We start from the raw sequence: 57316 nt of genomic DNA, 5'->3' as shown, positions 1-57316 counted from the left end.
CGGGTGCTTTGGTGGGCAGAGTGCGGGCTGAAAGTAGGGCGGCCACCAGCATCAGAGCGGCCAAGGTCAGGGAGCAGAGAATGACCCGTTTGACGTCAGTCATGTGCTCAACCTCGGTCGGCAGGAAGGCGGCAACTCCCCCGGTCTGGATATCGGCCAGGTAGGATTCCGGTGCCAGGTTGAGGATATAGTCCAGCCCATAAGAGCCCAGGCGCATGCGCTCAGCAGTGTCAAAGCCGTAGGTGTCAGCGGGGAACCCGGGGCGGTGGTATTCAGCCCACAGGAAGGCAGAGCTGGCTACAAAGCGTACAGCCAGCATCAGGGTAATAAGAGGGACGGACAGGGTGATGATCAGTCGGCGGAGCACCAGAAAACGCGGTTTTTCTGTAGCTTTCTTCTGAGTTTTCCGGGCCCGGAGCTGGGGAGATTCGGTGCCTACCACCGGCTCTGCAGCGTCCCTAGCCTGAGAAGCACGAGCAACCGGAGCAGCAGATACAGCAGCGGGTTCTGTAACAACCGGTTCCAGAGGCGCAGTCCACGGCGCTGGGTCAGTGACCGGCTCGGCTTCCTTCCCTGCCGCTGAGGGGGCCGAAGACCGGGTAACAGTAGCTGGTGTACCGGCGCTCTTTTTAACGGCGGGGAGTAATTTTTCCCATTCGCGGGTTGTCTCTGCGCCTTCAGGGGTGTTGTGGTTAGGTTCTATTGCCATGGTTCCTCACACGGGGTTAGTATCTCTGCTCTAGTATCTTACGCTGTGGGAACAAAAACTCCCGCCTGATTGAAACAGGCGGGAGTTTTTCAGGAGCGGGCAGAGAACCGGTTTTTACCAGTTACCCACCCATGCTTCGTCATCGTAATTTTCGAAAGGAATGTTCCAGTCGCCGTAGCCGTCATCGGGGTCAGCCTGGAGGTAGCCGGTATTGATAGTCTCTACAATGTCACCGACACCGAAGGTGTCGTAGAAGAACTTGACATCTTCGGGGAGCATCCCAATACAACCGTGAGAGACGTTATAGGCACCTACCGATGACCAGGCCCCGGGCAAGGCCTGATGAACGAACACGCCACCGGAGGTCAGGCGGGAAGTCCAGGAGGCCCAGAAAGGCTCATAGTAGTGGGCATCGCCCTTCTTGAGTTCTAGGGAACCGGGGTTGAAGTAGTAGCTCTCAGCCTTCTCCATGATGGGGAGCTGGCCAACAACAGAGGGCCACTCCGGGTTGCCCAGGGTGATGTAAGCTTCGCGCACCAGCACGTCGTCAACGTACATTTTGATGGTTTTGGTGTTGTTATCGGCCAGAGCGTAGCGCTTGTTCCAGGTCTTGAAGCTGCGGGTGGTGGTGTGGTTACCGATCATGCCCTTGCCCAGGTCAAGGCCGAAGATATCGATAGTGACGGTCACTGTGGAGTTGGTGGCCCATTTATCTGCGGGGCGGTAGCGCACCATGTAGTCGCTGTACCAGCGGAACTTACCGGCTCGGTCGCCGCCGCCGGTAACGGTAATCCGCTTCTCTACCTCTGCCTTATTGATGACAGGTTCTGAGAAGTTGAACTGGATAATCTGGCCGATGCCGTAGCTGGCACCGTCAGCAATGTTCATGTGAGCATCGGCTTCGTAGGCCGGTGACACGGTGGAGAAAGTACTTTCGCCTTGGCCTCTTGCTCCCTGAGCGTCTTGGGCAGTCCAGCTGACGGTGTAGGTGCTGTGGAAGAGCATATTCTCGGTGGAGGTCCAGCTGCTACCGTCCTCAGAGAGCGCACCAGCTAGTTTTTGGCCTTCGGCGGTGGTGACGGTGACCTCGGTCAGGGTGGAGTCAGCAGAGGTAACCTTGACCTTCTCTATGGGGTTGATTTCTATCTCATCAAGTGCGGGGTAAACCTCAACGGTGCCGGTAAATTCCTTGGGCGCGGCGCTAGTGCTAGCCGGTGAGCTGGCTGTTCCAGGAGATGCGGAGCCCTCTGCTACCGGCTTAGTCTGTGATGAGCAAGCTGCCAGAGCTAGAGTACCCAGGGCGCCAACGGCCACAAAGGATCGACGGGTAAAGAGATCTGATAGAGCTGAGGAGGGTGGATTTACCACGTAGGTCATCTTCCTTAGGTGAATATGTGTGCGATTGTTCAGGTTGTGCACCTGAAAGCATATCTGAAATCAAAGGCTTCTAGGTCTCTATCAGGCCACCCCTAATGCTGGCAATCTGCTGGGAGCACCAAAGGTAAAAGCCTACCCAGGCCCCAAAAGATAAAAGTCGGGGCGCAAGATTTAAAGTACCTGCCGCTTAGATACTGCGCAGAGGAGGAAAGGACTGCCCAAGGGGTTCACTAGCTTCCTGCCAGGCTTCACTTTCATCTAGGCGGACGACGCTCCAGCCCTGGGGCGCGGTCAGCCGGTCAGCGTGGAACTCACACAGGTCGTAGGCGTGGGGCTCACGGTGCACCGATAGCGGCCCAATCACAGCGGTGGATTGGGCGTAGGCATAAGTCAGGGTGAAAATAGCCTCACGTTGGCAGGTCTGGCGTGAGCACTGGCGAGTTGATGCCATGAATCAAGCCTTTCTTTCTTAGATAGCTTGCTTGCGGAGACGGCGACGTTCACGCTCGGATAGGCCACCCCAGATTCCGAAACGTTCATCGTTGTCCATGGCGTATTCAAGGCATGCCTCACGCACGGGGCACTCACTACACACCCGCTTAGCATCGCGGGTCGACCCGCCCTTTTCGGGGAAGAAGGCTTCGGGGTCGGTTTGGGCGCACAGGGCATCTGCCTGCCAGGACAGCTCCCCTTCATCGCCATCAGTGCTGTAGATGCCCGCGGCCTGTTGCCAGAGCGATAGGGCATCGGCATCGCTGGAGAAAATATCGGCTGAATGCGCGGCAGAGGGCCTAGCTGACTTACCTCGCCCGGTAGGGACTGAGCTGTTAATCAGTGCGGTGGCCTGGTCTTCAAGGTATTGGGTGGAGTGCATGTTGTGGTGATGGGCCAGATCAGGCTTTTGCCCGGCGACACCGTATGTGAGGCGGCTATGTAGGCCCATGGTCTTCCCTTTCATATCCCGGTAGAGGACTGAATGTATGGTAACCGGTCTTGTAAACCTGGATTACCGGTTGATATGCACACAATCTGAGTACGATAAACCGTCTATGGCCTGCTGGCGCACAGGCGGTCTATAACGGTGCATAAAAAATTCCCTGCACCTAATTACACGCGTGTCATGCCCTATTCGTCAAGCTGAGATAAAAATTTCTCACGTTACACGAGATTTTTGTTCAATAATTTGCGTTTCTCTGTGGTATATGCAAGATGCGGTCGTCTAGAAGATTCAGCGCAAAGTGGCATAAAGTTAGGGGCATGACCTCAGCAGATATGGGCGCTAGGCCCACTTTCCCCCGTTTCATAGATACCCTGTCGCAACGGCAGACTCCAGCTCTGCTCTGGTATTCAGTACCGGGTGAACGTATTGAGCTTTCAGGCAGGGTTCTTAACAATTGGGTGGCTAAAACCGCTAACTTACTGGTAGACGAGTGCGACCTGGAGGCCAATCAGCTTCTTGCCCTGCCTAAGCGCTTGCACTGGCGGTCCCTGATTCTGGCTCTTGCGGCTCTTCGCGTGGGGGCAGAAATTACCTTTGATGGGGAGCGTCCAGCACAGGTTTTTGCGGCTTTTGATCCGGCGGAGTGCGCCAAAGCAGATGCGGAGCATAGGCTGGTTCTTGCCAGTGAGCCCTTGGCACCGCGCTTTAACGGGGAGCTACCGGTAGGGGCTCTTGACTACGCAGCCGAGGTACGCTTGCACCCCGATGTCTACATGGGCTTCCCTGAGCCCGACCCGCAGGAGAAAGCCTGGGAGGGCACCAGTTACAGGGAGCTTATGCTGGCACTTGAAGAGCGAGTGCTGAACCTCGACAGCCAGCTGGGGCAGGAGACTGCTGCTCTCTGCCTACAGAGCCGGGATTTGACTACGGGCTCTCTTACTCAGGCACTTGTAGCGCTGAGCGCAGGGTACGCAGTGCTTATTCTGGACCCCCACATCGAGTGGGACCAAGAACGAATCAGTCGAGTTTTGGGCGACGAACGGGCCCAGCTTTATCCGGCTCAATAACAGGCAGAGAACCAGTTATTATCTTGGTTGCCTCTTCAATGAGCTCCGCGCGTTCCTCTTCAACCGTCTTGTCTTGGGTGTGGCTCTTGCTCTGGGAGAAAACCCAGAACTTGTAGAGGAAGTAGCGAACGATAGTACCCAGGATTGTACCGATGATGGTACCTGAGATAAAGGATGCCATCGGGCTTGTTAGGTGAAGCACGTAGAGGCTGAAGAGCACACAAGATGTTTCAACACCAATCCCAATAGCGTTGACGATGCCAAATTCGATAGCCTCACGGGTTTTGTTGCCGGTTCGCTTCTGCCTAAAGGTCCACATACGGTTGACGATCCAGGAGAAGACCGTAGCTACTACACCAGCGACTACTTTGGCCTTGGCATGTCCGTCTGCAAGGATTGAATGCATCAAGAACCAAGTAACCGCGGAATTCAGAACGAATGCAAGGCCCCCTACGGTTAAAAATTGGAGGATCTCGGTACCGTGTTCTTTCCACAGTACCTGCACACGTTGGGTCAAGGAACTCAATTTTCTCCCTTACTTGGCAGTGCTTCCCGGTTGTTTTCTTAACGGTAGGTAATAGCGTACCTGGCGGCGGGGAGCAAGACACTCATCTGTTCACATAGTACAGCCTGTCGAGCAGGCGCTTAGCTCTCAAGAGTATTTTTTGCTTACATGTGCCGGTGGATTAGCTGGGAATAATCTCCATACCAGGCATCCATACCAGGCAAGCGCTTCATCATGTGGGGAATACTTTTACAAGCCCCCTGCGCACGGGTAGCCTAGTGGATGTGACCTACCCTATGACTGGACCCAAAATTGGTGTTGTTGGTGGTGGCCAGCTGGCCCGCATGATGGCCCCTGCTGCCACGGAACTTGGCTTTGACCTGACTGTTCTGGCAGAAGATTCGGGAGTATGTGCCCGTGCGGCGGTCGCGCAGGCACCGATTGGTGATTACCGCGACTACGAAACCCTGGCGGCTTTTGCCCGCGAGGTTGATGTTCTCACTTTTGACCATGAGCACGTTCCCACGGCTTTGCTGGAACGGTTAATCTCTGAGGGAATCAACGTCCAACCGCGTCCCTCCGCCCTGGTCTATGCCCAGGACAAGATTCAGATGCGTAAGGCGGTTGACCGGCTGGGGCTACCCAACCCGCGCTGGGCCGAGGTAAGAACCCTCGATGAGCTCCTGGCTTTTGGTAACAGCATCGGGTGGCCGCTTGTGCTGAAGACTCCTCGTGGCGGTTACGACGGCAAGGGGGTCATGGTTCTTGATTCTGCTCAGCAGGCGGCCCAAGAATCTGCCTCCTGGTTTGAGCAACTCCCCCAGCGCACTGATTTCTCTGCCTTGCTTGCAGAAGAAAAGGTCCCTTTCAGTCGGGAGCTATCTGCCCTGGTAGCCCGCAACGATGCCGGCCAGGTTGAACCCTGGGCTGTAGCCGAATCTATCCAGGTCAATTCCGTATGCGATGAGGTCATGGCCCCCGCACCGGACATCAGTGACCGGGTAGCCCAGAAGGCCCAGGATGCCGCTGTTACGGTAGCAACCGAGCTTGGTGTTACCGGCGTTATGGCCGTTGAGCTCTTTGAAGTACCCGGCAGTGATCACGGCTTCCTGATCAACGAGTTCGCCATGCGCCCCCACAACTCTGGCCACTGGACCCAGGACGGCTCAGTCACCAGCCAGTTTGAGCAGCACCTCCGTGCGGTAGCCAACTATCCCCTCGGTAGTACCGCGATCAAGGGCGAGGTGGCGCTCATGAAGAATTTCTTGGGTGGAACCAACGACGATATTTTTGGAGTCTATCCCGCCCTCATGAAAGCCTACCCGGCCGCTAAAGTGCACTACTACGGCAAGGCGGTTAAGCCCGGTCGCAAGATTGGGCATATTAACCTGACCGGGTCGCGCGCTGAACTCAGCGACCTGAGGCAGCAGGCAGCCCAGGCCGCCTCCCTACTCACCAACGGCCTAGCCTAAGGGCTCGGTCTGATGCTCAATCTTTAGTAACCCGGCTTTAGGCCACCAACCCCAAGGAGCGCTCATGGCTTCCCCTTACGATTCAAGCAACCCCATCGTCGGTATTGTGATGGGCTCCGATTCTGACTGGCCGGTCATGGAAGCCGCCGTTCAGGCTCTGGAAGAGTTCGGCATCCCCTACGAGGTTGATGTTGTCTCCGCCCACCGTATGCCCCAAGACATGATTGCCTACGGCCGTAAGGCCCACGAACGTGGCCTGCGCGTGATTATTGCCGGTGCCGGTGGTGCCGCGCACCTGCCCGGTATGCTGGCTTCGGTGACTCCCTTGCCCGTGATTGGTGTGCCGATCAAACTCAAGAGCCTCGACGGCATGGACTCACTGCTCTCAATCGTTCAGATGCCCGCAGGGGTTCCCGTGGCAACCGTCTCTATCGACGGTGCCCGCAACGCTGGCCTGCTTGCCCTTCGAATCCTGGGTTCAGGTGATGACGGTTTTGCCCGCCAGGTCCGCTCAGATTTGGTCGATTTTGCCGCTTCGCTCCGCCAAAGCGCCCAGGACAAGGGTTCAGCCCTGCGCGCTAAGGTCCAAGAGTACAAAGACGAGCTCGATGAATCCGCTCCCCGGCCTGCGCTCTCACAGCAGGCTCCCAAGGCCGCTACCAAGCCTACCGATGAGGGACCTAAAACACCCTACGCCCCCTAAAGAGCGACAGAGGTGAGCAGAATAAAAACTCTTTTCTCACCGCGCGCCCCGTTAGCACCCAGTTTCTTTCGCTAGTGTGGTTGAGTAGTTTTCTACTCAGCCACACCGGCTTCTTGTGAACCATCATTTTCAGGGAGGCACCCTATGTCCCGCCAGAGTAACCAGCCCTTGGCACCCGAGCCTATTAGTGGCACCCGGGGGCGTGGTCAACACCTTGCTGAGCCTCTCTACACGGATCCTCTGCGCCACCCAGAAAAGGCCTCGGCGGGGGTACGATCACGCCGCGCCTGGGTCTTACTTCTACTTACTCTGGTTCTGCCCGGTTCAGCCCAGCTCCTGACCGGGCGTAGGGTGCTGGGGCGCAGAGCACTCATCGTCACCCTGTCCATGTGGGCGCTGGTTATACTGCTGGTTGTGCTGTGGGCAGTACGCCGCACCCTGGTTCTTTCACTCTTGACAAGCGCCTGGTCGCTCATGCTGGTCACCGGCCTGCTGATTCTGCTGGCCGCAGGCTGGGTGCTCCTTCTGGTCGATACCCTATTAGCTATCCGCCCAGGCCTACTCGAAGGCCGCTCCAAGACTCTGGTAACGCTGGCAGTCATAACCTCAATTCTGGTGACCGGTGGAGGCCTAACCTACGGCGCTTACGTCACTTGGCTAGGACGCGGGGTCCTGGGCAATATCTTTGCCGGTGGGACCCAGCTTAAAGAACAGGACGGTCGCTACAACATTCTTCTCATGGGTGGTGATGCCGGGGCCGACCGTGTGGGCCGCCGCCCCGACTCCATGACCGTTGCATCTATTGATGCCAAAACCGGCCAGGCCATCACTATCTCGGTTCCGCGTAACCTCCAGAACGCTATCTTTGAGGAAAACTCACCGCTCTGGCAGGTCTACCCCGAGGGTTTTAACTGCGGTGATGAGTGCATCCTCAATGCCCTCTACCCCACCGTCACAGCTAACTATGCTGACCTTTATCCCGGTGCTGACGATCCCGGGGCCGAGGCCACCATGGACGCTGTTTCTGGGGTTCTGGGAATTACCGTAGAGAACTATCTACTCATTGATATGTCAGGCTTCGAACAGCTCATTGACGCCTTGGGCGGTATCACTATTGATGTGGGTGGTCGTGTACCCATTGGCGGCGGCACCAATGAGATTACCGGCCTGCCCAACCCCATTGACGGCTATATTGAGCCGGGTGTTCAACACCTTGATGGTTTCCATGCGCTCTGGTATGCCCGTTCCCGTGAGGGTGCCAGTGACTACGACAGGCAGGCCCGCCAGCGCTGTGTGCAGGCCGCTATGCTCAAACAGCTTGATCCTGCCAACGTTCTGACCAAGTTTGCCGATATCACCGCTGCCGGTGAGCAGGTCATCGAGACCAATCTGCCCCAAAACGGCCTGGCGGCCCTAGGCGATGTGGCTCTTAAGTCCAAGAATTACGGCCTCATTCAGTTTGCGGCTGGCCCTCCCTACTTTGACGCCTTGTTCCCCACCTACCCCGATTTTGACCAGCTCCAGGCCGCCATCCAGCAGGTAATTGCGGACTCAGCCCAGGGTATCCAGCCCACAGCGGTCTCCGCCGCCGCAGAGGCAAACGGTGTCCCTGTCATTGAAACCGTGGCCTACCGCGCCCAGCCTGTCGCTGAGCTGAGCGAGAACGGGACCTGCTCAGTACCTTAGGAGCAGAAAGCCGGTGGCTAAAGGCGGTAAGCTGGTGAGCATGAGTAATATCCTGCAGTCAGATATCTGGGCTAAGTTCCAAGAAGCAAACGGCCACCAAGTTTTCCGTGGTCAGGGTGAGGGCTGGCGATATATGGCCACCCTGGAAGGCGGTTCAACCGGCCGCTATCTTTATGCCCCCTACGGCCCCGAAGCTGACAATGAAGTAGCTTTCGATGCCGCTATTGCCGATATGAAGCGCCTAGCATCTGACGCTAACTGCTGGTTTATTCGGGTTGAACCCACTAACAGCGCTATCTGGGGTGAGCCTAGTGGCCAAGCGTTCCTTGCGGCCAAGGGTTTCAAGCTCTCTCCTCGCCAGATTCAGCCGGCCCACACCCAGGTCATTGATCTGACTCAGTCAGAAGAGGACATTCTCAAGGGGATGTCAGCAACCAACCGCAACCTGCACCGAAATATCCACAAGAAGGGTGTTTCTTTCGAGAAGTCTCAGAACCCAGCAGACGTCGATATTCTGCTAGGCTACTTGGACCAGACCGCTAACCGCCTGGGCTTCAACCGCCAGCAGGACGACTACCTCAGGACGGTCGCTGAGGTGCTGATGCCCGCGGGGGCGGCCAACCTGTTCATCGCTAAGGCTGACGGAGAGCCGATCGGCGCTTCACTCTGCTACGACTCAGATGACACTCGCACCTATGCGCACGCAGCGACCTCCTTTGAGCACCGCAGGCTCACAGTAGGCAACCCGCTCCTGTCACACATTATTTTCGATGCTAAAGAGTCCGGCCTCAGCTACATGGATCTCTTTGGTATTGCCCCCACCGATGATCCCGACCACGAATGGGCTGGTTTTACCAAATTTAAGAAATCTTTTGGGGGCACCTCAGTGTCTTTCCCCGGCACCTGGGATTTACCCGTCTCTACTAACGGCTACCGGGCCTACAAGGGCATCCGTTCAGCCCGTGAGCTTGCGGGCAAAGGCAAGAGCCTTGCTACCGAGAGAGTCCTTCCCAAGGCCAAGGGCACCTTAGCGGCTCTTGGTACCAAGCTGGGTAAGTAAATACCTAAGCTAAGACATAAAGCGCTGGCCCACCGATACTCCTATCGGTGGGCCAGCGCTTTATCTTTTATCTCAGTGGCTATTTAGCCCTGCATCAGGCTAGAGAGAACCTCTGAGTAGCGGGAGAGCTTATGTTCAGCTTCAATCAGGCGTACAGTACCTGATTTGGCGCGCATGACCAGCGACTGGGTAGTTACGGTGTCGCGGCCGTAGCGTACACCGCGGAGTAGTTTGCCGTCGGTAATACCGGTTGCGGCAAAGAAGCAGTTATCGGTAGTAACCAGGTCATCGGTGGTGAGAACCGCATCGAGGTCGTGTCCGGCGTCCAGTGCCTTCTGGCGCTCCGCTTCATCGGTAGGAGCCAGACGGCCCTGAATGATGCCACCGGTTGCCTTAATAGCGCAGGCCGAAACAATACCTTCGGGGGTACCACCAATACCCATCATCAGGTCCACGCCGGTGCCCTCACGGCAAGCTGCAATAGCACCAGCAACGTCACCGTCCAGGATCATGCGGGTACGCGCACCGGTGGCGCGAATATCTTCAACCAGCTTGGCATGGCGAGGACGGTCCAGCACACATACGGTCAGCTGGCTGACGCTGGTGCCCTTAGCCTTAGCAACAAGGTGCAGGTTCTGCTTGACGGGCAGGCGCAAATCAACCAGATCGGCGGCCTCAGGGCCGGTGACCAGTTTCTCCATGTAGAACACAGCGGAGGGGTCAAACATGGTTCCGCTTTCGGCTACCGCGATGACCGAAAGAGCGTTATCCATGCCCAGAGCGGTGAGGCGGGTACCGTCAATCGGATCGACCGCAACATCAAAGCGGGTTCCGCTACCGTCGCCCACCTGCTCGCCGTTAAAGAGCATGGGGGCCTCATCTTTTTCGCCCTCGCCAATGACAACGGTTCCGTTGAATTGAACGGTTTTCAAACGGGCACGCATGGCATCAACGGCCGCGCCATCTGCCATGTTCTTATCACCGGCACCTACCAGGGGGCCGGACGCAATGGCTGCCGCTTCTGTAGCTCTCACCAATTCGAGCGCGAGATTGCGGTCTTCCTTGCTTATTGGGGACATCTTCTCACCTTCGAGTTCTTATAAATTATTTTTAGGCGCAACACCGCACTGGGACGCTTCGCTGCGCCGTATACCTTCTAGCCTACTCGTTTCATCTCTGCCTTTCATGGCCCCACCCCGTCCGCTCCAGCTAAATCGGCTATATGACACAATGAACCTCGGTTGGCGTAGGAGCCACTTCGTATATGAGAATAGGAGACGTGACTTCATCCATGACTCCTGACCCCCAGCGCCCCACAGACTCCCAGCAGCTAGCTGGCAACGACAGCCAGCCATCAGCTACCGCACCGGAGAACGGTGATGACCGTGTCCTGCCCCAGATCACAGAAAAGCAGGCCCAGCGCATCAACGCCCCAGCGCGCAATATGGTGATTTCCATGGTGGTCATGGTTCTTCTTCTGCTACCGGTTATCTGGCTCATGCCGCAGCCCAATAAGAACCCCTACCGCCCCTCAGTAGACCTACCCCTTGTAGCCTATGAGGCCAGTGACCAGGCAGGCTACCCGGTGGCGGCTGCCCAGCAGCAGGGCTGGCACTACAACTATGCCCGCTGGGTCACTGGCCAAGCGGATGGTATCAGCTATTGGTCAACCGGCCAGGTCACACCCACCAACCATTTCATTGAGCTGATTCAAGCTACCAACACCAACCCCACCTGGATAGCCCAGACCGTAGGCAATGCGGTACCGGAGGGTAGGGTCAACGTAGCATCCCTCGAATGGGAAGTCCGGTCCTTGGTTGATCCCGACCATAAATCTAAGGTGACTACTTTCTACATTGGAGAGGTCAAGGGAACCACTCTCATCTTCAAGGGAGAAGCTGAAGCCTCTGAGTTCCAGGCCCTGATTGAAGCAACAGTCAGTTATATGGACTCCCCCTCCTCAACAGTCGCGCCCACGCCCTCCAGCGGCATCCGCTAGGACACACCACAAGATAAGTGGCAGTTCATCTGCCGGGAGCGGGAAACTGCCTGCTAGGTTAGTCTTCAACAGATTGATCGCCGGAAAGAAGCCCAGCATGAGCACCAGTATTGAAACCCCCATCCAGGCTTGGGAACGCCTGGTAGAAGGCAACGCCCGTTTTGTGGCGGGTACACGCTCCCACCCCAATCAAGACGCTACTCGTAGGGCTGAACTGGTCGATGGGCAGTACCCCTTTGCCGCTATTTTCGGCTGTGGGGACTCCCGCCTGGCAGCTGAGATTATTTTCGATTTGGGTCTGGGCGATGCTTTTGTGGTTCGTACTGCCGGGCAGGTACTCGATGATGCCGTTCTAGGTTCTTTAGAATACGCAGCCGGTGAACTCAACATTCATCTCATCATGGTACTGGGGCACGATGCCTGCGGTGCAATTACGGCAACCAGGCAGGCTCTCGAATCCGGGACTATGCCACCGGGCTTTATCCGCAACCTGGTAGAGGGAATCCTGCCCTCAGTTATCTCCCCCGAACTGCCGGAAAATGCCAGTATCAGCGACATGGTAGTTGAGCACACTCGCCAAACAGCAGCCCGTATTGCCGAACAGTCCGGGATTATCCGAGAAGGTATCGAGGATGGCAGTATTGCCGTCATCGGGGTTTTTTACCATCTGGCTGATGGCAAAGCCGACCTGGTCTATTCCTCCTCCCCACTCATCACAATTTAGTGGTCTTCTCAGCTGTCATCTTCCGACTCGGATGCGACAGGCATCACGCAAACGTACTAAGCTATAGCTATGACTGAAAACACTGAATACCGCATTGAACACGACACTATGGGTGAGGTTCGCGTCCCCAAAAGCGCCCTCTACCGTGCCCAGACCCAGCGTGCCGTTGAGAATTTCCCCATCTCAGGTCAAACTCTGGAGCCCGCCCACATTCGTGCTCTAGCTCTTATCAAGAAAGCAGCTGCGAGCGCCAATGAAGAGCTCGGTGTGCTTGACTCTACCCGTGCCCAGGCTATCCGCGACGCCGCTGACCTGGTAGCTTCGGGTGCCTACGATGAGCACTTCCCCATCGATGTTTTCCAGACCGGCTCCGGTACCTCATCGAATATGAACACCAATGAGGTACTCGCCACCCTGGCTAACCGCGCCCTGTCCGGTAACGATATTGAGGTTCACCCCAACGACCATGTGAACGCTTCTCAGTCCTCCAACGATGTCTTCCCAACCTCCGTCCACCTGGCAGCTACCGAGGCTCTGCTCAAGGATCTGGTCCCTGCGCTGGAGTACCTGGCTGAGTCACTCGAGCGTAAGGCTCTTGAGTTCAAGGACGTTGTTAAGTCCGGCCGTACTCACCTGATGGACGCTACCCCCGTGACCCTAGGCCAGGAGTTCTCCGGTTACGCAGCTCAGGTACGTTACGGTATTGAGCGTATCCATGCCTCACTCCCCCGCGTAGCTGAGGTACCCCTGGGTGGCACCGCTGTCGGTACCGGCATTAACACACCTGATGGTTTCTCCGCGCGTGTGATTGAACTCTTGGCTGAGGAAACCGGCCTGCCCCTGACCGAGGCACGCAACCACTTTGAGGCTCAGGCCAACCGTGACGGTCTGGTTGAGGCCTCTGGCCAGCTGCGCAATATCGCCTACTCTTTCATGAAGATTAATAACGATATTCGGTGGATGGGTTCGGGACCCAATACCGGTCTGGGTGAGATCCATATTCCCGACCTTCAGCCCGGCTCCTCGATTATGCCTGGTAAGGTCAATCCCGTTATCTGTGAGGCGGCCATTATGGTTGCCGCCCAGGTCATCGGTAATGACACCACTATCGCCCTGTCATCGACCAACGGTGCTTTTGAGCTGAATGTGGGTATTCCAGTCATGGCCGCTAATTTGCTCCAATCGATCCGTCTGCTGTCCAATACCTCGCGTGTGATGGCCGATAAGATGATTGACGGGCTTGAGGCAAATGTAGAGCGTGCTCGATTCCTGGCGGAGGCTTCGCCCTCCACCGTGACCCCCATGAACAAGCTCATTGGTTACGAAGCCGCTGCAAAGATCGCTAAGTACTCGGTAGCCCATAAGACTACCGTCCGCGAAGCCGTGATTGCTCTGGGCTACGTTGAGCGCGGTGAAGTCACCGAAGAACAGCTCGATCAGGCACTCGATGTCACCAAGATGCTGGGTAGTTTCTAACCTCCCCCGCTAGCTAAGAGCAAAGCCCCGGCGCCCTTGTATGGGCCGGGGCTTTGGCTGTCTTAGGGGTGGGAGAGAAGGTCGAAGCGGGCGCCCTGACGGTGCTTGAGGGCCGCGTCGATGCGGTCTAACATGCGCGGGCTACAGAACTGAGTGAGGTCTTCTAGCGGCACCCAACGTACCTCGCTTGATTCTTCGTCGTTGACGGTGGCTTCTCCTGACACATAGCGGCAATAGAAAGTGTGGTCCAGAAACTGGCAGCGATCCCCATTACCAAAGGTCATGGACGGGTCCGCTTTGACCTGCCCCAGGGCAACCACCTCAATCACCACGTTCGCCTCTTCCTGGGCTTCGCGTAGGCAGGTCAGGGCGGGGCTTTCCCCGGGGTCAACGATGCCGGTCACCGGAGTCCACTGACCGTTATCACTGCGGCGTACCAGGAGGATATCGCCATTCTCACGCTGGATAACCGCGGTAGCACCCGATAGCCACAGGAGCTCGTGGCCGACTTTGCTACGGAGCTGGGTGATGAAGTCTGGGGTAGGCATGGGGTCTCCTTTCAGGGAGCGACCGGGACGGGGGGGCACATTAGGTAGCGGGGAATAGCAAGGCAATGGTGGTGCCTAAGAGCATGAAAGGGCCAAAGGCTATATGGGTTCTGGCCTGTGCTCTGCCAGTGAGTATCAGTGCCAGGGAGTAGAGGCCGCCCAGGAGGAAGATGAGCAGGTTGCCCCAGAGCAGGTTAAGCGGGGAGAAGTAACCCAGGAGCAGACCCAAGACACCGGCAAGCTTGATGTCGCCCAAGCCGAGGGCCCCGCCAGAAGCAAGGCGCATCACCCAGTAGAAGCCCCCCATGATCACCCCGGAGTAAGCAGTCTGGCGGGCAGTCTCAAAGCTATCGGGGGCTGTCAGCAGGATAACCCCCAGTAGAGGCAGGCCGACTAGCGCGTACATGGGCAGAACAATCCGGTCAGGCAGGCGGTGCTCCCGCGCATCGATAATCCACAGGCGAGTGGCACAGAGAAGGTAGTAACCGGCCACCCACCCCATCAGGAGGGCCGCTAAGCCTGACTGCCAGCTACCTGCCAGAGCATGGGCTAGCAACTGATAAAGCTCGTGCGCCATATTCGATTAAGAGCCGAAACGGCGTTGACGCTGGGCGTAGTCACGCAGGGCCCGCACGAAATCTACCCTGCGGAAATCGGGCCATAGGGCCTCACAGAAATAGAACTCAGAGTAAGCCGACTGCCAGGTCATAAAACCGGAAAGTCGTTGTTCCCCCGATGTGCGGATCAGCAGGTCCGGGTCAGGCATGCCGCTGGTATACAGGTGGCGGGAGATATCTTCAATGGTGACCTTCTCGGAAAGCTCTTCAAGGCTGGCACCCTGCTCGGCTGCTTCACGGAGCAGGCTCCGCACCGCGTCGGTAATCTCCTGACGACCGCCGTACCCGACGGCGATATTTACCTGAAGCCCGCACAGCGAGGCTGTCTGGTTCTCTCCCTCTTCAAGAGTGGAACGTAGACTCTCGGGGAGAGAATCGAGACGGCCCACAGCCTTAATCCGCGCAATTTGAGCGGCAGCAAGTTTTTGCGCGAACCCCTCGATGACCTCTACCAAATCATTAAGCTCTTCGCTGCTACGTTTTAAGTTCTCGGTAGAAAGCATGTAGAGAGTCACCATAGGAATCTTAAGCTCGGTACACCAGCCGAGAAACTCAATGATGCGAGCGGCGCCTGCTTCATGACCGTGCTTGGTACTCTCCCCCAAGAGAGCTGCCCAGCGGCGGTTGCCGTCAACCAGCACACCAATGTGCTGGGGTAGCTTTGAGCCAGGAATCCCTGCTGTTAGCGACCGCTCATAGACCGTATAAAGAGGTTGCGGTAACTTCATGTAAGGCTCCTGAAAAGACGGTGCATGGTGAGTTCTACCCTGCTCATTCTACCCTGTGTCGCACATCGGCTGACCCCACCAGTACAAACCTAGCTTGAAGATCCGCATTCTATTTCTGGCAGGTAACAAACCAAGCCGGCTTAACCTGCCATACTGAGTATATGGATTCAGATGTTGGCAATCCCCAGACCGGTGGAACCGAAGCATTAGAGAATACGTATCGAGAACCTCAAGTCACCCAGGTCCAAGAAGAAATCATGGACTTCTACCGTACCCACGGTAAACCGCTCCTGCGCGGTTGGATTCACGCTGGCTTTACCCCTATCGCCTTTGTCGCCGGAATTATTCTGATTCTTCTCTCTGGCGGTGGCACCCTGGGTGTAGCCTGCGCAATTTTTGCATTCACCGGGGTCCTGCTCTTTGGTGCCTCGGGAATCTACCACCGGGGCTACTGGTCCGCCGGCCCGCGTATGGTGCTCAAACGGCTTGACCACGCAAATATCACCCTCCTGATTGCGGGCACCTACACCCCCATTGCTCTCACCTTGCTGACAGGTACCCAGCGCTCCGTTCTGCTCTGGGTTATCTGGGGCTGCGCGCTTTCAGTATCCCTCTTCAGAATCTTTTGGACGGGGGCACCCCGCTGGCTCTACACCCCGATCTACGTCATCATGGGCCTGATCGCTGTCTTCTTCCTGGGTGACTTCTGGCAGGTCTCCCCCACGTCCACCGTCCTCATTGCTACCGGTGGGCTCACCTACATTGTGGGGGCAGGCTTCTACGCCACCAAAAAACCGGCCCTACTGCCCCAGGTGTTTGGGTTCCATGAGCTCTTCCATGTATTCACCGTGCTGGGTTTTATCCAGCACTACATTGCAGTTCTTATCAGCCTATTGCACTAGCTAGCCTAGGGAGCCAGTTGTACGCATCCCCCGGTATAGCACGGGGCGGGCACCCGGCATGGGATACCGCCTCCCACAGGACCGGTAAAGCTATCAGACCGTTTTTCTAGTGCGGGCGTCGCAGATGATCCTGAGCAACAACAGCCTCATCACGAACTGTCGGAACAACCTGGCCCTGCTGCCCAGCAGCGGCTGCCTCCGCCGCAGCACGTTCCTCAGCTTCACGCGCAATGGCGTACTCACTGCGGTACCGCAGGCGCCGGGCACGGCGCGTCAAATCAAGACCCAACAAGATAATGGCAAGAGCCATAATAGAAGTCACGATAAAGCCAATAATGCCGGGTGAGCCCCTAAAAGAACCGTCCGGGTTCACCGTTGTAATAACGGTGGGGGTAGCCTCAGCGGCGAGGAGAATAAAGGGAGTCAGTGCTGACACGGTGATGATGTCCTCCGTTGAGGGGTTAAAAGCGGGCACGGCCGGTAGGACCGTAAACCATTCTACGCGCCCAGGTTGCCCCAAGCGATGACAGCTAGGTAAGGCACTTAGCTTGCAGTGAAGTCGATACCAGCCGCAAAACAGGTTTCGGGTAACTCGGTGCCCACCCGGGAATGAGCCAGCACATAGTCCTCAAAAGGCCAAATCTTCTTCTGAATCTCGGGCGATACCACAAAAAATATGGAGTCCGGCGCCACCTGGGAACGATGAGCCAGCAGAGCCTGATCACGCTTTTCAAAAAAGTCAGCACAGTTAATGCGGGTAGTAGTCTGGTGCCGGGATATCGGGGGCCGGTGCCCCTCAGCGTCCTCTTCCAAGGACATTGCAATCCACTGGGCAAAAGGAGACTCAAGACCCTCAGCCTCAAGATAGCTGTTAAAAGCCTTCATACGGTCCAGGCTAAAAGCGCGGTCATAGTAAATCTTAGAAACCTGCCAAGGTTGACCGGTCCCGGGGTAAGCACCGGGCTCCCCCGCCTTCTGGAAAGCCTCCATCGACACCCGGTGGGTCATGATGTGGTCCGGGTGCGGGTAGCCACCTATCTCGTCATAGGTGAGAATAAGGTGGGGCTTGAAGTCCCTTACCAACCGGATCAAAGGAGCCGCAGCCTGCTCCAGCGGCAGGCTGGCAAAAGAGCCAAAGGGAAGCGGGGGCAAGGGATCACCTTGGGGAAGCCCTGAATCGACAAAACCAATCCAGCGGTGCTCAATCCCTAAGACCTCAGCGGCCTGCTTCATCTCAGCACGGCGAACACCCGCCAAATCACGGTGAGCAAGAGGGTCGCTCTCTACCTCAGCGTTCAGGATATCTCCGCGCTCGCCACCGGTCATCGATGCAACCATCACACGGGCACCACGAGCTACATAAGCTGCCATACTTGCGGCTCCCTTTGACGATTCATCGTCAGGGTGGGCGTGGACAGCCAGAATACGCAGGCCGGTGTAATCATCCTTCAGGGGAGCCACCAGGGCCGGGTCATAGGCTGGGGTAGATATTTCTGCTACGGTCATACGATAACTCTCTTAGGCAAGGTGACAGGCCGGTGTTTGGGGTATCGTAAGGAGTGCTACCCACTCGAACACACTGGTCAATTCTACCTGCCAGAAACCCGAAGATAGCACCCCATGTTACCCCGTATGAAAGGCCCGGCCATGGCCGCCACCAAGCTCCAAGACCGCTACGGTACAGCCCGCCAGCGAAAGCCCTTACCCAAGGGCTTTTGGTACATGCTCAGCCTCATAGCGGCTGTCATCGGTGGGGCTTTCGTTCTGTGGGTACAGCTCGATGCCAACGACCAGCCAACGGCCCGTGATGTGGGGTTCACCCTGACTAGTTCCGATGAGGTCAAGCTAACCTTTGAGGTCAGCAAACACCCCGAGGACACCGCCATCTGCGCCGTCAAAGCGCTCAACTCAGCGGGCGCGCCCGTAGGTTGGAAAGAAGTAGCAGTGGGCCCCTACACGGACCAGAACGGCAACGGCATTTCGGTTCAAACCGTACAGCTACGGGTACTGGGCGAAGCTACCACCACGACCGTTGACAGTTGCTGGAAAGCCCCCTAACCGCCCGCTATCTCGTCTCAAGTTGAGGCGCGGCCACCGTCTATGGGTAGACTAGGCACGAAAACCTTGAAAGAGTACAGGCTATCGCTCTGTCTCTTTCTCAGATTCAGCCGGTGCAAGAGAATCTAACACCGCACCGATTACAAGGAGTAATAATGACAGAACGCGAAGGCGCTTGGCTCACTCCCGAAGCCTACGACAAGCTCAAGGCTGAGCTAGAGCACCTCTCTGGACCCTACCGCCAGGAAATCATCGACCGTATCTCTGCGGCCCGTGATGAGGGCGACCTCAAGGAAAACGGCGGCTACCACGCCGCTCGCGAAGAGCAGGGTAAGAATGAGGGCCGCATCAAGCAGCTCCAGCAACTGCTTGAAAATGCCCAGGTGTCAGATAAGCCTGCAGCCGATGACGGCATTGTCACCCCCGGCATGGTCGTTGAAGCCAAGATCGGCGGCAAGACTATGACCTTCCTGCTGGGATCCCGCGAAGTCGCTGATACCCTGGTCGATGGTAGCGACCTGCAGGTCTTCTCTGAGAAGTCCCCCATGGGCGCCGCCATCAACGGGCACAAGGTTGGTGAAGAGCTCTCCTACGAGGCCCCGAACGGTAAGCAGATTCCTGTTACCATCGTCTCCGCTAAACCCTTCCAGGGATAGTAGCCAGCCATGAGGCAAAATAAAAGCCCGGGTGCTTCTCTTCTTGAAGGGAAGCACCCGGGCTTTTGAGGATCTATGCTGCTTCTGCAGTCCTTGCAGGCTACGGCAGGGTCTGACCCTTGGCTTAGTAGACCACAATCGGCTGATAGCCGGCGGCCTCTAGTGCCGCAATTACTTCTTTGCAGTGCTCAGCGCCCTTGGTCTCCATATCAATGGTGATGGACACATCGCCCATCGACAGGGCACCGCCCACACGGGTGTGGTCCACACCGGTCACATTGGCATCGCGCTCAGAAATGATGCGCGAGATAGTGGTGAGCTCACCAGGGCGGTCATTGAGCATCATCTTGATAGTCATGTAACGCCCAGCGGCTGACAGGCCTCGCTGAATCACCTTAAGCATGAGCATGGGGTCGATATTGCCGCCCGAAAGAACACAGACGGTAGTGCCCAGGTCACCGTATTTTTCTTTCAGGCTCCCGCTTATGAGAGCGGCAACCGATACAGAACCGGCAGGCTCAACAACTAATTTGTTGCGTTCCATCAGGAAGATAAGGGCACGGGCGATTTCGTCCTCAGATACCGTATGAACATCGTCCACCAGGGTTTTAATGATGGTGAAGGGAAGCTGACCGGGCCGGCCTACCGCAATACCGTCAGCGATAGTCGATACCTTTTTGAGGGGCACCAGAGCATCGGCAGCTAGTGAGGGTGGGTAGGCTGCAGCATGTTCAGCCTGCAAGCCGATAATGCGAATCTTTTTGCCGAGCTGTTTTTCTTTTTCACGCACAGCAATAGACAGGCCAGCCAGCAGGCCACCACCGCCAACACCTACCAGGATAGTGTCGACATCAGGAACCTGCTCCAGAATTTCAAGGCCCAAGGTACCCTGCCCCGCGATAATATCCTCATTATCGAAAGGATGAACAAAAACAGCACCCGTTTCCTCAGCGAAACGTTTGGCCTCAGCCAGCGCCTCATCAACATTAACGCCGTGCAGGATAACCTCTGCCCCGTGGCTGCGGGTAGCAGCAACCTTGGGCAGTGCAGCGCCCTGCGGCATGTAGATTCGGGCAGAGATCCCCAGGCGAGAGGCTGCAAGGGCTACGCCCTGGGCGTGGTTTCCAGCCGAGGCAGCGACCACTCCAAGGGCCTTTTCAGCCTGAGTCAGTTTAGCCATGCGCACATAGGCACCGCGTACCTTGAAGGACCCCGATCGTTGTAGATTCTCACATTTGAGAAACACCTCGGAACCTATCTGTTCACTGAGGGCACGGGAGTGAGCAACCGGGGTGCGTTCAATAACACCCTTGAGTAGTTGGGTTGCTTCTTCGATCTTATCTATGCTTACGTGGAGCTTTTCAGCTGCGGTATCTTGCACGGCTGTACCCTTTATTTGGTAGCTTCTTGGTGATTCATGGGACCTGTATCTGCTCTAGCTGTCGCAGCTTCTTCTGCCTTGAACTCGCCTTCTTTTTCTTTAATACGGTTGAGGCGTTCCTTGACCTTTTCGGCAATAACTTTTCGCTCTAACCGTTTTTGCTCGTGAGGATAGAGGAACTCGCTTTCTCGAATATAGGGGTCTTTCTCCCACTCTCGTCCCGCAAGGTAACGAATCACCGTGTTGGTAACTGCCAGGATGGGTACAGCGAAGAGAGCGCCAATGACGCCGTAAAGCATGGATCCTGCCAGTACCGCGATGACCACGGCCAGCGGGTGCAGAGACACAGCCTTACCCATGACCAGAGGCTGGAGAATATTAGATTCAATCTGCTGGACCAGCAGGACCATAAGTAGCATCACCAGAGCATTAACGGGGCCGTTGGCTACCAGGGCCAGCAAAACTGCAATAGCTCCGGTAAGTAAGGCACCGATAACCGGGATAAAGGAACCCAAGAAGACCAAGACGCCCAGGGGCACTGCCAGCGGGACGCCCAAGAAGAAAGCAGAGAGACCGATTCCCACCGCATCCACAGCCGCTACAAAAACCTGCACCCGCACATAAGACACTAGGGATCTCCAGCCCTGGCGACCGGCCCCGTTGACTGCCCGACGGGCCTCGCGCGGAAAGAGCTTGACGATAAACAGCCAGATTTTTTCCCCCTCTAAGAGGAAGAAGATCAGCGTAAAGAGGACGATCACCATACCGGTTCCAATATCGGCTGCAGTAGAGCTGACACTGGCTACTCCGCTAAGAATGCTCGAGGTGTTGTTTTGCAAGGTCGCTAGGAGCTGGCTGATATATTCATTGACCTTATCTGCTCCCAGATCAATGGGTAGGTTGTAAAGCAGGGCTAGGAGCTGGTTCCAGCCCTCTATGACTTGGTCAGAGAGAGACGAAAAACCTACGGTTAGTTGTTGCCCCACCATGGCTAGAAGCCCAATGACCAGGGCGATCAGACCAATTTCGGTAATAGCTGTTGCTAACCCGTTTGAAACTCTGTATCGGCGCAGGAAGTAAACCACAGGTGATACTAATCCCGCCAAGAGAGCTGCAATCATCACAGAAATAATGATGAGCGATACTTTGGCTAGCGCCCAGTAGAGGGTTGCGGCTGCAATGGCTATAATCATCAGCCTCCAGGCCCATGCCGAAGCAATGCGTAAGGCAAAGGGAAGCTGCTGACTGACAGCAGAGCTAGATCGAGATGATGGGGAGGTGTCGTTACTCATGCTGTCCATCTTCCCATGTTTTGAGTACCTGTGGCACCGACTAACCCATGTCGTTTCTCTGAGAGTGACTAAGCTCGCTCACACTGGGTACAAATAGCTGCTTGAAGGCTCAGGAGCGCCCCTGCTCTAGGTTGCTCTCAGGCCCTTGGAGATAGGAAGGGCAGAAGCCGGTTTCCCAGCTTCTGCCCTTCCCTATATTGGTTGTCTTACCCTTAGTCAGCCATGGAGCGAATGTAGTAAATTACGCGAAGAATCTCGATGTAAAGCCAGACCAGTGATACCACTAGGCCGAAAGCGATACGCCACGATTCGCGCTCGGGCAGACCTGACTTGATAGCTTCACTTGCGTGGGTGAAATCAAGCAGTAGGGAGTAGGTTGCCAGCAATACAGCGAAAAGACCGATAATCAGGCCCAGAGGAATACCCATAACTTCAACGCTCCGAGCATTGAAATCAAAGAACATCGAGGTCACAAGATTGACCAGGCAGAAAACGGTGTAAGAGATAGCTGCGACCATGAAAAAGCGGGTCAGCTTAGCAGTGGCACGAATTTTGCCAGAGGAGAAGAGCGCCAGAATGGTCCCGAAGACGATGACGGTTGCCAGAACCGCCTGAACAACGATGCCAGGATAGGAAGCCTCGAAGAAGAGTGAGAGGCCACCGACCAGGAAGCCTTCCATGACCGAGTAGGTCATGACCAGAGCAGGCGAAACCTGCTTCTTGAGGGCGTTGACGAAGCCCAGAACCAAACCGCCAACCAGACCGACAAACATCAGAATGGGGAACTGCCAGGCAATAACTGCGGCCACAAGGACCAGACCAAAGTTGAGGCCGGTCTTGACGATGATGTCGTTGATGGTAATACGATTAGTGTCTACTGGGGTTGCGGCAGGCGCGGTGTACATCTGGTTGAGCTGCTCAGCAGATACGGGCTGGCCGTAGGGGGCCTGCTGTCCATAAGGGTTCGATGCGGTGGTGGTTCCGCCGGCACCGAACTGCCCGAAGCGGGGATCCCCCTGAGGCTTAGTCATGTTGTTAATGAGTGGGTTTCCAGCCACGCTATGTTCTCCTCGCTGTGATACTGAGTTCACGTAAATATCTTGTTCACCAGCCTAGCTGATAGAACATCTTTTTTCTGCCCTTTTTTCTCAGGGCGTGATAAGGGAACTCAGTTCTACCCTGCCGAGGTCAGCTCCCCCTCAATAAAGTTCAAGACAGCGCCTTCCTTATGAGAGCCGATCTGCAGGCTGGCCTCGTCTAAGAGAACCGGATCGCTATTTGCCATTGCAAGTGCCCGGCCCGCGTAGCGGAACATTTCAAGATCATTGCCGCTATCACCAAAAGCCGTTGTCTGCTGCCCAGGTACCCCCAGGTGGTTAGCCAGCCACTCTAGCCCGTGCCCCTTGTGATGGCCCTCAAGAATCAGGTCAATAGCCCCAAAACCGCTTGAGGTCGCTACGATGCCTTCAGGTAGAGCTTCTTGAAGCATTGCCAGGGTTTCATAAGCATCCTCTTGCCCGGAGCTTGTCAGCGCCAACTTCACTACGGTATCAGCAAGCTGACTCCGATCTGTCAGAAGCTGAGCATTGGGGTAGAAAAGTCGCAGGGCACTGAGCGGGTTGCTCTCGTCAAGGTCTGGCACCTGAATACCCTTGGCCTTAATCTGGGCAAGGATCAGGCTTGCGATGGGCTCAAGCCGCTCCTGGGGGACATAAGATCCGTTTCGGCAGGAGATAACAAGACCGAACTGGGGGTGGGCTTGGAGTGCCTTCAGCGTCTGCTCAACCAATTCCGGGCTAAAGCTCCAGAGCGCTAGGTCCTTCCCCTGATTGTGGATAATGGCACCATTCTCAGCGATGTAGTAGAGGTTGGAGTGGTGCTCATGTCCAGCCATGTACTGCTGGATCTTGGGCATCTGGTTGCCGGTAGCAATAGCCAGGTAGGAGCCTTGCTCCGCCAGCAGATCCATGACCCGGTCGAACTGAGCATGGTCATAGGTTTTATCTTCTGCAAGCAGCGTCCCATCAAGGTCAACAGCGTACAGGTGGGGGGCTTTCGCTTCCTTGTCATTCACCACAGGTTTTTCTCCTCGCTCACGGGTTAGCGGCTTGTCTTGACCAGGGGACCAGAGCGCTTTTGAACAAACAGCACAGCCAGAGCCCCTATGTCTGCTTGACCTTATTCTGCCAAAAGCAAGTATATAGGCCCTGCTAGAAAGAAGATCAGGGAGATCGTCCCCGGCTCTTTAGCCTGATCACCAAGGATGGACTTCCATCTAGGCCCTCTAGGCGGCTACACTTATATAAGTTTTGATGCCACCGGATTACCAGAAATAAGATTTTCAGAGGGCATCAGACGCCCTCCCATTAGATTTAAGATGCCCGTCCAAGTTTGGTATTCATAGGCCAGTACTTCTAACTGCTTCCTCCACATTTTAGCTAGCTTGAAGCATCCCATTACCCTTCTGCTCCATGACACTACAAGCTTGAAATGCTCAAAACCCAAAGGAATTTCTGTGAAAAGAACCCTGGCAACATCGCTGATTATCGCATCATCTATGCTCTTGAGCGCCTGCCATAATGAACCTGAAGCGCAACCTGCCCCCAGCCACATCAGCCAGGACGTCGTCCAAGAAGATGAGGGGCAGGAGGAGCCCGATCTTTACGCCCAATACGCAATCAAGGACGGTCAGATATCTTCTACTAACCTGGTTGGACAGGACGGTGCTGTCGATCGAGAGGACAAGATCATCTGGGAAAAAATCATACAAATCATCCCCCCGCAGTACCTATCGATGATTAGCACATACGAGGTAGTGACCGACGGTAAAGATGGGGTTCTTGCCTCGGTTAATCTCAACGAGGACCTGACAACCTGGACTATCTCCGTTGATCTGGACGACACTCTAAATAAGAACCAGCAGCTAACACCCTCCAGTACGGTTACTATCATCCACGAAATGGCACACATTATTGCCCTGAACAGTCAACAGATGAGTTCAGAAGAGAATCAAGATACTGCCCATGCCGTTCAAGAGGGAACCTTGAAAAAAGACTCCTACCTTAGTGCTTTTTACGATAAATTCTGGAAGGACCATCCCAGTATCAGCCAGAAAGATTCGGGCATAGGTGCGAATCGTATTGATTCTTACCAGGGTTCTTTTGACCAGCGCCCCGATGACTTCATCACTGAGTATGCTGCTGAGAATCCGGTTGAGGATCTTGCAGAATCATTTGCTTATTTTGTTGTTTTGGATAGGCCAGAGGACGACAGTCTCAAGTCACAAAAACTTTCATTTTTCTATAACTATCCAGAGCTTGTTAAAGTCAGGGACGACATCAGAGCCAAAAACGACCTGACGCAAATGGCTGGAGAGCTAGCCGAGCTAAAATCAGGTCACCGGCTCTGAGATTGCAGTATCCCTTACTGTTTGCTGATAGCACCCCCTGTGGCATGGCACCAGGGGCTGTTCGGGGATGTGCTTGAGCTGAACTACACCCCGGAGGAGGGCGATTGGTTGAGAAGGCCGCTACCTCCCGAGTTGTAAGCCAATGGGTTAACACGGGGACTAAAGTAGGCTGATAGGCATCTCGGGGGAAAACTATATATAGACAAGGTTCTGCTTGGGAACATGAAAAGACACGGAAGAAAGCTCCCGAGTCCTTTTACAGATCGTAATATCGTTTCTTAAATAAATCCCGATGCGCAGAATCAACCTCTAGATCACGATATTTTTCATCCGCACAGTCTGCTTGAATCATATCTTTAGTCTGCTCATACCTTTCCCGAATCTCAGCACGAGACAAACCTGGCTTCCACGGCTTTAACAACAAACCTACAACCCCGAAAACAATAAAGAATACAAGCGCACACACAAGACCAGCCACTGCCTCGTGAGAGATTAGAAATGCTCCCACCCCCGCCAAACAAGGGAGCACTAGAAACTCAGGTAAAGCATAGCCCCATCCACCCGGGTCACCGTGAGACGCCTTGATAATAAAGGGACGTTGCAACAGCACCACAATCAGCTCACCCCCAAGGACCACAGCACTGATAAAGACAAGGAGGCTTTGACCCCCAAAATCAAGGGCAGGGAAGAGGAATGAGAGTAACCAGTAGATAAGGCCTGCCAGGAAAGCCAGAAGAGCACTAGTCATCAGGTGCCCTAGATAGGCTGCGGACAAAGAAACGTATTCTGGGTGATTCTGATCGTATGTCTGGTTAGATGTCATGAGCACTGCTCCCCTTGATTTGAGAAACACGTGGAGGGATATCTGTGATTGTATCCCTCCACTGTTGAGAATAGTTGAGATACTGTCCGTGAGGGCGTCACTGCATCCTAATATTTCTTGAAGAACGCCTGCTAAGTAGTCACCAATTTTCGCTGCGGTGGTAACGGTTCGAGCAACACACCAGCTACCTCAAGAGTTGCGGTTTCACGGGTAGGCAATTCATCAGCAGTCCATATTGATAGGATGCCAGCCCCCAAAAAACTACCCTCACGCAAAAACATTCAACCGCCAAGGATAACCAGCCCCGCCCAACAAGACCCCTCCCTTGAACCCCAAGGAGAATCCTTTACTCCTGCGGCAAATGAAGATGCCCCGGAGCTAAATCCAGGGCATCTACCTACACGGCTACTTCCTATATATTCAATATATTCCCTGCTGGGCACCAATAACAGAGGCCACTAGAAAAGCAAACGGTATAGCAAAGACCGCCAATACTGCGCTTACAATAGCCATCTTTACATTCTCCCCAAAGGCAAACAGAAAGAAGGATAGGGCAAAAAGAGAAGTAAGAGAAACTACCGTGACAAAGGTCTGAAGAGGGGTTTCGGTTCCCATCAACAAAAGATCTATATACCAAACAACTGCGGGGGCCAAAACTATGAACCCCAGACGCGAAAGCATCTTTTCTTTATTTTTCGCTGTTCACTCTCAGTCTCAGTCTCAATAGCTGCAGGAGACAAGAAAAACGCCCCGTTGGGCTTCAAACCAAACGGAGCGTCCTAGCAGGTGGTGCCCCCACTGGGACTCGAACCCAGAACACAAGGATTTTAAGTCCTCTGCCTCTGCCAATTGGGCTATGGGGGCTAGGGCGGTGCCAGCTCGGCGCTTAAGCCGGGCTGGCACATTCTTCGCCTCTACATTTATACCAGAAAAGTCTTTAGAGCTTGGCCTTAGACTTCTCGGGGGCGGTACCGGTCGCCTGCTGGAAAGCCCGGCGGGGTGAGCGCTGGTGACGGATTGATGAGGTGTCACGGCCAAAGACCTGGTTGAGCGCCCAGGTAGTCATGACACGAGCGGTACGCTCAGTAGTGGGGATAGCCAGGCCGTGGTAGCCACGGTGCATAATCCAGGCCAGAGGACCGCCGATGGTCTTACCCTTGATATTAGCAACACCCTTCCACAGGCCTAGACCGGCAACAACGCCAATAGTCTCGTGGTAGTAGTCGGTCAGGGCTTCGCCACGGCGCTTAGCCAGCAGGTTCTCTGCCAGCTTGAGAGCCTGGCGTGAAGCGTGCTGAGCGTTAGGCACGCAGAAGCCACCAACCCCGCCACCGGAGAGATCGGGGACAGCGGCATTATCGCCAGCGGCCCAAGCATCTTCAATCACGCCGTCCTCGCCAGCAACACGCAGGTCAGCCTGAACACGAACGCGGCCGCGCTCGTCAACGGGGAAGTCAGTTTCCTTGAGCATGGGGGAAGCAGCAACACCGGCAGTCCAAATCAAGGTGTCGGTGTCGAGCTCACCAGCGGGTGACTTATCGCCCATATTGATGAGCTTGAGGTGGCCGTCGGTTGCATCGGACAATGAGGTGTTCAGCAGAACCTCGATGCCGCGGGCACGCAGTTCAGCAACAACTTTCTCGGCGCGGTCTGCGGGGACCTCGGGCATGATGCGGGGGGCCGCTTCGACCATCACAAAACGCAGGTCAGAAACCCGCAGGCGCTCGTTACGGTTAACTGCCTCGCGGGCCATGTCTTCGAGCTCAGAGATGGTTTCCACACCGGCAAAGCCACCGCCGACGATGACGAAGGTAAGTGCACGACGGCGTTCGTCCTCATCGGTGGTCAGCGAAGCGATTTCGATGCGTTCCAGAACCCAGTTACGTACAGAGACAGCTTCTTCAACGGTCTTCATACCAATAGCAACCTCGGCCAGGCCGGGGATGGGGAAAGCACGGGTTACAGCACCGGCACCCAGGACGATTTCATCGTAGGTCAGCTCAAAAGGCTCACCGGCGTTGATGGGTTCGATGGTTGCGGTCTTGGAGGCATGGTTAATCGACAGCACGCGGCCACCGATAATTTCTGAATCGCGCAAGTGCTGACGAAGCGGAACGGTCGCATTACGGCCTTCCATGGAACCAGCGGCAACCTCGGGGAGGAAGGGCTGGTAGGTCATGTAAGGGTTGGGATCAACGATGGTGACAACACCACCGGATTCTTTGATAACCTTCTGAATCTTCTTTGCCACGGTGAAACCGACGTAGCCGCCGCCGACAATGAGAACGCGGGGGCGATCCTGTGCAATCTTGTTGAATGCCATTCGTGTTTAACTTCCTGTTGATGTGTTGCCGGTACTCCGGCAAAAAGTCTCCATGCTTATCTTGCCACTTTTAACTGCATAAATATAGTTTTTTTCCCCAGCATGTGATGGGCAGAGCGGTCTGAAGGGCCTTGCAGGGAATAAGACCGGGGCTAGGTTCTCTGCTTCCGCTCCCCTAGCGTCGCCGGTTACGCCGTAGGATCCCGGTAAGTTGATGAATACTGCCCAGGGTAATAATTCCTAGCCAGAAAGCGAAAGCAGCTAGCACGATAAAGGGTAGAACCCCTGAGTCTTCCACTGGCCGGGAAGGAACGGGGGCCGCAAGCGGGCTAATGCTCTCGCCCACCTTGTGCAGAGGTGTTTGGCTGGGGCTGGGATCAGCGGTAGAACTGGCCGCGTTCTTTCGGTGAACCCTGATCCAGTCCTTCATGGAGCCTAAGGGGTTGGTCTGGGTATCATCCGGGGTATCGGCTGCCAGGGCTTTGGCGGGGTTGATAATGCCGTAACCGTAGAGCACATCTCTCCCGGGTGCCCCCTCATCATCTGCCGACGAGATAATCCGTTCAATGACCTGATGGGCGGTGAGGTCCGGGTATTTCTCCATGATGAGGGCGGCCAACCCGGTCACCAGCGGTGCCGAGGCGCTGGTTCCAGACCAGGTAGCGTACTTGTTACCCGGGATAGCACCAACCATTGACTCACTCGGTGCGGACACGGCAATGGAGATACCCTGGGAGGAAGAAGACCAGGAATCCTGACGGTTGGTATCAACACCACCTACGGTGAGCACACCGGGCATGGTCGCTGGTGCCCCAACCTGGGTGATCCCAGCACCCCGGTTCCCCGCAGAAGCAATAATCAGAACCCCTTTTTCTTCGGCGTAAGCAAAGGCAGAATCCCAAGATTCCGGCCACGAGGTGTCGTTGGACCCTACGGAGAGGTTGATAATGTCGGCCCCCTTGTCCACCGCGTAGCGGACGGCATCAGGTATCTGCTCGTTGATGGAAGGGCTACCGGCAACGCTGGTTCCCAGTTCAAGAGAAATCGGCAGAATGGTGGCATCGGGTGCGACCCCTATCACGCCAGCAGGTTTGCCCGGCTGACCGGGGTTAGCCGATGTTGAGCCGTCGCTGTGGCCGTGGCCAGCAATCATCGAAGCGACCAGGGTACCGTGCTCAGGCTCAAGGCCCAGGCCTTTCCACCCCTTAGAAGAACTGCTCACGCCCGAGGCATCGTAGCCATCAATGACGTTGTTCACGAGGTCCTGGTGGGTTCCATCCACGCCCGTATCAATGACGGCAACAGTGATTCCTTTGCCTGTGGTTTGCTTCCACAAGCCGGTGATACCGTACTGGGTCAGCCAGTACTCGCGGCTACGAATAGAATCGCCCCGGGGAGATGTCGATGCTGAGGGGCTAGCCTGAGGGTCCGCTGAAAGGCTCGGGCTGGCAGTTACTGCCTGCGCGGTGGGGGCTAGGCCCAGGGTGCCGCTACAGGCTACAAAAGTAGCGCAGAGCAGGGCTAGGCCTTTTCGCAAACGCTGGTGGGCCATTGGTTCCTCTAGAGCCCCGCGCGAGATGCTACTGACAGGGCAAGGCCATCCAGAATATCCTTTTCAGAGGCCAGGGCACTGGTGACGGCGCCCCCTGTCATGGCCGAAACTCGCTCTACAATGCGCGCCCAAATCACTGAGCCAGCGGGAATCACATCGACCCGCCCATCGTGCATGTACCCCAGCTTAGAGCGCTGGGCGCTAGTCATAGCCACCATGTCAGCAGCCGCCTTGCTGATGTCCTTGATGCAGATATCAGCCCGGTCGATACGGGCAGGGTCATAGCTCTCCAGGCCTAAGGCGTGAGCCGCAACCGTTGTCACGGTACCGGCCACACCGACAATGCGCTGGGTAGCGGAAAGGTCAACAGTACCCAAGGCGGTAGCAAGAGCTTTATCGGTATCGGCAATAACCCGAGCCACCTGCGAGACATTGGGCGGGTCAGAGCTAATGTGCCGCTCGGTCAGCCGCACGCAACCGATATCAACGGAACGAGCCGCAAGAACACCCTTCTGATTACCCAAAACGAACTCGGTGGAGCCACCGCCCAGGTCAACCACCAGAGTTGTTTCACCGGTGTTGCCTACCGATGACAGGGCACCCGCAAAGGACAGCTCAGCTTCTTCGGTCCCGGTTATTACCTCGGGCTCAATCCCCAGAATGTCCTGGATACCGCGGGTAAAAATATCGCGGTTACCGGCATCGCGGGTGGCGCTGGTCGCGGCAAAACGCACCTGCTTGACCCCGTACTCTTTCAGGAGCGCCGCATAGTCGCGGGTTGCCGCGAAGGTACGTTCCAGGGATTCCTTAGCCAGCCAGCCGGTCGCATCCACGCCCTTGCCCAAGCGCACAATTTTCATCTGCCGCTCTAAGTCTTTGAGCTGGATACCGTTGTCGGTGGGCTGGGCTTCAGCGATCAAGAGGCGGATTGAGTTGGTTCCGCAGTCGATAGCTCCAAGGCGCATGGGTTCTCCCTCAGATAGTCTCGGGGTGGGGGTTGGCTTACTGGTGGCTGAGGTTTAGTCGCGCCAGGTGGGGTCGCAGTGACAGGTGTCAGGGGTCCACCACTGAGCAATCAAATCTAGGGTCTGGTCCCCGTAAGGGTTGATACCGCGCCCAACCGCCAGGGTATGCCCAAGAACAGCATGCAGGCACTTTACGCGAGTCGGCATACCCCCGGCAGAAACACCCTCAATTTCAGGTACCTGATCGAGGCCGGCAAGGGAGCGGATACGGTCGCGTTCAGCCAGGTAGTTCTCGTGGGCCGCCCTGTATGCCTCAGCTTTATCGACCTTATCGGTAACCTCATCGGTCATTTCATACATGACCCCCTCGGCCTCAAGACGGGAGACCGCGGCGGTAATCACGGGGTGAGCCAAATAAAAAACGGTGGGGAAGGGTGAGCCGTTAGCCAGCCGGGGTGCGGTTGCCGCAACCAGAGGATTCCCGCACACACAGCGGGCAGGGATTTCCACAACATCACGCACGCTTCGGCCTAGCTGTGCCGAAAGCACCCGGATATCAAGGTCGGTGGGGGCAAGAGTCTCGGCTGTCACGCCAAAGCCTTGGGGGTTGTGTGTGGTCATGGTGTCCTTTGATGTGGCCGGTGGGCATTGTCGGTTTAGTCTAGTGGGTGGCCCGTCACCGGGTACCCGGATAAATTCTAGGGAGCGGTCGGACTCCTAGGGGTTTCTGTTGGAGTAGCAGATCCCGTGGAGGTAGGGCCCTTTGCCTTCTCAGACTTAGGAGCATTGGGGTCTTCAGCCGCGAGCTGGAAGGAACCCCACAATTTAGTGGTCCAGGAGTCCTCGGGTGCTGTCTTGGCGGCGGCACTGGTGTCATCGGCAAGTTCGCTGGTGGGATCCAGCCCGACTACCAAGTAGGGGGTCTCCCCCGGCTCCACGTAGAAGAGACGGCTACGAGCCTGCTGCTTGACGTAGTTGTCGTCCTGCCAGAGGTTAACCTGGTTCTGTAAATCTTTCTTCTCAGCCTCCAAGCTAGTGATATTGTCCTTGGCGGCCTTAATCTCCTGGTTCTGTTTGATAAAGGATGTAAGCGGGCTGTAGACCGAAAGCGCGATAATGACCAGGACCAAGGCGAAGGTGATGAAGTGACCCGAGAAAGAGTGCGCCGCAACAGGCTTATCGGGGAGCTCAGAGCCGGTAGAGGGCACAGACTGTTTAGCTCGCTGAGCCCGACCAGATGAGGCGGCCGGTTTTCCCAGGCCAAAGCCGAAGAAAGCCGCAATGCGGTTAGGCTTTTTGTTCCCCTGTTGCCGTGCCATGCTGTATTTCCTGATTCTGCGGGTTGGTCCGCCGCTCTTTTGCTAGGGCTTCATTCAGAAGCCCGCATGCTCTCTTCCGTCAAGATTACCAGTCTACCCGCTCCCCCACCCACCCCACCAAGGCAAAAGGTAAGAGCTATGCCCTCATAGGCTGAACAGTGACCGAGTATAAAGAAGTGCCCCGGTAGGTAGCTACCGGGGCACCGCAGTCAGTCTATAAAACAGACTTACTTGGCAAAGCGGGGGAAAGCGCTCTTACCGGCATAAACAGCCTGGTCGCCGAGCTCTTCCTCGATACGCAGGAGCTGGTTGTACTTAGCAACGCGCTCTGAACGTGCGGGAGCGCCGGTCTTGATCTGGCCGGCGTTGGTTGCAACAGCCAGGTCAGCAATGGTGACGTCCTCGGTCTCACCTGAACGATGTGAAACCATGCAACGGTACTCGCTGCGCTGAGCCAGTGCCATAGCGTCAAGGGTCTCGGTCAGTGAACCAATCTGGTTTACCTTGACCAGCAGGGCGTTAGCAGCACCGCCGTTGATGCCCTGGGCCAGACGCTCGGGGTTGGTCACAAAGAGGTCATCGCCAACAATCTGGACCTTGTCGCCGATTTCGGCGGTGAGGGTCTTGTAGCCCTCCCAGTCATTTTCATCCAGGGGATCCTCGATAGAAACGAGGGGGTACTTGGCAACCAGGTCAGCGTAGTAGGCGCTCATTTCAGTAGCGGTCTTCTTCTGGCCTTCAAAGTCGTATGCGCCGTCATTGTAGAACTCGGAAGAAGCGACATCCAGAGCCAGCGCAATCTGCTCGCCGGGCTTGTAGCCAGCCTTCTCGATAGCCTCAATGATCAGGTCGAGAGCTGCCGCGTTGGACTCCAGGTTGGGAGCAAAGCCACCCTCGTCGCCCAGACCTGTGGATAGGCCACGATCGTGCAGAACAGCCTTGAGCGAGTGGTAAACCTCAACGCCAGCCTGCAGGGCAGCAGAGTAGGTGTCGAAGCCGATGGGGGCAATCATGAATTCCTGGATATCAACGTTGGAGTCAGCGTGTGAGCCACCGTTGAGGATGTTCATCATAGGAACGGGCAGAAGGTGAGCGTTGGGGCCGCCCAGGTACTTGAAGAGGGGCAAGTCAGCGGACTCAGCGGCGGCCTTAGCAACAGCCATGGAGACACCAAGGATAGCGTTTGCACCCAGCTTGCCCTTGTTATCGGTGCCGTCAAGGGCAATCATGGCTGCATCAACAGCACGCTGGTCAGTGGCATCAATACCAATAACCTCTTCAGCGATTTCATCAATCACAGCAGATACAGCGCCAAGAACGCCCTTGCCCAGGTAAACAGCCTTGTCGCCATCGCGACGCTCAACTGCCTCCCATTCACCGGTGGATGCGCCTGAGGGAACTGCTGCGCGGCCAAAAGCGCCGTCTTCCAGAAGTACCTCTACTTCAACTGTGGGGTTGCCGCGTGAGTCGAGAATCTGACGGGCATGTACTGCGGTAATCAAAGCCATGAAAATGCTCCTTGAAGGATAAAAAGGTGGAATGGCTGTATAGCGTCAAGCTGATTGCTCAATAGGCCTCTCGGCCCAGACGCGTTTATGCTTCCAGTCTACCAAAAAACCCACATAAGCACACAGAAATTCAATATTTCCCACCTTTTTCTTCAACATGTCTGTGATTTGTGGGAGCAGAGCCAACGGCTCACAACACCGGAGCCTCCGAGCTGCCGAGTCCCCCTACAGGAGAGGTGCCCTACACTCACCCGCTCAGAGAGCATTGAGGGAGAGACTATTCAGAGTGGTGCTGAATATAGGAGCGGGTGTGGCTCCTCAGGGACCGTTCAGCGTCCAAACCAGCGGCACGGGCAGCAGCCACCAGCTCAAACAGGTAAGCGCCCAGGGCCTCTTCAGTCTCGATACCGGCAGGCAGACCGGCAGGATTCTCCCCCTGACTCGGCCACAGACCGGCTTTTGAGGCCTTATCCAAGGTCTTATCTGCCAGAGCAAGGGCAGGCAGGTGCGGTGGAATCCCGTCTAGAAGCCCCCTACGTTCAGGCTTCTCAAGCTTCTTGAGCCGGTCCCAGGCTTCACATATTTCCTGGGCGCTCGGGCCGGGCCCATCACCCTCACGGGGAGAAAAGACGTGAGGGTTACGGCGAATCAGTTTTGCGGCCAAATCAGCTACCACATCTTCCATGCCAAACCCACCCAGCTCTGCGGGCACCTCTGAGGCCATCTGGGCATGAAAAATAAGGTTGAGAAGCACATCGCCCAGTTCCTCCCGGAGCAGGGGAAGGTTAAGACCCCGAGGGTCTTCAAGAGCTTCAAGAACCTCGTAGGTTTCTTCAATGAGATAGTGCATGATGCTCTGGTGGGTTTGTGCACCGGTCCAGGCGCACCCGCCGGGCTGACGCAGGGTCTGCATGATCTCCAGGAGCTGGGAGAAATCAGCCGCTGTGGGAGTCCTATCAGAGCCCGGTATCTGTTGCCCAGTCCCCTGCCTGTTAGTAGCTTCATGGGGTTTGGGAGTTGAGGGTTGAGGCTCCGAGGGTTTAGGCTCCTGAGACACGGCTCTCCCCTTCTTGCTCCTGGAGAGCTAGCTGGCTGTAGACCATCTGGACGCTCCGCAAGAGTGCCTGCTTCTCATCCTGGGAACAGAAAGCACCGTTAATGGCGTTGAGAGTGACCTCAAAGAATTCGGTCAGACCAAAGCCGTGATATCGGGCCAGCTCAGCAAACTCACGGGTCATGCTGGTGGAGCTCATCAGCCGGTTATCGGGGTTGATTGTTACCGCAAAACCAGCCTGCAGGAGCAGTGCCACCGGGTGCTCCTCGTAGGAACGGGCAGGTTCAAAGTCGAGGCCTAGCCCCACCCGGTCAAGGTGTTCCGCCGCATCGGTTTGCAGGTTAGAACAGGGGCAGGTTTCCAGGGTAGTTCGGCGATTCTTAACCCATTCGGCAACCTCACCCAACTGTAGGACGGTCTGCTCCCGGTCAGCATCGGGCAGCAGCTCACCGGTCGGGTCAATCTCAGCCAGGGTACGAGCGGTAATGTCCTCTGTGATACGTACACCGTGGCCCAGGCGCAGAGCACGACCAGCCCCCAGGGCTTGACGAATCGAGTCAAGCCCGTAGGCCTCTCCCGCATGAAGGGTGACCGGCAGAAAATGACGGGCCGCAAGATCAAGGGCCTCCGCGTGGTCAGCAGCAGAGAAGCCGTCCTCCGGGCCAGCTAGGTCAAAACCCACCACACCCAGGGGGCGGTAGGCCAGAGCTGTTTTCACAACCTCCAGGGAATTATTCTGGTGGCGCATGGCGCACAAAATCTGGTTGACCAGAATACGCCCGCCAGCCTGCCCTACCTGTTCCATACCGTCCATGAGCCCGTCAGCTACCGCTTCAACAGCCTGGGCCATACTCAGCCCCTGGGTCAGGTGCAGTTCGGGGGCCCAACGGACCTCGCCATAGATCACACCGTCAGCAGCCAAGGTCAAGACATGCTCCATAGCCACCCGGCGCAAGTTTTCAGCAGTCTGCATCAGCGCTACCGTGTGCTCAAAAGTTTCAAGATACCGTTCTAAAGAACGAGAATCAGCGGCCTGTTTAAACCATGCCGCTAGAGCCTGAGGCTCCTCAGCAGGCAGCTCGTGCCCTATCTCCTGCGCCAGCTCAATCATGGTTTCCGGGAGCAGACCACCGTCAAGGTGATCGTGCAGACAGACCTTGGGCAATGACTGTAACCAGGTAGTGGGGGTATCGCTCACTCGTTTTCTTCTCTCATGGTTTTCTTGTGGAAACCGCCCCGCCACACGCGAAGGTGTGCCGGGGCGGTAGCTGGGGCGGTAGCTGGGGGCCGGTCATTAGTGAAAAACCCTAGCGGTGACTAGCTAGAAATTCCAGGAGGCCAGAGCTTCACTCATATGCGCTGGGATATTAGCTCCGGTGCGGGGGAACATACGCAATTCCTCTACATACTGCTGTGCGGGCAGATGCTCGGGGTAGCGCACGAAAGCCTCTTCATCGGCGTAGTCAAAGGAGGCAACCACAGGAATGCCGGGAGTAAAGCGCAGATTGATAGCCAGCGGTGAACCGTAGCCTTCCTTGTAAGAATCAGCCTTGAGCTGCAAAATGCCCAGAACATCTTCGGGAATCAGGTCAAAGGTGCGGACCTGCTCCCAGAAACCGTTCCGACGCACGTGAGTCAGGGCATCGTAGTAGGAGCCCAGGGTGCGTACACGGATCAGAACTGTTGAAACATCCAGCGCGGTACCCTTGAGGCCGAACAGGGCATCATAAGCCGGGGCAAGTCGGGACACGACCTCAGCCTCAGTCAGAATCAGGTTGCCATCTGCCTTCTGCGTCTCAGAGGGCTTGGCCTGGCTCTGCTCAGAGTAAGAGGGAGCTACGTCCACGCTGGCGCCGGTCATAGGGGCATCCAGGGTGGCAGCGGCAACCTTGCTCGGGGCGGCGGGGATAACAGAAGCAGATGCCCTTGTTGAGGGTGCGGGCTCTTCGTCAGTACCGAATTCGCTGTCGTCGATATGGCTGGGCAAATCCTCACTGGCGTAAGGGTCAGCTACGATGCTTTCACTGTCATCCTCAGCAACCAGTAGCGCCGGAACATCAGAAACAGGTTCAGGTGATGTGGCCTGGCCCAGAAGATATGAGGGAGCTTCTGCCTTCTCAGCCGGCTGCGAAGCCGCTTGAGAATCATCGACATTAACGGTGCTATCAAAGTGTCCGCCGGTTGCCGGGTACTGGCTTGCAGACTCGGAATGAACAGCGCCTCCTTCTTCAGCCTTGTTCTCAGCTTCGACAGGCTCATGGCTGGACTCAACAGTGGGCTCTTCTACACGGGGGGCCTCTTCAATCGCTTGGGGAGCGATGTGCGCTGAGCTATCTGCAACCTCGTCACTGAAGCCCAACTCGGGGTCAAGAGTCCCAGCTACAGAAAGGCTCTCTTCCCCAGGTTCTTGGGTTCCAGCCGCGTTTTCATCCTCGTCTGTGTGAGCAAACCGCTGGGCTACGTAGCTGGTCTCAGAAACAGAGTCAGCTTGCTCAGTAGCCAGCTCAGAAGATTCTTCGACGGTCTCAGACAGGCTGAGGCTATCAAGGGGCTCGCCAAGGGCGCTGGCGGTTGATACCTCATCGGAACGAGTAACAGAATCGACGGTCCCTACCTCTTCAGCATCGGCCTCAGCCAGATCAGCATCGAGCCCCGCACCGCTCTGAGCGGTTTCTTCTTCATCAGATGCTAGACGAGCAGAAACCCGGTGCAGTCGCTCTTCAACAGGCTCCGGATTCTCCGTAGTTTCAGGTGCTTCTTCGGTCTGAGCAGCCGCAGCTACCACAGCAGGTGCCGCGATATGGCCCAAATTCAGAGAATAGTTAAGGTTGTGGGTCCGGCTGGCCTCAGTATTCATGAAAGAAACCTGGACCGCAGTTTCGTTACCCACAGCGGGGTTGACCACAATCAGTGCCCTAGTCCATGCACCGCGTTCGCTTTTTTCCTCTTCGACGTAGAGGTCAGCTACCGGGCTGAACCACTCGCTACCGGGCTCAATGACGCCAGATTCAATTTCCTGGCCCCGCTGGTAGAGCGTGTAGCTCATCTCATTACCCGCCTGAGTCAGGCTCAGTGTTACCTGTCCATCCGCCTTGGAGCGCATCTTCTCGACCGTGGCTTTGAAGCCTTTACCTGCGTTTGCCTCCGCAGAGACTCCCGCCGCAACAGCAGTCTCAGCAGGTGGCAAGGAGGCGGAACCCGCTGATTCTTTACTGGTTTCTGCGTCACTTGCAAGGACATCACGGGGTGATGCTGGGCTAGGAGCTGGCTGGTTTTTCTTTCGGCTAAAAAGTCCCACGGTTGTTCTCTTTTCTCGCGGTTGGACAGTTACTGGAGGGAGGTAACCCTATGCGTTGATTCGGTCCAAAATGATGGTGGACGGCGTGTACTCGCCGCCAATAGTCCACGCACCCTCAAGTGACTCGAGTGCTCGGGCAAATCGTTCGGGGGTATCTGTCATGAGAGTCATCAGGGGCTGACCTGCTGTAACAGTATCACCGGACTTGGCGTGAAGCATAATACCTGCGGCAAGCTGAACGTCGTCTTCTTTACGTGCACGGCCTGCGCCCAAACGCCAGGAGGCTACCCCAACGGCGAGAGCATCCAAGCGGGTTAGAGTCCCTGAGCTATCAGCTAGCACGGTATGAGTTTCACGGGCTGTGGGCAGAGGTGCATCGGGGTCTCCGCCCTGAGCAGCAATCATCTGACGCCACTTATCCATAGCACGGCCATCTGCCAGCGCTTCAGCGGGGTCTGCCTCGACACCGGAGTTTTTCAGCATGACCCGGGCTAGCTCAACGGTCAGCTCCACAAGATCTGCAGGCCCCCCGCCCGCGAGCACCTCAACGGACTCAGCGACCTCACAGGCGTTACCAACGGCCAGACCCAGCGGAGTGTCCATATTGGTCAGCAGGGCACTGGTTGTTACACCTGCGTCCTGGCCCAAATCGACCATAACCTCAGCCAGCTCGCGAGCCTGAGCCAGGTCTTTCATGAAAGCACCGGAGCCCACCTTGACATCGAGCACCAGTGAACCGGTGCCCTCAGCAATTTTCTTACTCATAATCGAGGACGCAATCAGCGGAATCGCCTCAACAGTGCTGGTGGTATCACGCAGGGCGTAGAGCTTCTTATCGGCAGGTGCCAGGCCTGAACCGGCAGCGGAGATAACCGCCCCAACACTCCCCAAAATCTCCAGGGTACGTTCCTTGCTGATATTGGCCTGCCAGCCAGGGATAGCTTCAAGCTTGTCCAGGGTGCCACCGGTATGGCCCAGACCCCGGCCTGACAGCTGGGGAACAGCGACCCCGTAGACAGCCACCAGAGGGGCCAGCGGCAGGGTGATCTTGTCCCCCACCCCACCGGTAGAGTGCTTATCGGCAGTAGCCAGCTTCTTGTCGGGACCAATGATTGAGGAAAAGTCCATGCGCTCACCAGAACGAATCATGGCATCGGTCCAGCGCACAATCTCGGGGCGGCTCATACCGTTGAGAAAAATAGCCATGGCAAGAGCACTCATCTGCTCATCGGCAACCACACCGCGAGTATAGGCATCAATGACCCAGTCAATTTGCTCGGGTGAGAGGACCCCTCCGTCTCGCTTGGTGCGGATGACATCTACGGCGTCAAAAGCTTCGGTGCTCACGCTGTCCTTTCTACGCGAGTGCTACCTTGCTCCCCGCGCTCTTCTTGCTTGCTACTAACTCTATGTTCAAGTATGCCAGTTCAAACCGGCGAGCGCCCGCTCCCGGGCAGGCAACCGCAGTGAAAGATTAGCCTCTTGCTGTCTCTAAGCGTTCGGGGCCAAAGGCATCGGGCAACATCTGTTCAATCGTCATCAGCCCGCTCACAGACTGTAGGAGCATACCGGGTGCGCTGTGCTCAAAGAGAAGTTGGCGGCACCTGCCGCAGGGCATGAGCGCTTTTCCGTCCTGATCGACGCAGGCAAAAGCTACCAGCTGCCCTCCCCCGGTGCGGAAAAGTTCAGAGATCAAGGAACATTCGGCACAGAGAGTAATACCGTATGAGGCGTTCTCGATGTTGGCCCCGGTAATAACGCGGCCATCCTCGGTGAGGGCGGCGGCACCTACCGGGTAGTTGGAGTAGGGAGAGTAAGAACAGGCCAGGGCATCGGTGGCGGCCTGGGTCAGCTCTTCCCAGTTAATCTCGGGCATCTTTGTTCCTTTGCTTAAGACAGGGGTGGCTACCGCACCAAGCGGTAGCCACCAGAGATTTATTCCTTGACGTAGGGAATGCCTACGGCTGCGGGGCCTCGTGAACGGCCCACCAGGCCTGCCACCGCGAAGATGGTCACCAGGTAGGGCAGCATGGCCAACAGTTCGGTGGGTACGCTGGTGCCCAGGATTGAGAGAACGAACTGCAGGTTCAGTGAGAAGCCAAAGAGCAGGGCGGCGCTCAGGGCACCGATCGGGGTCCAACGTCCGAAGATAAGGGCAGCAAGGGCAATGTAGCCCTGGCCGGCGGTCATGTCGGAGTTGAAGGATGAAACGGATACCAGGGTGAAGAAAGCTCCGCCCATACCGGCAACGGCACCAGCTAGCAGGACGTTGGTAGCGCGCAAGCGGTTAACATTCACACCCAAGGTATCAGCGGCCTTGGGGTGCTCGCCTACGGCGCGAGTGCGCAAGCCCCAGCGGGTCTTGTTCAGTGCGAACCAGATAGTAGCAACGACGATATACATGATGTAGACCAGGACGTTCTGGTTGAAAAGCACCGGACCGAGCACGGGGATCTCCGACAGGCCGGGGATAGCGAAAGCAGGGAGTTTAGGTGCTGAGTTCAGCACTGATGCGTTGGGCTCCAGAACTCGGGTGAAGAAGAAGCCGGTCAGACCTGATACCAGGACGTTGACCACAACACCCACGATGACCTGGTCCACCAGGTATTTGATGGCGAAGACTGCCAGCAGGGCAGAGACCAGCATGCCACCCACCATGGCAGCTACCAGACCAGCCCAGGGGCTCTTGGTCAGAGATCCGACGAGTACTGCACTAAAGGCACCCAGCAGAAGCTGGCCTTCGATAGCGATATTGACAACACCAGAACGCTCACAGAGCAGGCCGCCCATTGAACCGAAGATCATGGGAACAGAGAGCAGAACAGCACCGTTGAGCAGGGAGACCAGTGACAGCGAGGGGCTAGCTGTTGAGCCAACTGCCCAGACCAGCAGGCCGGTTGCAAAGAGTAGCCAGAAGAGAGGGGCTACCCACTTACCCAGTGTCTTACCCGCCTTGGCGGTCACCAGAGAGTAAAGGGCCAGTGCCAGCATCAGGGCCGATGCAACCCACCCGTAGGTCTGGGGGTTGATCCGCAGCGGCTCAGCGCTAAACCAGCTCACGCCGTCTGAGATACCCAGGCTAATAGTTGCCTGGGGGGCGCGAAGACCTATCAGAAGGGTTGCAACTAGGGCCAGGACGGCATAGATAACAGGGTTTTTCCAGTCTTTGACGACCAGAGTTTCAGTGTCGGAAGAAAGGCTGGTTGCCTTGGTTGCTTCTACACTCATGGTTATGCCTCCACAGCCTTCTTTTGAGCTGACTTTTTCTTGGTGGTTTTGCCGGTGGGGTCGGGCAGGTGGAAGATGGAGCGAACCAGCGGGGGTGCTGCGATGAACAGAACGATCAGCGCCTGCAGAACCAGCACGATGTCGATAGAGGTACCAGTAGATACCTGCATAGAAACCCCGCCTGCACGGAAGGCACCGAAAAGCAGTGCCGCAAAGAAAGTACCAACGGGCTTGGATCGACCCAGCAGAGCCACGGTGATAGCGTCAAAACCCAGTGAACCTGCAATACCTGTGGTAAGTACCTTTTCGCTACCTGCCACCTGGGCGGCACCGGCCAGACCAGCGAGGGCACCGGAGAGCGCCATGACGATGATGTAGCCTGAGGCCACCTTGATGCCTGCGGTGCGAGCAGCGTGCGGGTTAGCGCCAACGGCACGCAGCCGGAAACCAACGGTGGAGCGGTTCAGGAGCCACCAAACAAAAGCTACAGCCAGGATAGCTACGATAAAGCCCAGGTGCAGGCGGAAGGCTGGCCCAAGAAGCTGGGGGAAGACCGCCGTATCGGGCAGTTTCTCGGAGATGGGGTTGGAGCTACCCGCACGCTGAAAGAGCGGGGTCTTGAGCAGGTAAACCAGCAGGTTGGCGGCAATGTAGTTCATCATGATGGACAGGATGACCTCGTGGGCACCAGTCTTAGCTTTGAGGACACCGATGATACCGCCCCAGAGGGCACCACCGACGATACCGCCAACAATAATCAGGGGAACCATAGCAACTAGGGGCAGGCCAGCGTTCAGTGCAACCCAGCCTGAAACCAGGGCACCGAGGATAAGCTGGCCCTGGGCACCGATGTTAAAGAGACCGGCCCGGAAGGAGAGGGCGACAGCTAGGCCCGCAAAGATCAGCGGAGTGGCTACAGTCAGGGTTTCGGTGATGGGGCGAAGCTGCTGGTTAAAGGTGCGCCCGTTGGGGTTGAAAATCGCCCCCTGCAGCAGTGCCATGTAGGCGTCATAAGCTGCGCTCCAGCCTGCACTGAGGGTATCGATGGGGCGGGCAAAGAAGTACTTTGAGGCGGCCTGGGTGGCGGGGTCCGTCGCGGCAATGAGCAGGCCACCCACGATAAAGGCGGCCAGGGCGGCACCGATTGACAGGCCGATGTTACCGCCGGCAATGCGGGCAAAGGTGGAAGGCTTGGGCTGGATGACGGTCTGACTTTCAGTTGCCGGCGCGGGGCTAGTAGCCGCACTCTTGGCAGTCTGAGCGGGGTCTACCTGCTCGGCTGCGGGCTTGTTGTCACTCACGCTTATTCTCCTTCTGCCCAGGGGGTTTGGGGGGTGGTTACGGCTGAAACTTCTTCATGTTCATCGGCGGCTCTCTGGGCCTCCTCGTAGGTTGCCCCGGCCATCATCTGGCCCAGTACCGAGCGGGGTGTCTCAGGCGGGACAATGCCCATGAGCTCCCCGTGGAAGAACACGGCGATACGGTCAGCAAGACCGTAGACCTCATCAAGTTCAGTCGAGACGATAATGACCGGTAGGCCCTTATCTCGTTCCTGAACTATGCGCTTGTGAATGAATTCGATGGAACCAACATCCACGCCACGAGTGGGTTGGGAGGCCACAAAGAGTTCGAGGGGGCGGCTGAGTTCGCGGGCCACCACAATTTTCTGCTGGTTACCACCAGAAAGAGTGGACGCGGTATGTTCTTTGGAGCCCATGCGGATATCAAATTCGGCTCCGGCACGGTCCGCGTTCTCAGAAATCTTGGACCGGTTGAGGGTTCCCATGGACGAGAAATCTTTGCTGTCAAAGAGGTCAAGAATCAGGTTCTCGGAGATAGAGAAGGAGCCGATCAGGCCGTCCTTGCTGCGGTCTTCGGGAACAAAGCCAACACCCGACTGTAGGACCTGCTTGGTGGAAAGCCCCAGCAGTTCTTTACCGTTGAGCTTCATGGATCCGGTTGCCTTGGGGTGCAAACCGATAATACTTTCTGCCAGCTCGGTCTGCCCGTTGCCCTGAACGCCGGCTACGGCCAGAATCTCGCCGCCGCGGACGCTGAAGCTAACGTCCTTGAGCAGGGGAACACCGTTACTGGCAATCAGGGTAAGGTTTTCAAGCTCGAAGGTCTTTTGGGTGAGCTGGGGGGCGCCCTTATCGACGGTGAGCTGAACGGCCTTACCGACCATCAGGGAGGCCAGCTCGGTAGTGGACATAGCGGGGCTGGCCTGGCCCACCACCTTACCGCGGCGAATGACGGTAATATCATCGGAGATCTCACGGACTTCACGCAGCTTGTGGGAGATAAAGAGCAGGGATTTGCCGTCTTTGCGCAGTTCGTCCATGATGCCCAGGAGCTGGTCGGTTTCTGCGGGGGTGAGCACAGCGGTAGGCTCATCGAGAATCAGGATTTCGGCCTCCCGCACCAGGGCCTTAATAATTTCAACGCGTTGCTGAACACCCACGGGCAGGTCTTCTACTACCGCGTCGGGGTCCACGGCGAAGCCGTAGCGGTCAGAGATTTGGCGGATTTTACGGCGGGTAGTTTCCAGATCCAGGGTTACCCCCTTAAGGCTCTCTGAACCCAGAGCCACATTTTCTGCCACGGTAAAGACCGGAACCAGCATAAAGTGCTGGTGAACCATACCGATACCGGCGGCCATAGCATCGGAGGGGCCGGAAAACTCGACCGGCTGATCATCAATATAGATTTGCCCCTCGGTGGGCTGATAAAGGCCGTAGATGACGTTCATCAGAGTGGATTTACCAGCACCGTTTTCGCCCAGCAGACAGTGGACTGTCCCCGGGGTGACCGTCAGGTCGATGCTATCGTTCGCGGTAAAATCACCAAATCTCTTGGTCACCTTGCGCAGTTCGAGTTTCATGGGGGTGGCTTTCTGTGAGAGAACCTGGGCACATCACCGCGCGGGGCGGCAGAAAGGTTTGCTTCGTGCTTTAGTTTAGCGGGTTGAGGCTTACTTACTGGACACTGCCCCTTGACCGCACAAACGGCTCACCCCTCTAGCGGGTAGAGGGTGTGAGCCGTTGCGGGGGTTAGCAAGTGGCTAACGGGTGCTTATTATGCAGCAGTGGGTGAGCCTTCGGTCTCAACCTTGATGGTGCCGGAGATGATATCTTCCTTAATCTTGTCCAGCTCCGCCTTGGTCTCATCGGAGACCTTGCTGTCGAAGTTGTGGAAGGGAGCCAGGCCAACGCCGTCGTTCTCCAGGGTACCGATGTAGGCCTCGGAGGTGAACTTGCCGTCCATGTCAGCCTTGATGGTCTCGGTGATAGCTTCGTCCATCTTCTTCATGATGGAGGTCAGGATGATGTCCTGGAAGTCGGGGTTGGTTTCGTAGCCATCAGCGTCAACCCAGACAACGGAGGCGGGGGCATCGGCGTGAGCCGCGTTGTATTCCTTGACAGCTTCAAGGGTGCCTGCACCTACGGGGCCAGCAACGGGCAGAATGATATCGGCGCCCTGGTCCAGGAAGTTCTGGGTATTGGTCTTGCCCTTGGTGGCATCTTCGAAGTCACCGGTGAAGGTGCCGGACTGGTTCTCGGTGTTCCAACCGAGGACCTCAACCTTGGTGCCCTTCTGCTCATTGTAGTATTTGACGCCCTGGGCGAAGCCGTCCATGAAGATGGTTACGGTGGGGAACTGGGCACCACCGTAGGTTGCGACCTTACCGGTCTTGGTCTGGGAAGCGGCTAGGTAGCCAGCCTGGAAAGCGGCCTGGGCGGTGTCAAAGACGATGGGGCGCACGTTATCGAGCTCGATGGAGTTATCGTCCACGATGGTGAAGTGCAGGTCGCTGTTGGCTTCTGCTGCTTCCTTGGTCGCGTCTGCCAGACCGTAACCCACGGTGACGGTCAGCTTACAGCCGGCCTGGACCATTTCGTTGAGGTTGGGAGCGTAGTCAGTCTCAGCGCTAGACTGAGCCTTCTTTTCCTGAATGCCATATTGGGAGACGGCGTCGGTCAGACCCTTGTAGGAGTTCTGGTTGAAGGACTTGTCGTTGAAGCCACCGGAGTCAGAGACGATGCAGCCCAGGTAGTCTTTGTTGTCGCCGGAGGCCTTGGAGAACTCTTCGGGGGCTGAGCCGCAGCCTGCCAGAAGCAGGGCGGAGATGCCCAGGATAGAACCGGTTGATGCGAAGTGCTTGCGTGAGAGAGCCATGAAGGTCCTTTTCGTGCCACTCTGGGAGGTAGGTGCACCAGTGCACTACTACCCGCGTGTGATGTGTAATCCCAGAAGAAATTTTGCGTAACACAACACATCATAGTGTGATTTATCTTCCGGTTCATCTCTGATTCACCTAAAAAGGAGTGACCCCAGCAACAAGGCTCTGCTATTTAATCACACCGGGATTATTGGCCCTGATCACCCAGCACCCCTAGGTAAAGAGTGCCCATTTGTTCTAATGGTGCTCAGCTGACCTAAGAAGCGCCACCTCTTCCTCAAAAGTGGGCAGACACTTTTTAGGCAAGCCGTGAACGCTCTAGACTAATAGCCTTTAAAGCGGTAGCGGCCATTACTCGAACCCCATACTCGATAGCCCGCTCATCGGGGGCATAGTCTCCCCGGTGTAAATCGTAGGTTATTCCACCTGGCACACGAGTACCTAGGCGAATGAGGGCACCGGGGACTTCCTGCAGTATCCAGGCGAAGTCTTCACCCCCCATAGATTGTTCCACTAACACCACAGAGTCCTCCCCCAGTTCAGCCCTGCTGGCTGCTTCGACCAGGGCGACTTCCTCTTCGGTGTTAACGGATGGGGGTACGCCGCGAAAATGCTCTAGTTCAATCTCGACCCGGTAGGGGGCCGCGACCTGCTCCACGACCTGATCGAGCATGGCTCCTGCCTGCTTCCAGACCTCAGCATCTAAACAGCGCATAGTTCCGGCCAGGAAAGCGGTGGAGGGGATTGCATTGGGGGCCACTCCGGCTTCGATCTGCCCCCAGGCCACCAGCACACCACTGCGCACATCGGTCTTGCGTGAGAGCACTGCTGGGACGTTGATAGCTATCTGGGAGAGGGCGTAGATGATGTCTTCGGTCAGGTGGGGGCGAGAGGTGTGCCCGCCGCGCCCTTTGAGGCTGATTTTGATGGTGTCGGAAGCGCTGGTGATAGCCCCAATACGGGTGCCAATTTTGCCCACATCTACCTTGGGTTCACAGTGTAAGGCAAAAGCGCGCGGCACCCCTTCTAGGATGCCCTGGGCAATCACATCAACAGCCCCGCCAGGCAGTTGTTCTTCGGCAGGCTGGAAGATGATGCGGATGCGCCCGCCCAGGGGCCTGTGCTGGTCAAGCCGATGCAGGAGGATGGCAACGCCCAGCATGACGGTCTGGTGGATGTCGTGCCCGCAGGCGTGCATGATCCCGGGGTGGCTGGAGGCGTAGGGCAGTTCTGTTTGCTCTTGAATGGGTAGAGCATCAATGTCTGCGCGTAGGGCTGCCGCCAGTGGGCCCTGCCCTACATCCACATAGCAGCCGGTGCCCTTGAGGTGGCGGGGCGCTAAGCCTTCCTGGGTCAGGGCGCTAAAGATTCGCTCCGTGGTTTTTTTCTCTAGGTAGGAAAGCTCGGGGTGGCGGTGAACCTCCCGGCGGAAGGCTTTCAATTCAGGAATCAGGTTGTCTACCGAGTTTTTGAGCATATCCTCAGTCTGTGTCGAGCTCAGCCCTGGAAACCCTGAAACTACGTCTTGAGTCGTAGAAGATTTATCCATAAGCCTACCTTACTGGCAGTATGGGGTATAACAGAAGAATGTTTAGACAGCTCCTAGTCGAAGGGCTCTTTCGATAAGTTAAAAATAGCCCTAACTGACCAATAAATTAACAAAAACAGATTTATTGTCAGAAAAAAGGGTTTATCTATCCCCCACTTAGTACATGGCAGCTGGAGGGCCAGACTCGGCCAGTAGGCAGTAGATGTGATTAAACTAATCTATATCTCCAAATTGTCTAGCCCGTAGGGCAAACATCCGCATATACAGTTAAAAATGTAGCTATAGCTGATTTTTAAAATTTAGCGCACTGGTTGGTTAATGACGATTGACCTCGCCTTATAGTAGAATAGAGTGAGCATCGGTAGAAGAGCTTAAATTAGGTTCACCCTGGTTTGCCCTCTAGGTAACGCTTAGGGATTATAGCTTAACTGGGCATACCCCCTAGAAGCTCACCTACTCTTGAACTTGAACATCATTGATCGAAAGAAATCACGCACCATGACCCCTCAAATTTCACGCCGTAACATCGCCAAGGGCGCCGCCTGGGCCGCCCCGGCTGTTATCGCCACCTCAGCAATTCCAGCCTACGCAGCATCCTCATCTGATCGCACCCCCAATGATCCCTTGGGCACTATCTGCTCCCTCTTCTTCGGCGGAGGCAATGTCAATTCACAGACAACCTCGGTTTACTTGGCTGTTGAATCTGCCGACGGCTTTATTCACGCTGGCGAAACCGTCTCCTGGGTAGTCGATATGAGCCGGGGTACTGTGCCTGGCCTTAATTACCCCCAGGATGGCTCCTGGACTCTGACCACAAGCGTTCCCAAGGGTCAGTCCGCTACCCAGTTTGTAGTTACCCTAACCGCTAACCAGGATGTCCCCGTCCAGAACGTCAACTGCGTGGCTCGTATGATCTGGGATGGCTCTGCCTCAGCAGGTTCCTCCAACATTAGCCCCAAGAGCACTCTATCTGTAAGCTCGAGTGGCAACGATACCACCTATTCCAGCAAGATTACTATTCCCAAACGTTACGGAACCTCAGTCAACGATTCAAGTCGTACCCCCGTGTACATTGACGGTGCCTGCTACCCCACCATCCAGTGGTCCTATCTGGGGAACTCTACCAAGTATGATCTGGACGACCTCCTGGTCTTCAACGGTGGTAGCTCTATCAAACCTGATAGCCACGCAGATAATAACCAGAAGGTAACCACCGGCACCTGCTAAGTAAGCGCCGACAGGTCTAACCCTTCAGGGCGAGCTACTCCTTTTGACAGGAGCAGCTCGCCCTTTAGTGTGCTCTCAGCCTGCCCTGATTCAAAACTTCAGACCAGTTACAGGGGTCTAACTGTCAGCCTTTCTAAAGCTAAAGCCGGTGCCTACCAGGCAGACCAAGAGCTTGCCCCCTCCCCTAGGCCAAGCTCACACAGCACAAAAAGTCCTCCCGGCCTTACCCCCTGATTGGGGTAGGCCGGGAGGACTAAGCGCGCTAGCAAGGCCAAGCAGCTAGCCGGTCACTCAGAGCCACCAGAGCACAGCCAGCTGAGAGTGCCTAAAGAACCCTAGCCACCACAGCCTGCTTGACCTCGGCAATAGCCTTGGTGATTTCAATGCCACGGGGGCAGGCCTCAGTACAGTTAAAGGTGGTGCGGCAACGCCAGACGCCCTCCTTATCGTTGAGGATCTCCAGGCGCATATCCCCGGCATCATCACGCGAATCAAAAATGAAACGGTGGGCGTTCACAATAGCTGCCGGGCCAAAGTACTGCCCATCAGTCCAAAAGACAGGGCAGGAGCTTGTGCAAGCCGCACAAAGAATACACTTGGTGGTGTCATCAAACCGGGCCCGGTCCTCCTGGGACTGCAGGCGCTCACGCTCAGGCTCGTGGGTGTCATTGACCAAGAAGGGCATAATCTCCCGGTAGGCCTGGAAGAAGGGCTCCATATCAACAATCAGGTCCTTCTCGCAGGGCAGGCCCTTAATTGGCTCAACGGTGATCGGCTTGGACAGGTCAAGATCCTTGAGCAGGGTCTTACAGGCCAGGCGGTTACGGCCGTTAATACGCATGGCATCAGAGCCACAAATACCGTGAGCGCACGAGCGACGGAAAGACAGTGAGCCGTCAATCTCCCACTTAATCTTGTGCAAGGCATCGAGCACCCTGTCGGTGCCAAACATGGTCAGCTTAAACTCATCCCAGTGGGCCTCTGCCGACAGTTCAGGGTCGTAACGGCGGACCTGGACGGTCACATCAAAAGTAGGGATAGCGCCAGCTTCACCGGCCTCAGCCTTAAGAACGACCTTGGATTCTGGTTCGCGTGCTTCAAAATCAGCCATTTTAGTACTTACGCTCCATCGGTTCGTAGCGGGTGAAGGTCACGGGCTTGGTATCAAAGCGTAGACCCTTAATGCCTTCCATCTCTGCCTGCTCATCCAGGTAGACCATGGAGTGCTTCATGAAGTTGGCATCGTCGCGGTCAGGGTAGTCCTCACGGAAGTGACCACCACGAGACTCCTTGCGGTGCAGAGCAGCTACCGACATGACCTTAGCCAACTGGAGCAGGAAGCCCAGCTCAACGGCTTCAAGCAGGTCCAGGTTAAAGCGCTTGCCCTTATCCTGAATCTGAATATTCTGGTAGCGCTCTTCCAGCTCAACAATCTTGTTGACCGCATTGTGAATGGTCTCTGCGGTACGGAAAACCTGCATGTCTGCATCCATGACATCCTGCAGTTCCTTACGCAGCTGGCCGACCTTTTCGGTGCCCTCGCCCTTGCGAATCTGGTTCAGCAAGGCCAGGGTTTCATCGGCTGCATCATCGGGGACGGGCAGGAAGTCTGCAGAAGCGGCGTACTCGGCAGCATACATGCCAGCACGCTTACCAAAGACGTTAATATCGAGCAGGGAATTAGTACCCAGGCGGTTAGAGCCGTGCACCGATACACAGGCAACCTCACCGGCGGCGTAGAGACCGGGGATGATGTCCTCAGAATTGGAGTGGACCTCAGCCTTAATGTTGGTGGGGATACCGCCCATAGCGTAGTGGGCTGTGGGGAAGACCGGCACCGGCTCGGTGTAAGGCTCAACGCCCAGATAGGTACGAGCGAACTCGGTAATATCGGGTAGCTTCTCGTCAATATGGGCGGGCTCCAGGTGGGTCAGATCCAGCAGGACGTAATCTTTATTGGGGCCACAGCCACGGCCTTCGCGCACTTCGTTTGCCATCGAGCGGGCAACAATGTCGCGGGGCGCCAGGTCCTTAATGGTGGGTGCGTAGCGCTCCATGAAACGCTCACCCTCAGAGTTACGCAGAATACCGCCCTCACCACGGGCAGCCTCAGAAACCAGGATGCCCAGGCCGGCAAGACCCGTGGGGTGGAACTGCACGAATTCCATATCCTCCAGGGGAATACCGTTGCGTAGGGCAATGGCCATACCGTCACCGGTCAGGGTGTGGGCATTGGAGGTGGTCTTAAAGATCTTGCCGCAACCGCCAGAAGCGAAGACAACTGACTTAGCCTGGAAGACATGCACATCACCGGTTGCCAGGTCGTAGGAGACAACACCGGCGGGGCGACGGACGCCCTTTTCGTCCTCCACCATGACCAAATCGAGCACGTAGTACTCGTTGTAGAACTCCACGTTGTGCTTAACGCAGTTCTGGTAGAGGGTCTGGAGAATCATGTGGCCGGTGCGGTCCGCAGCGTAGCAGGCGCGGCGCACAGGAGCCTTACCGTGGTCGCGGGTGTGACCACCAAAGCGACGCTGATCAATACGGCCCTCGGGGGTGCGGTTGAAGGGCAGGCCCATCTTTTCCAGATCCAGCACAGCGTCAATGGCTTCCTTAGCCATGACCTCTGCCGAGTCCTGATCTACCAGGTAGTCCCCACCCTTGATGGTGTCAAAGGTATGCCACTCCCAGTTGTCCTCTTCGACATTGGCAAGAGCCGCACACATACCGCCCTGGGCGGCACCTGTATGGGAGCGAGTGGGGTAAAGCTTGGTCAGAACAGCAGTGCGAACACGCTGGCCTGCTTCGATGGCGGCTCGCATACCTGCGCCACCTGCACCGATGATAACGACGTCGTACTTATGTACCTGCATTGTGGGAATGCTTCTTTCTAAAATCTAGAGCGCTGTAACTTTAGGGAGCAGTGCAGAAGGAGGGCAGAAGCTCTGCGCTAGCACCGGCGGGGCAGGGATCTAAGGTGAAAATCACCAGGGTTCCGAGCAGAATCACGAAAGCGGTTGCCAAGAAAAGCGCAATCTTGAGGACGGAACGAACACCGTCCTTCTCTGCGTAATCGTCGATGATGACGCGGATACCGTTGGCACCGTGCATCATAGCCAGCCAAAGCAAAAGCAGATCCCAGACCTGCCAGAAGGGGTTAGCCAGCTTGCCGCCCACAAAACCAAAGTCAATGCGGTGGACGCCTTCGCCCATCATCAGGTTGACGAAGAGGTGGCCAAAAATCAGGACAACCAGCAGAACGCCTGAGACTCGCATGTAGAGCCAGGCGAACATCTCAAAGTTGTTGCGCTTGGAGGAAGAGCGGTTGTATTTAACTCCCGAGACGGTGTTATCGCGGCTACGAGGAACTGAAATCTTAGTTTTGAGAGGTGTTGCCATGTCTTAGTGACCCCCAAAGGCGAGCATGAGGTGACGGATAAGGAAGGGAACCATAACTATGGCCCATAGAATCAGAACACCCCAGAGCATGGCCTTCTGGTTCTTGGCACCGTTCTTCCAGAAGTCAACCAGAATAATACGGATACCGTTGAAGGCATGGTAGACGATAGCCGCAACCAAAGCGGCTTCACCCATGGCCATCAGAGGATTCTTGTAGATATGCATGATGGAGTTATAGGCCTCCGGTGAGATGCGTACAACTGCCGTGTCAAGCACATGAACCAGCAAGAAGAAAAAGATAGCGATACCGGTGATGCGGTGGGCAACCCACGACCACATACCTTCGCGGCCGCGATACAGCGTGCCCTTGGATGTATTCGGCACTGAATAACCTCCTGTGTGATGCGGGCCAAGCGCCAGTTTTGTACCACATGGCGCCCGCACACCAACCTAGTGTGTGTTCTACTCAACAGCAAGATTAGCAGGTTTTGAGGCAACTTACTTACAGGGTGTCACCAGTATCGGGCAAGAGAATCCCAAAAAATAGCGAACCTTTTAATGCCCTTAACCCCTATAATCCCAGTATTTCGCGGAATTATAAGGTCGGAATCCCTCAGAAAGTGACTGCCGTCGTAGAAAGAACCCCAAAAATTTCAACACGATGACTTTAAAATATCGGTACACTATAGGGATAATGAGAACTCCACTTGAACGGTTCTACCCCCTCATTCCGGCCGGCGGCGTAGGGTCCCGCCTATGGCCTCTTTCTCGCGCTGTAGAACCTAAATTCCTTCTTGACCTGACAGGAACAGGCTCATCCCTGCTCCGCTCCACCTACGATCGACTGGTTGACCTAGCCCCCAAGGGTATTATGGTCGTTACCGGGCAGGCCCACGCCAAGGCCGTCACCCAGCAGCTCAGCGAGCTCCGCGGATCCGATTTGGTTCTTGAACCATCACCGCGTGACTCAGCGGCTGCAATCGGTCTTGCCTGCGCTATCCTGCACGAACGCGACCCTGAGGCCATCATCGGATCCTTCGCTGCCGACCATATTATCGACCCCGTAGAAGACTTCCAGGATGTCGTGCGCGAAGCCGTACACGCCGCAGCCTCGGGCAAGATCGTCACCATCGGCATTGAGCCAACGGAACCTTCCACGGCTTTCGGTTACATCAAGGCCACTCAAAACCTGGGTCTGGACCATGCCCCCAGCGCCCTAGCAGTTGAGCAGTTTGTTGAGAAGCCTGATGAGGCGACCGCAAGCTCCTATGTAGCTTCCGGCGACTACACCTGGAACGCAGGTATGTTCGTGGCACCTGCGGCTCTCATGCTCAAGCACCTTGAAGCCAAGGAACCCGAGCTCTACGCAGGCATCATGGAAATCGCCCGCGCCTGGGACACCCCAGAGCGCGACATCTGCATGACCCGCCGCTGGGAGAACCTACCCAAGACCGCCATCGACTACGCTGTAGCCGAGCCGGCCGCTGCCGCCGGCGATGTCGCTATGGTACCGGGCCGCTTCAGCTGGGACGACGTCGGTGACTTTGACGCCGTTGCCCGCCTCAACATTGAAAAGAGCGGTGATGACCTCTTTGTTCTCGGCAACAAGGACAACGTCATTAGCGAGGACAGCACCGGAATTATCGTCAACAACACCAACCGTAAGATTTCCGTCATTGGCATTGAAGATATCGTCATTGTCGATACCGCAGACGCTCTACTGGTAACCGTCCGCGACGATGCCCAGAGCGTGAAGAACACCGTAGCTACACTCAAGGAGCAGGGGCTGAACAATCTGCTCTAAGCGCTAACTTCTTACATAGCTCATGGCCCGCACTCTAAGGGTGCGGGCCTTACTTTCACTCAGCATATGCAAACGATTCTCATTTAAGTTAGCATGGGGGCATGCTTACACCACGACGAGTCTTCATCCCCACCATGACCTGCCTAACCGCCCTCATCATTAGCGGATGTGGTGCAACCCCCACCCCCGCACCCTCAGCCACCACAGAGACCGGTAGCACAAGCACCCAAAACACCACCATCTCCGAAGCCTCCTCCCCCAGCTCCCGCCTGGCCCTGACCTACGACGGCGGCATCATGATCCTGGACGGCAAAACCTTTGAAGTTCTCACTACCATAGACAAAGAAGGATTCCTGCGCCTTCAACCCGCAGGCGACAACCGCCACCTAGTCGTCGCGGACGGCTCCAACTACACCATGCTCGACCTAGGAGCCTGGACCCAAGAACACGGCGACCACAACCACTACTACCCCACCACCCCCTCCCTCACCCAGCTGACCTTCCCCGCCGACAAAACCGGGCACGTCATCAGCAGCCACGGCAAAGCCGCCATGTTCGCAGACGGCACCGGCACCTTCCAGGTATACAACCCCGCCCAGCTCACCGACGAATCCCAAAACACAGCCAGCTCACTCGAACTACAAACCGTCACCCTGCCCGCAGCCCACCACGGCTTCGCCATTCCCCTAGACGACGACCGCTACCTAGTCTCCCGAGGAACAGAAGAAAGCCGCACAGGTGCCGCAGTTATCGATGCCCAAGGAAACGTACTCTCAGAAAACAAGGACTGCCCCGGCATCCACGGCCAAGCCCAGGCCGCCAACGACACCTACACCCTCGGCTGCCAAGACGGCGCACTCATCTACACCAAGGGCACCTTCACCAAAGTCACCAACCCCCAAGACCCCTACTCGCGCTCAGGCAACCAGGCAGGCGACCCCGACTCCCCCATCGTCCTCGCCGACTACAAAACCGACCAGGCCGCCGAGCTCGAACGCCCCGAACAGTTCGCACTCATCAACACCATCACCAAGGAACGCACTAAAATCGCCCTGCCCGAAGGCGTCTCCTACACCTTCCGTTCGCTGGCCCGCGGCCCCGAAGGCTCCCACCTGTTACTGACGACCGACGGCCAGCTCCGCTTCTGGGCTGAGGACGGCACCGAGCTGGGTTCCGTCGACATCATGGACTCCTGGACCGAGTCAGAAATCTGGCAGGATCCCCGCCCCGCCATCTGGGTTGACGGCGAAACCGCCTACGTCACCGACCCCGCCACCAAGAAGCTACACGTTGTATCTCTAGCGAAGATTGCGGACGGTACCGCAGAGGTCTTCGCCAGCATCGATCTGCCCGAGGTGCCTAACGAAATCAACGGTATCTCCCGCGCCGCAGAGCTGGTCACCACCACCGAAGTGGACTCTGACCACTAGCGTTTTATCGATAAAGCTTATTCATAAGCGGTTCCGCAGGCTCACGCTCGCTGCCGACCCTCTCGCTGGTTCGCTGACGCTCACAAGCGATTCACGCCAGCCCCGAGCCAGCAGCTTCGCTGTGAGCCTGCTCCACCGATCTTTATGAATAAGCTTCTATTGTTTAAAGGCGCACTGTTCCCAGCTGTTGCCAGCTGCCTGCACTGAATCGGTAGACCGTCAGCCGGTTCACGGTGAAACGGGCAAGCGCGGGTGGCAGGGTCGCAAAATCGCGTAAGGACGCCCCAAGGGAGTAAACAAACCGAAGACGCTCACAGAGGAAGAGAAGCTACGCCGTAGGATTGAGCAACTAGAAGCAGAAAACACCTGCCTAAAAAATTGCGGGACTTGAGGAACCAACAGCGAGGCTAAAGGCCAAAATCATCGCCGTCCTCAAGTCAGAACACCACCTGAGTAATTTACTTCAAGCAGCAGGTTTGGCCTGATCAACATACTTCTACCACCAGTTACGGCTAAATCATCCTGATGTACATACTCAGCTGAAGAAAGCCATTATAGCTATCTTTAAGAAAACGAAACGGCGGTATAGTTACCGCCGTGTCCTTGCCGAACTATGCCACCTAGGGTGGAAAGTCAATCACAAGCTCGTCTACAATCTCATGGACCAGATAGGGCTGAAGTACAAGGTCAGGGCAGGTAAAAAGTACAGCTCTTATCAGGGGCAGGTTAGTTGTATCGCTGAAAATCTTTTGAACCGTAACTTCACTCCCAAGGAGCCTAATGCTGTGTGGGTCAGTGATGCCACTGAGTTTTTGAGTCTGCGGTACCAAGGTTTATTGGCACCCCTTATGGATTTGTATGATTGTAGTATTCTGGCGCACGAGTTATCGACTTCGCCGTCGACAAAGTTCACATCTGCTTCGTTGAAGGAGGCTTTGATGTGGCATGAACCTGGTATGGGGTTGGTGGTTCGTACTGATCGGGTTTCCAGTATCAGCATTCTAGCTGGCGGAAACTGATTAAGTCGGTCGGTGGTGTTCAGTCCATGTCACGCAAGGGTAATTGCTATGACAATGCTGTGATGGAGAACTTTTTGGGCATTTGAAGGCTGAGATGTATTACGGGGGGCGTTTTGCGAGTGTTGATGAGTATGTTTTTTTGGGTGTAACAATAATCGTTTTCAGGAGCGGCTGAAGGGCCTGGACTCCGGTGAGGTATCGGAGTAAGCCTTTGGGGTCCTGGTTGTCTAGAATTTAGCTCAGCCCAATTTTCGGAGGCTAGTTCAGAAGACAAAATCTCTAGACCTTGAACTTAAGTACAACAATAGGTAATCCACTTCTGAACTTTTGTATATACCCTTACGTGAGCCTAATACTCCACAACAGATAGCAGAATAACAGTCTAACTCAACTCACAACACTAAGGACTCCGAGCCATGAAGAACATCAGCAAAGCACTGGCAATTATCTTCATCGCCGTTGCTCTCACCCTCAGTTTTTCACCTGCGCGGGCTGCTTCTTTGCCGCAGGATATTGATATTAAAGCTTCCCCCGCCTCAGCATCTAGCATGTCTCCTACTTTCTTTCGTTGGCTTTGCAAGTCAGGAATATGTGACTAACACTCATACGTTCCGAGGTAGCACTGCCCGAGGGTTGGTAGCATAAATCTATGACGACAAGCCCCCATAGTGCTTCCAGCAAGAAGTGGTTTCCCCTTGGCCCCTACCTGAGGGGGCTGCTTATCTGCCTGGTATTTATTTTTATTGCGGTCGATTTATCTTCGGGGGTCTACGAAAATACACATACCCAGAATCGTGTATGGGCTGTTGCAATTGCCTATCTGCCCGTTTTTATGATGGGATTCGGGCTCATGCCCGGAATTTATGGCTGGTATTTTTCTCTTGCCAACATCACGGTGCTTTATAACGATTCCAGTTTCGTCTGGGCTGGATTCTCATCGGCGTCAATTCTGGTGCCTGTGTATTGCGCTTACCTGGCTACAAAACGTCAGGTCGTGGCATTCGGTATTGTCCTGTGTGTTTTTGTTGTGTATCCGGGTTGGGTTTCAATTACATCGGTTACTCAGTTCATAACAACGTCATTAGCAGTTTTTTCATACATCACAGGGCTAGTACTCAGAAGGTTCCGGCTTCAGCGGGAAAAAGACCAGCAAAAGATTATCTCTATTCAGGAAGCCCAGCTCCAGGCACGGAATGAGGAACGCACCCGCCTTGCCTACGAGTTACACGATATCGTTGCCCATGAAGTCACCATCATCGCTATGCAGGCTCGGCGTGCACAGTTTACAGAGGATCCAAAGAGCACAGCCGCTATTCTGACTGGGAT

General features: G+C 56.0%; 54 protein-coding genes, 1 tRNA gene and 1 pseudogene (2 of these 56 only partly in view). 18 read left to right on the top strand and 38 right to left on the bottom strand.

Features of this window, described 5'->3' with window-relative positions; all coding sequences use genetic code 11:
- The 4 genes from ACN08V_RS02540 to ACN08V_RS02525 form a co-directional block, all read right to left on the bottom strand.
- Window positions 1-709, bottom strand: partial view of a TIGR01906 family membrane protein gene (locus ACN08V_RS02540; protein ID WP_419104426.1) — the 5' portion only. 317 nt of this gene lie to the left of the window's left edge; 709 of the gene's 1026 nt are visible here — the first part of the coding sequence; its start codon is at window positions 707-709; its stop codon lies off the left edge, out of view.
- 114 nt (window positions 710-823) lie between these two features.
- Window positions 824-2086: an Ig-like domain-containing protein gene (locus ACN08V_RS02535; protein ID WP_419104425.1), complete on the bottom strand. Its 1263-nt coding sequence runs from the start codon at window positions 2084-2086 to the stop codon at window positions 824-826.
- A gap of 187 nt (window positions 2087-2273) precedes the next feature.
- Window positions 2274-2537, bottom strand: coding sequence for a DUF3499 domain-containing protein (locus ACN08V_RS02530; protein WP_419099887.1), 264 nt, complete (start codon window positions 2535-2537; stop codon window positions 2274-2276).
- 18 nt (window positions 2538-2555) lie between these two features.
- Entirely contained in the window at window positions 2556-3029 is a 474-nt protein-coding gene (locus tag ACN08V_RS02525; RefSeq protein ID WP_419104424.1) for a WhiB family transcriptional regulator, read from the bottom strand.
- Between the two features lie 314 nt (window positions 3030-3343).
- On the opposite strand from ACN08V_RS02525, the gene ACN08V_RS02520 reads away from it, so the two are divergent.
- Window positions 3344-4093, top strand: coding sequence for a TIGR03089 family protein (locus ACN08V_RS02520; protein WP_419104423.1), 750 nt, complete (start codon window positions 3344-3346; stop codon window positions 4091-4093).
- Here ACN08V_RS02520 and ACN08V_RS02515 read toward each other — a convergent pair.
- The gene (locus tag ACN08V_RS02515; RefSeq protein ID WP_419104422.1) at window positions 4044-4619 is read right to left on the bottom strand and encodes a GtrA family protein; all 576 of its coding nucleotides are present in this window, start codon (window positions 4617-4619) and stop codon (window positions 4044-4046) included. The two genes, ACN08V_RS02520 and ACN08V_RS02515, sit on opposite strands and share 50 nt — an antisense overlap.
- Window positions 4620-4894: 275 nt before the next feature.
- Here ACN08V_RS02515 and ACN08V_RS02510 point away from each other — a divergent pair, with 275 nt between their 5' ends.
- From ACN08V_RS02510 to ACN08V_RS02495, 4 genes are all read left to right on the top strand, one after another.
- Window positions 4895-6070, top strand: a complete 1176-nt coding sequence (locus ACN08V_RS02510; protein ID WP_419104421.1) for a 5-(carboxyamino)imidazole ribonucleotide synthase — start codon at window positions 4895-4897, stop codon at window positions 6068-6070.
- A 64-nt stretch (window positions 6071-6134) separates the two neighbouring features.
- Window positions 6135-6773: a 5-(carboxyamino)imidazole ribonucleotide mutase gene (gene purE / locus ACN08V_RS02505; protein ID WP_419099892.1), complete on the top strand. Its 639-nt coding sequence runs from the start codon at window positions 6135-6137 to the stop codon at window positions 6771-6773.
- A gap of 144 nt (window positions 6774-6917) precedes the next feature.
- Complete coding sequence (locus ACN08V_RS02500; protein WP_419104420.1) at window positions 6918-8459, top strand: LCP family protein; 1542 nt, start codon at window positions 6918-6920, stop codon at window positions 8457-8459.
- A gap of 40 nt (window positions 8460-8499) precedes the next feature.
- Window positions 8500-9519: a lipid II:glycine glycyltransferase FemX gene (locus ACN08V_RS02495; RefSeq protein ID WP_419104419.1), complete on the top strand. Its 1020-nt coding sequence runs from the start codon at window positions 8500-8502 to the stop codon at window positions 9517-9519.
- An 83-nt stretch (window positions 9520-9602) separates the two neighbouring features.
- Here the strand turns inward: ACN08V_RS02495 and glpX are convergent, their stop codons facing one another.
- Window positions 9603-10598 carry a class II fructose-bisphosphatase gene (glpX, locus tag ACN08V_RS02490; protein ID WP_419104418.1) on the bottom strand — a complete coding sequence of 332 codons (996 nt, stop codon included), beginning with the start codon at window positions 10596-10598 and terminating at the stop codon, window positions 9603-9605.
- Between the two features lie 200 nt (window positions 10599-10798).
- On the opposite strand from glpX, the gene ACN08V_RS02485 reads away from it, so the two are divergent.
- From ACN08V_RS02485 to ACN08V_RS02475, 3 genes are all read left to right on the top strand, one after another.
- On the top strand, window positions 10799-11518 hold the full coding sequence (locus ACN08V_RS02485) for a DUF4245 domain-containing protein (protein ID WP_419104417.1): 720 nt from the start codon (window positions 10799-10801) through the stop codon (window positions 11516-11518).
- 97 nt (window positions 11519-11615) lie between these two features.
- Window positions 11616-12242 (top strand): carbonic anhydrase, encoded by a 627-nt coding sequence (locus ACN08V_RS02480; RefSeq protein WP_419099897.1) that lies wholly within the window; start codon window positions 11616-11618, stop codon window positions 12240-12242.
- 69 nt (window positions 12243-12311) lie between these two features.
- Window positions 12312-13718: a class II fumarate hydratase gene (locus ACN08V_RS02475; protein WP_419099898.1), complete on the top strand. Its 1407-nt coding sequence runs from the start codon at window positions 12312-12314 to the stop codon at window positions 13716-13718.
- Between the two features lie 62 nt (window positions 13719-13780).
- Here ACN08V_RS02475 and ACN08V_RS02470 read toward each other — a convergent pair whose 3' ends face one another.
- The 3 genes from ACN08V_RS02470 to ACN08V_RS02460 are packed head-to-tail and all read right to left on the bottom strand — an operon-like array spanning window position 13781 to window position 15611.
- Complete coding sequence (locus tag ACN08V_RS02470; RefSeq protein WP_419099899.1) at window positions 13781-14266, bottom strand: NUDIX hydrolase; 486 nt, start codon at window positions 14264-14266, stop codon at window positions 13781-13783.
- 40 nt (window positions 14267-14306) lie between these two features.
- A complete protein-coding gene (locus ACN08V_RS02465) occupies window positions 14307-14843 on the bottom strand; it encodes a prepilin peptidase (RefSeq protein WP_419104416.1) in 537 nt (178 codons plus the stop codon).
- Between the two features lie 6 nt (window positions 14844-14849).
- A complete protein-coding gene (locus tag ACN08V_RS02460) occupies window positions 14850-15611 on the bottom strand; it encodes an isoprenyl transferase (protein ID WP_419099901.1) in 762 nt (253 codons plus the stop codon).
- 161 nt (window positions 15612-15772) lie between these two features.
- Here ACN08V_RS02460 and trhA point away from each other — a divergent pair, with 161 nt between their 5' ends.
- A complete protein-coding gene (gene trhA, locus ACN08V_RS02455; RefSeq protein ID WP_419104415.1) occupies window positions 15773-16513 on the top strand; it encodes a PAQR family membrane homeostasis protein TrhA in 741 nt (246 codons plus the stop codon).
- A 106-nt stretch (window positions 16514-16619) separates the two neighbouring features.
- Here the strand turns inward: trhA and ACN08V_RS02450 are convergent, their stop codons facing one another.
- Together ACN08V_RS02450 and mca are read right to left on the bottom strand one after the other, a co-directional pair.
- Window positions 16620-17033 carry a hypothetical protein gene (locus tag ACN08V_RS02450; RefSeq protein WP_419104414.1) on the bottom strand — a complete coding sequence of 138 codons (414 nt, stop codon included), beginning with the start codon at window positions 17031-17033 and terminating at the stop codon, window positions 16620-16622.
- A gap of 23 nt (window positions 17034-17056) precedes the next feature.
- On the bottom strand, window positions 17057-18019 hold the full coding sequence (mca, locus tag ACN08V_RS02445) for a mycothiol conjugate amidase Mca (protein ID WP_419104413.1): 963 nt from the start codon (window positions 18017-18019) through the stop codon (window positions 17057-17059).
- A gap of 114 nt (window positions 18020-18133) precedes the next feature.
- Here mca and ACN08V_RS02440 point away from each other — a divergent pair, with 114 nt between their 5' ends.
- Both ACN08V_RS02440 and greA read left to right on the top strand, forming a co-directional pair.
- Window positions 18134-18571 carry a DUF4307 domain-containing protein gene (locus ACN08V_RS02440; RefSeq protein ID WP_419104412.1) on the top strand — a complete coding sequence of 146 codons (438 nt, stop codon included), beginning with the start codon at window positions 18134-18136 and terminating at the stop codon, window positions 18569-18571.
- A 155-nt stretch (window positions 18572-18726) separates the two neighbouring features.
- Window positions 18727-19227 (top strand): transcription elongation factor GreA, encoded by a 501-nt coding sequence (gene greA / locus ACN08V_RS02435; protein ID WP_419104411.1) that lies wholly within the window; start codon window positions 18727-18729, stop codon window positions 19225-19227.
- Window positions 19228-19351: 124 nt separating this feature from the next.
- Here the strand turns inward: greA and ilvA are convergent, their stop codons facing one another.
- The 4 genes from ilvA to ACN08V_RS02415 form a co-directional block, all read right to left on the bottom strand.
- Window positions 19352-20608, bottom strand: a complete 1257-nt coding sequence (gene ilvA / locus ACN08V_RS02430; RefSeq protein ID WP_419104410.1) for a threonine ammonia-lyase — start codon at window positions 20606-20608, stop codon at window positions 19352-19354.
- 11 nt (window positions 20609-20619) lie between these two features.
- Window positions 20620-21900, bottom strand: a complete 1281-nt coding sequence (locus tag ACN08V_RS02425; RefSeq protein WP_419104409.1) for an AI-2E family transporter — start codon at window positions 21898-21900, stop codon at window positions 20620-20622.
- A gap of 212 nt (window positions 21901-22112) precedes the next feature.
- Window positions 22113-22958 (bottom strand): Bax inhibitor-1/YccA family membrane protein, encoded by an 846-nt coding sequence (locus tag ACN08V_RS02420; protein WP_419104408.1) that lies wholly within the window; start codon window positions 22956-22958, stop codon window positions 22113-22115.
- Window positions 22959-23074: 116 nt separating this feature from the next.
- Complete coding sequence (locus tag ACN08V_RS02415; protein WP_419104407.1) at window positions 23075-23977, bottom strand: HAD-IIB family hydrolase; 903 nt, start codon at window positions 23975-23977, stop codon at window positions 23075-23077.
- A gap of 438 nt (window positions 23978-24415) precedes the next feature.
- Here ACN08V_RS02415 and ACN08V_RS02410 point away from each other — a divergent pair, with 438 nt between their 5' ends.
- Window positions 24416-25309 (top strand): hypothetical protein, encoded by an 894-nt coding sequence (locus ACN08V_RS02410; RefSeq protein WP_419104406.1) that lies wholly within the window; start codon window positions 24416-24418, stop codon window positions 25307-25309.
- 256 nt (window positions 25310-25565) lie between these two features.
- Here the strand turns inward: ACN08V_RS02410 and ACN08V_RS02405 are convergent, their stop codons facing one another.
- From ACN08V_RS02405 to ACN08V_RS02315, 19 genes are all read right to left on the bottom strand, one after another.
- A complete protein-coding gene (locus tag ACN08V_RS02405) occupies window positions 25566-26132 on the bottom strand; it encodes a hypothetical protein (RefSeq protein WP_419104405.1) in 567 nt (188 codons plus the stop codon).
- A gap of 420 nt (window positions 26133-26552) precedes the next feature.
- Window positions 26553-26813, bottom strand: coding sequence for a hypothetical protein (locus tag ACN08V_RS02400; RefSeq protein WP_419104404.1), 261 nt, complete (start codon window positions 26811-26813; stop codon window positions 26553-26555).
- 106 nt (window positions 26814-26919) lie between these two features.
- A tRNA-Leu gene (locus ACN08V_RS02395) sits at window positions 26920-26996 on the bottom strand.
- A 73-nt stretch (window positions 26997-27069) separates the two neighbouring features.
- Window positions 27070-28455 (bottom strand): NAD(P)/FAD-dependent oxidoreductase, encoded by a 1386-nt coding sequence (locus ACN08V_RS02390; protein WP_419099914.1) that lies wholly within the window; start codon window positions 28453-28455, stop codon window positions 27070-27072.
- Window positions 28456-28630: 175 nt separating this feature from the next.
- Window positions 28631-30007, bottom strand: coding sequence for a S8 family peptidase (locus tag ACN08V_RS02385; protein WP_419104403.1), 1377 nt, complete (start codon window positions 30005-30007; stop codon window positions 28631-28633).
- A gap of 8 nt (window positions 30008-30015) precedes the next feature.
- On the bottom strand, window positions 30016-30972 hold the full coding sequence (locus ACN08V_RS02380; RefSeq protein ID WP_419104402.1) for an exopolyphosphatase: 957 nt from the start codon (window positions 30970-30972) through the stop codon (window positions 30016-30018).
- A gap of 54 nt (window positions 30973-31026) precedes the next feature.
- Window positions 31027-31593, bottom strand: a complete 567-nt coding sequence (locus tag ACN08V_RS02375) for a DUF501 domain-containing protein (protein WP_419099917.1) — start codon at window positions 31591-31593, stop codon at window positions 31027-31029.
- A gap of 77 nt (window positions 31594-31670) precedes the next feature.
- A complete protein-coding gene (locus ACN08V_RS02370; RefSeq protein ID WP_419104401.1) occupies window positions 31671-32291 on the bottom strand; it encodes an FtsB family cell division protein in 621 nt (206 codons plus the stop codon).
- Between the two features lie 227 nt (window positions 32292-32518).
- A complete protein-coding gene (gene eno, locus ACN08V_RS02365) occupies window positions 32519-33799 on the bottom strand; it encodes a phosphopyruvate hydratase (protein WP_419104400.1) in 1281 nt (426 codons plus the stop codon).
- Between the two features lie 277 nt (window positions 33800-34076).
- Window positions 34077-34856, bottom strand: coding sequence for a MazG nucleotide pyrophosphohydrolase domain-containing protein (locus ACN08V_RS02360; protein ID WP_419104399.1), 780 nt, complete (start codon window positions 34854-34856; stop codon window positions 34077-34079).
- Window positions 34840-36051 (bottom strand): adenosine deaminase, encoded by a 1212-nt coding sequence (locus ACN08V_RS02355; RefSeq protein ID WP_419104398.1) that lies wholly within the window; start codon window positions 36049-36051, stop codon window positions 34840-34842. The genes ACN08V_RS02360 and ACN08V_RS02355 overlap by 17 nt, the downstream gene beginning before the upstream one ends.
- 123 nt (window positions 36052-36174) lie before the next feature.
- Window positions 36175-38151, bottom strand: coding sequence for a hypothetical protein (locus ACN08V_RS02350; RefSeq protein ID WP_419104397.1), 1977 nt, complete (start codon window positions 38149-38151; stop codon window positions 36175-36177).
- Window positions 38152-38199: 48 nt separating this feature from the next.
- Entirely contained in the window at window positions 38200-39498 is a 1299-nt protein-coding gene (locus ACN08V_RS02345) for a thymidine phosphorylase (RefSeq protein ID WP_419104396.1), read from the bottom strand.
- A gap of 127 nt (window positions 39499-39625) precedes the next feature.
- Window positions 39626-40027: a cytidine deaminase gene (locus ACN08V_RS02340; RefSeq protein ID WP_419099924.1), complete on the bottom strand. Its 402-nt coding sequence runs from the start codon at window positions 40025-40027 to the stop codon at window positions 39626-39628.
- Window positions 40028-40086: 59 nt separating this feature from the next.
- Window positions 40087-41379 carry an ABC transporter permease gene (locus ACN08V_RS02335; protein ID WP_419104395.1) on the bottom strand — a complete coding sequence of 431 codons (1293 nt, stop codon included), beginning with the start codon at window positions 41377-41379 and terminating at the stop codon, window positions 40087-40089.
- 2 nt (window positions 41380-41381) lie between these two features.
- Window positions 41382-42680 (bottom strand): ABC transporter permease, encoded by a 1299-nt coding sequence (locus tag ACN08V_RS02330; RefSeq protein ID WP_419104394.1) that lies wholly within the window; start codon window positions 42678-42680, stop codon window positions 41382-41384.
- Between the two features lie 2 nt (window positions 42681-42682).
- On the bottom strand, window positions 42683-44260 hold the full coding sequence (locus ACN08V_RS02325; protein ID WP_419104393.1) for an ABC transporter ATP-binding protein: 1578 nt from the start codon (window positions 44258-44260) through the stop codon (window positions 42683-42685).
- 194 nt (window positions 44261-44454) lie between these two features.
- Entirely contained in the window at window positions 44455-45555 is a 1101-nt protein-coding gene (locus tag ACN08V_RS02320; RefSeq protein WP_419104392.1) for a BMP family lipoprotein, read from the bottom strand.
- 302 nt (window positions 45556-45857) lie between these two features.
- On the bottom strand, window positions 45858-47036 hold the full coding sequence (locus tag ACN08V_RS02315; protein ID WP_419104465.1) for an amidohydrolase: 1179 nt from the start codon (window positions 47034-47036) through the stop codon (window positions 45858-45860).
- A 570-nt stretch (window positions 47037-47606) separates the two neighbouring features.
- Between ACN08V_RS02315 and ACN08V_RS02310 the strand changes: the two genes are divergently transcribed.
- Window positions 47607-48335 carry a hypothetical protein gene (locus ACN08V_RS02310; protein ID WP_419099930.1) on the top strand — a complete coding sequence of 243 codons (729 nt, stop codon included), beginning with the start codon at window positions 47607-47609 and terminating at the stop codon, window positions 48333-48335.
- A 325-nt stretch (window positions 48336-48660) separates the two neighbouring features.
- On the opposite strand, the gene ACN08V_RS02305 is transcribed toward ACN08V_RS02310, so the two are convergent.
- Genes ACN08V_RS02305 through sdhC form a run of 4 tightly spaced genes read right to left on the bottom strand, consistent with a single transcriptional unit; the run spans window position 48661 to window position 52121 of the window.
- Window positions 48661-49446 (bottom strand): succinate dehydrogenase iron-sulfur subunit, encoded by a 786-nt coding sequence (locus ACN08V_RS02305; RefSeq protein WP_419099931.1) that lies wholly within the window; start codon window positions 49444-49446, stop codon window positions 48661-48663.
- A 1-nt stretch (window position 49447) separates the two neighbouring features.
- A complete protein-coding gene (gene sdhA / locus ACN08V_RS02300) occupies window positions 49448-51211 on the bottom strand; it encodes a succinate dehydrogenase flavoprotein subunit (protein ID WP_419099932.1) in 1764 nt (587 codons plus the stop codon).
- Window positions 51212-51251: 40 nt separating this feature from the next.
- Entirely contained in the window at window positions 51252-51737 is a 486-nt protein-coding gene (locus ACN08V_RS02295) for a succinate dehydrogenase hydrophobic membrane anchor subunit (RefSeq protein WP_419104391.1), read from the bottom strand.
- Between the two features lie 3 nt (window positions 51738-51740).
- Entirely contained in the window at window positions 51741-52121 is a 381-nt protein-coding gene (gene sdhC, locus ACN08V_RS02290; protein WP_419104390.1) for a succinate dehydrogenase, cytochrome b556 subunit, read from the bottom strand.
- A 310-nt stretch (window positions 52122-52431) separates the two neighbouring features.
- Between sdhC and ACN08V_RS02285 the strand changes: the two genes are divergently transcribed.
- The 5 genes and pseudogenes from ACN08V_RS02285 to ACN08V_RS02265 all read left to right on the top strand — a co-directional run.
- The gene (locus tag ACN08V_RS02285) at window positions 52432-53541 is read left to right on the top strand and encodes a mannose-1-phosphate guanylyltransferase (protein ID WP_419104389.1); all 1110 of its coding nucleotides are present in this window, start codon (window positions 52432-52434) and stop codon (window positions 53539-53541) included.
- 101 nt (window positions 53542-53642) lie between these two features.
- Window positions 53643-54971 (top strand): hypothetical protein, encoded by a 1329-nt coding sequence (locus ACN08V_RS02280; protein WP_419104388.1) that lies wholly within the window; start codon window positions 53643-53645, stop codon window positions 54969-54971.
- A 277-nt stretch (window positions 54972-55248) separates the two neighbouring features.
- Window positions 55249-56228: pseudogene (locus tag ACN08V_RS02275) on the top strand (IS3 family transposase); the annotation flags it as partial.
- Window positions 56229-56406: 178 nt separating this feature from the next.
- The gene (locus ACN08V_RS02270) at window positions 56407-56589 is read left to right on the top strand and encodes a hypothetical protein (RefSeq protein WP_419104387.1); all 183 of its coding nucleotides are present in this window, start codon (window positions 56407-56409) and stop codon (window positions 56587-56589) included.
- Between the two features lie 50 nt (window positions 56590-56639).
- On the top strand, window positions 56640-57316 hold the 5' portion of the coding sequence (locus ACN08V_RS02265) for a sensor histidine kinase (RefSeq protein WP_419104386.1). 562 nt of this gene lie beyond the right edge of the window; the window shows 677 of its 1239 coding nt (coding positions 1-677); it begins with the start codon at window positions 56640-56642; its stop codon lies off the right edge, out of view.

Source organism: Rothia sp. P5766 (genome assembly GCF_048513555.1).
Taxonomy (GTDB): Bacteria; Actinomycetota; Actinomycetes; order Actinomycetales; family Micrococcaceae; genus Rothia.
The sequence above is the reverse complement of the archived record's forward strand: the minus strand, read 5'-3'. Positions and strand labels throughout refer to the sequence as shown.

What these genes read in the sequence shown, in the direction of transcription:
- ACN08V_RS02535 (WP_419104425.1), bottom strand. Translation starts at nt 2,086, where the DNA reads ATGACCTACGTGGTAAATCCACCCTCCTCAGCTCTATCAGATCTCTTT.
- ACN08V_RS02530 (WP_419099887.1), bottom strand. Translation starts at nt 2,537, where the DNA reads ATGGCATCAACTCGCCAGTGCTCACGCCAGACCTGCCAACGTGAGGCT.
- ACN08V_RS02525 (WP_419104424.1), bottom strand. Translation starts at nt 3,029, where the DNA reads ATGGGCCTACATAGCCGCCTCACATACGGTGTCGCCGGGCAAAAGCCT.
- ACN08V_RS02520 (WP_419104423.1), top strand. Translation starts at nt 3,344, where the DNA reads ATGACCTCAGCAGATATGGGCGCTAGGCCCACTTTCCCCCGTTTCATA.
- ACN08V_RS02510 (WP_419104421.1), top strand. Translation starts at nt 4,895, where the DNA reads ATGACTGGACCCAAAATTGGTGTTGTTGGTGGTGGCCAGCTGGCCCGC.
- purE (WP_419099892.1), top strand. Translation starts at nt 6,135, where the DNA reads ATGGCTTCCCCTTACGATTCAAGCAACCCCATCGTCGGTATTGTGATG.
- ACN08V_RS02500 (WP_419104420.1), top strand. Translation starts at nt 6,918, where the DNA reads ATGTCCCGCCAGAGTAACCAGCCCTTGGCACCCGAGCCTATTAGTGGC.
- ACN08V_RS02495 (WP_419104419.1), top strand. Translation starts at nt 8,500, where the DNA reads ATGAGTAATATCCTGCAGTCAGATATCTGGGCTAAGTTCCAAGAAGCA.
- glpX (WP_419104418.1), bottom strand. Translation starts at nt 10,598, where the DNA reads ATGTCCCCAATAAGCAAGGAAGACCGCAATCTCGCGCTCGAATTGGTG.
- ACN08V_RS02480 (WP_419099897.1), top strand. Translation starts at nt 11,616, where the DNA reads ATGAGCACCAGTATTGAAACCCCCATCCAGGCTTGGGAACGCCTGGTA.
- ACN08V_RS02475 (WP_419099898.1), top strand. Translation starts at nt 12,312, where the DNA reads ATGACTGAAAACACTGAATACCGCATTGAACACGACACTATGGGTGAG.
- ACN08V_RS02470 (WP_419099899.1), bottom strand. Translation starts at nt 14,266, where the DNA reads ATGCCTACCCCAGACTTCATCACCCAGCTCCGTAGCAAAGTCGGCCAC.
- ACN08V_RS02465 (WP_419104416.1), bottom strand. Translation starts at nt 14,843, where the DNA reads ATGGCGCACGAGCTTTATCAGTTGCTAGCCCATGCTCTGGCAGGTAGC.
- ACN08V_RS02460 (WP_419099901.1), bottom strand. Translation starts at nt 15,611, where the DNA reads ATGAAGTTACCGCAACCTCTTTATACGGTCTATGAGCGGTCGCTAACA.
- trhA (WP_419104415.1), top strand. Translation starts at nt 15,773, where the DNA reads ATGGATTCAGATGTTGGCAATCCCCAGACCGGTGGAACCGAAGCATTA.
- mca (WP_419104413.1), bottom strand. Translation starts at nt 18,019, where the DNA reads ATGACCGTAGCAGAAATATCTACCCCAGCCTATGACCCGGCCCTGGTG.
- ACN08V_RS02440 (WP_419104412.1), top strand. Translation starts at nt 18,134, where the DNA reads ATGTTACCCCGTATGAAAGGCCCGGCCATGGCCGCCACCAAGCTCCAA.
- greA (WP_419104411.1), top strand. Translation starts at nt 18,727, where the DNA reads ATGACAGAACGCGAAGGCGCTTGGCTCACTCCCGAAGCCTACGACAAG.
- ACN08V_RS02425 (WP_419104409.1), bottom strand. Translation starts at nt 21,900, where the DNA reads ATGAGTAACGACACCTCCCCATCATCTCGATCTAGCTCTGCTGTCAGT.
- ACN08V_RS02405 (WP_419104405.1), bottom strand. Translation starts at nt 26,132, where the DNA reads ATGACATCTAACCAGACATACGATCAGAATCACCCAGAATACGTTTCT.
- ACN08V_RS02400 (WP_419104404.1), bottom strand. Translation starts at nt 26,813, where the DNA reads ATGCTTTCGCGTCTGGGGTTCATAGTTTTGGCCCCCGCAGTTGTTTGG.
- ACN08V_RS02390 (WP_419099914.1), bottom strand. Translation starts at nt 28,455, where the DNA reads ATGGCATTCAACAAGATTGCACAGGATCGCCCCCGCGTTCTCATTGTC.
- ACN08V_RS02385 (WP_419104403.1), bottom strand. Translation starts at nt 30,007, where the DNA reads ATGGCCCACCAGCGTTTGCGAAAAGGCCTAGCCCTGCTCTGCGCTACT.
- ACN08V_RS02380 (WP_419104402.1), bottom strand. Translation starts at nt 30,972, where the DNA reads ATGCGCCTTGGAGCTATCGACTGCGGAACCAACTCAATCCGCCTCTTG.
- ACN08V_RS02375 (WP_419099917.1), bottom strand. Translation starts at nt 31,593, where the DNA reads ATGACCACACACAACCCCCAAGGCTTTGGCGTGACAGCCGAGACTCTT.
- ACN08V_RS02370 (WP_419104401.1), bottom strand. Translation starts at nt 32,291, where the DNA reads ATGGCACGGCAACAGGGGAACAAAAAGCCTAACCGCATTGCGGCTTTC.
- eno (WP_419104400.1), bottom strand. Translation starts at nt 33,799, where the DNA reads ATGGCTTTGATTACCGCAGTACATGCCCGTCAGATTCTCGACTCACGC.
- ACN08V_RS02340 (WP_419099924.1), bottom strand. Translation starts at nt 40,027, where the DNA reads ATGCCCGAGATTAACTGGGAAGAGCTGACCCAGGCCGCCACCGATGCC.
- ACN08V_RS02335 (WP_419104395.1), bottom strand. Translation starts at nt 41,379, where the DNA reads ATGAGTGTAGAAGCAACCAAGGCAACCAGCCTTTCTTCCGACACTGAA.
- ACN08V_RS02325 (WP_419104393.1), bottom strand. Translation starts at nt 44,260, where the DNA reads ATGAAACTCGAACTGCGCAAGGTGACCAAGAGATTTGGTGATTTTACC.
- ACN08V_RS02320 (WP_419104392.1), bottom strand. Translation starts at nt 45,555, where the DNA reads ATGGCTCTCTCACGCAAGCACTTCGCATCAACCGGTTCTATCCTGGGC.
- ACN08V_RS02315 (WP_419104465.1), bottom strand. Translation starts at nt 47,036, where the DNA reads ATGCTCAAAAACTCGGTAGACAACCTGATTCCTGAATTGAAAGCCTTC.
- ACN08V_RS02310 (WP_419099930.1), top strand. Translation starts at nt 47,607, where the DNA reads ATGACCCCTCAAATTTCACGCCGTAACATCGCCAAGGGCGCCGCCTGG.
- ACN08V_RS02305 (WP_419099931.1), bottom strand. Translation starts at nt 49,446, where the DNA reads ATGGCTGATTTTGAAGCACGCGAACCAGAATCCAAGGTCGTTCTTAAG.
- sdhA (WP_419099932.1), bottom strand. Translation starts at nt 51,211, where the DNA reads ATGCAGGTACATAAGTACGACGTCGTTATCATCGGTGCAGGTGGCGCA.
- ACN08V_RS02295 (WP_419104391.1), bottom strand. Translation starts at nt 51,737, where the DNA reads ATGGCAACACCTCTCAAAACTAAGATTTCAGTTCCTCGTAGCCGCGAT.
- ACN08V_RS02285 (WP_419104389.1), top strand. Translation starts at nt 52,432, where the DNA reads ATGAGAACTCCACTTGAACGGTTCTACCCCCTCATTCCGGCCGGCGGC.
- ACN08V_RS02280 (WP_419104388.1), top strand. Translation starts at nt 53,643, where the DNA reads ATGCTTACACCACGACGAGTCTTCATCCCCACCATGACCTGCCTAACC.
- ACN08V_RS02270 (WP_419104387.1), top strand. Translation starts at nt 56,407, where the DNA reads ATGAAGAACATCAGCAAAGCACTGGCAATTATCTTCATCGCCGTTGCT.